Below are 50,634 nucleotides of genomic sequence, written 5' to 3'. Positions count from 1 at the left end.
AAGAAAGCTTGACCCCAGCACTCCGGTGCTCAGGTTCTCCTGGCTGCCGGATGCGCACGTCTGCGGTCTTCACCGGATGCGTACGTCGGGTCAGCCACGCTGCCGTCGGAATTAAGGGTGCGCACCCAGCCACCGCGATCGGTACGGCCGTGTCTGGCGATGAACTCGATGCCATGGTCGATGAGCTTGTCGGCCGGTCCAGCCCAGCCGCGTTCTTTGGCCACCGCGAACCGTCAGCGCTTGTATTTCCCAGCAGAACGAGGTCGGTTTTAGGGATCGCGACGAATTCAGCTGCGGCAGCCTGTATCAAATCAACCGGGTGAGAGGCCTCGCGGGGTCAATAGTTTGCCAAATCGGCATCACCTGCAAGCATCGGTGTTTATTGCGCGGGGGAGGGAGCTCGGACACCCGTCAACCGCTCCGATTTGCGACTGATCTCGGAGGGATGGTGTAGTACCATTCCGGATGGAATGGGTCGCCCGCCTTTAGATCGTCGAACGCCTCCATCTCGGCATCGCTCACTTGATACCTTTCGTCAGTCGCGCATCGACTCTGCTCCCAGCTTCAGGCCCATGACTGCGATCAGCTCGACCATGCCTATGCGATCGACAAGGCGCCGTCCACGCCAGGTTTGCATGATGTGGCAGACCAGGGTTGTTCGATGTTGCTCCACATCTGCCCCGCGGACAGGATCCAATGTGAAGCGCGAGGCCTGTCGGGCGAGCCCCTTGGACCGCTCCACCCAACCGTGCCACGATCTTGACCGACGCACCATAGACCGCGCCGCAAGGCTTGGGAGAGACGTCCCTCGATGACCGAAAGACCAGTTCCTCTCGCGGCCACGGCGTCAGACAGGCATTCTTGTGGATGTACATTCGGACCCTCCGGTGAGTGCTGAAGCTTGGTAACTCCAGTCTCCTCGGTTCGGTCCGAATGGACAGCCTACAGAAAGCTCACAACTAGAGCCTGTTCCATCCCGATGCCATCGGGATGGAACTCGATCTCTTTTGTTTGAGCATGATCTTCTCCGAAAACCGGCTGCCGTTTTCGGTCGGGATCATTGCGAGGTGCTGTCTATCCATTCATTGTTTGTCACGGCAGCCCCTCGCGGGATGTTATTTCCCTGCCTAGGTCCTTCAGGTCACATAAAATGAGGCTGCGGTGAGCGAGAGATGTGGGGAAAGGGTGGCGAACTGTATTTGAGATACGCCGCCAGCCCCGTCACTGTCGAAAGAGAGCGCCCCGGTTTCACTGTTGTAGATGATATGATCGGAACTGTCATGCGCGGCTGCACCAACAAAGAAAGCTTTGGATGGAAGCCCTCCCGGCTGAAGGCCGGCAAAAACGGTATCGCTGAGATGGAACGTGTCCTGGGAGCGCTTGAAGTCGGTGATCTTATCGACATTGCCGGCTCCAAGAGCAGTATTGAACGAGAAGGCATCGTGGCCTCCGTAACCGGTCAAGACGTCGGCGCCGAGCCCGCCGTTGATGACATTGTTGCCGGCATTGCCCTGGATGGTCTGGCCGAACTCGTTGCCGGTGAGGGTTATCGCCTTCGTGTCGGACGGGTTGTTGGTGGCGAGAAGCTCGATCTCCGAGCCGGCCGAAAGCGCATAGCTCACCGAGGCGAGCACACTGTCGTTGCCGCCGCCCACCGCTTCAACCACCTTCTCGTTGGCATTATCAACATAGTAGGTGTCGTTGCCGCCATAGCCGATCATCGTGTGGCCGCTGGTTCCGTGCAATATATCGGCGCCGCTGGTGCCGTATAAGGTGCCATCGCTGGTGCCGTCGGAAGGAGGGACAGTCCCGGTCCCAGTCCCAGTCTCGGTCCCGGTCGAGCCAGTGCTTGGGGGAGTGATGTTCGCACCCGTGACGGTGTCGCCGCTGCCTGCCTTTTGATAGAGCTGAACCTCATCGATCTGCATCTGCATCGACGAAGGGGTCGAACTGTCCAGAGTCGTATGCCATCCGCTCGCGCTCGAATTCGCGACCTGATTGCTCATGATCAATTCCATCGGTTCATTCGGAATCGGCGCCTGCGCGCTGGTCACTTGCCCGATCTGTTTCCCATCGAAATACCAGGTGATCGACTGACCAGGCACCCAGTTGATGGCGTACGCGTGGAAGCCGGCCGTGAGATCAACACCCGCGTCGGTGACACCGCCGAACGTCCCCGACGGTGTGTGAATGTGCCAAGACAACGCTTGATTTGCCGGCCCCGAACCTTCGGTAAATCCACCCTCCTGCATATCGATCTCGAAATTATCGCCGCTGCTGCCCGCGCCTTGGCCGGGCATCATCCAGAGGCCCCCCCACGCGCCGTTGCCGCTCGGCGGCTTCATGCTGATCTGAAGATAGCCACCGTCGAATTCGAAGTTGCCATAGCTGCTGACGGCGCCGGACGTGACAGGGAATGTCTGTGCAGACCCCTGAGCCACCCCGTTGACGGGCACTTTGATTGCCGTGAGATTCAACAGCCCGTTGCTCACCGTATCTTGGCTCGGCATATCGTATTCGGCATTAAACTGGTTGCCCATCCCACTTCCGCCCGATCCATTGCTGTTCCATGGCCAGCCGTTGGCGGCATTGCTGGTGAGATAGGTATGCCAGGCGCTGTCGAGCGCCGTACCGGAGAAGTTTTCCTCGAAAACGAGGTCGCTAGAGGCAAAGCCTGCGGGTGCGGAAAGAGCCATTCAGTGATCCTTTTTGGCGTTGAAAACAGGGAATTCCACTGCCGCGCATCGCCAGGCGCGCGACATATCGCATGCTCGCAGTTGGGCACTGCGAACGGATTTCAAAGCAGCGGAGATTTGGAAGTCGTCGCCACAGACATTCTTGTCGAGCGAGCTTAACGTTGAACTCGCCATCGAAGGTGAGTTGTGTCGACGGGAATGCTCATCAGGCGCTCCCCCGTGAAACCATGAACGGTGTCGCTGCCGACGCCCGCAAGGTGTCCAACGGTTCGAGCCGCGGCCAGAATGAAGTCGAGCGCAGCTCTTCCGGCGGATGCACCGCCAAGCTTGCTGTTTAGCATGAGCACTGTAGATCCTTAGTTAATCGCGTTTTTTTTGTTCTTCATTCCACCCGCGCCCCTAAGTAAAACGCAGGCATTTCCGCTGTCCTGAGTTGTTCACACACCGTCCCTTCGTGAATTGATCATTCGAGGACGATGTACGGAACCCCAGCGACCCTACCGCCTTTTGCGGCGAGAATGAGGCTGGGTAAAAACTTATCAACACTTCTCATACAGGAGGTGCGGTTTGTCGAAATAGCGGAACGTCGCGCTACGGGCGTGAGGGCGCTTCGTCGCCGCGGGGCGGCCCCGCGGATTGTCAAATTTGAACTGCGCAACCGGTCGCCAAAGCTCCAGCTTGTGGCCGTCTGCTAACCGCCTGGCGTGCTCTTTCGCCGGGTCGTGGTCTGCGCAAGCATGGTAGACCCCGCCCACAAGCTGGCCGTGTTCGTCCAGAACGTAGACACGATAATGCGGCATCGCTTGTCCCGACCGGCGACGGCATTCTAACGGTCAGCCTCGCTGTGGAACGTCGAAATTTGCTTCCCTATGAGTCACATGCGATGGGCCGCTTGCCGGGTGAGGGTGCACGAAAATCGCCGGATCATGCGCTTTGGCAGATTGACGCTCTAGATATCGCCAGCGCCGGCGGTCAACAAGGCATCTGCGAGATTTTCCTATCGGCCAAACCGCTTGCCTGCAATGCCTGCATCGGCGCCGGCTATGCTCTCCAGCCTCGGACCCGTGATAGCAGATGCTGTGACAAGGCCTCGGCGGCCCCGCCGAGGCGCATCGTGGCATAGGCGAACGAAGTAAGGGCAAAGCCAGCCATGATCGCTCCGGCCCGCCGGGCAGCCAACCTTGCCGCGCATGGCCGCCGTCAGGTCGCTCGCCACGGCGCGCGGCAGCACCTCTCGGACGTAGCACCCTTCGGCTCCGAGGCCGTCTTTGGACCCTGCGAGACGCCCCAACACTGCCTTGGCGGTGCCCTCGACGAGGCAGCGGTGGACGAAGTATTTCCCCGTGGTGCGCTGGACCGGAACAGCGTGCAACACACGCGCCGCTGGCCGATACGCCCAATAGCCTCCAGGGTATAGACGGACGGCCCGAATGCAGAATTCCGTCTCCTCCCAGCTCTCAGCCTTACCGCCGATCCTTGCTCGGCCGCTGACGGAGAACCCGAGCTTGCGGCGCCCGAGACCGGGCGCGAAGCCACCGGCGCGCCGCAGCACGTCGGCGCGCACCGACATGTTGGCCCCGATCGGGTTGCGGATGCGCCCGTCCCGCACGTGCATGCCGGCGTAGGTGCAGCCCCCCACCCAGTGGAACTCGACGGGAAACCAGGAGGGCGGCGGCACTTGCCACAGCCGCTCAACCGGGCCACCGGCGCCCAACACGGCTGGATCCCGATAAGCAGCCAACAGCTCCTCCAGCCAATGAGGGTCGGCGACGGCGTCATCATTGAGGAAGGCGATCACCGGTGCCGTGCTGTATTCCGCCCCTGTCATGCGCCCGCCCGACAAGCCGGGTTGTCTGGCATTGGCCAGGACGGTCACGCCGGCAATCTCGCGCGCGGCGCGCTCTAGCAAGGTTGTTGTCCACGACCACAACAATTTCACGCGGGGCAGGCGTTTGGTTGCGGACGGACCCGACGGCACGGTTCAACTCTTCCCAGCGGTCCGGAGTGTGCGCGCAGATCACGACGGAGGCTTCGGTCATGGGCTTCCCGGACGGCTTTTGAGGTCCGGCGGGTCTCGCGGCTCTGCGCCGCCCGGGCCGTTGCGGCTTTGAGGATGTTCCAAATCACGCTTCAGTCATTGCGGATATCGAACTGGTCGTATTCGTCGGCGGGATAGCGTCCGCTGTCCTGCCGCGACGCCACCTGCCACACGATCCAGCCAGCGCACCTGGGATCGCGGGCGAGCGCATCGAGCCATATGGCGTAAGCATCGGCGGAGTCCCGATTAGAGCGGCATAGCCGAATTCCTCCAGAAGGACCGGCTTATTGGCTCGGGCCGCCAGTTGGCAAAATTCGGTAATCTGGTCGTCAAATTGCTGGACTGTGAGGTTGTAGTAGAGCGGGTAGCCGTGCCAGGTCCCGAAATCGAGAGTTGGGATCGTCAAATCGGACAGCTTCTCGGAAACGTTGGCGTGCCCTGAGCTGACAAGGTGATTGGAATCGAGGGACTTCACGTAGGCCGACATTTCGGCAGTCCAAGCCAGCCGCAAAGCCTCTGGGCGCGCATTACCTTCGTTCGTCAGCTCCCAGGCCATGATCGTTGGATCGTCCCGGTAGGCAAGTCCGGTTAGCAGGTTGACGCGCTGTACGACGTGGCGGACCCAGGTCCTGTAATCCCGTTTCGTCCGGGGGTCATCAAAGAAAAACGTGGACTGGTCTTGGCTCCCATACCAAGCCCGCATCTGCTGGGCGCCACCCGTGTAGGCCCAGAAATCCAGGAAGGCGATGATGAGCCTGAGGCGTCGCTTGCCGGCTTCGGCGACTAGGAAATCAATCTTCTGCATCCCGTTCGCGCCGTCATTGATCGCCATTCCGTTCTCGCCAGGGTCCCAAGAGAGAGGTACATTCCTCTCACCGCGAGATCGCTAGCATCGGCCTCAAGCCGCCAGTTCAGATCGTAGCAGTGCTTCCGTCGAGCGATCCGATCACTGGCTGGAGGAAGATACGAACCACGTTGGCCCCCATGGCCATCGCGTCATCGAGAACGCGGATGACTTCGTCCTGCGACCCGAAAGTAACATGGTGGTTGTTCACGCCGGTCACAAAAAATGGCCTGCCGTCGACCGTAAACGCGGTGCCGGAAGTCCTGATGAAGGATGCTGACGGCAAGTTGTCCGCGGCGCTCACGGCTGCCGGAATAAACAGCAACGCGAACACCAGCACACGCAGTCCGGCGTTGCGCAGCCCGTTTTTCGCCCGTTGCCAGCCAATTACATGGACCAGTTTGAGAGTTCAAGTCACACAAGACGCCATCCATTGGCTCGGGTTTATGGAGAGCGGTGTCGGAATTTCGAGGGCAGCACTTTTGGCCAGGGCCGAACGCTTGGCGTTGCACGCCGCCATTGGAGGTCGCTCAAGTTTGGACTGTCGAGACTCCCTCCACTTGAACGTCAAGTAGTACCTCCAGAGAGCCACCGCCAAGCCTATTGAGCGCTTCGCCGAGCGAGCTGTGCCATGACAGTATGCAGGGAAGGAAGGCTGCGCTAACAGCGAGCAATGCGATATGGGAACGTCTATTCAAGTCATCTCAGCGAACGGGTGCAGGATCGACCTCGGTCGTCTCAGTTTTCTCCGTTCGCTAATCTTGGCGAGAATCCGTTGCGAAAGTAACATTCCGATCTTTCAGCGGATGATGAAGCGTCCATACTGGGGTCTGTATTTCATCGGGCCGGCGTCTGCGAACGTCTGTGGCCGTGTCGCCCGGTTCATCTTCGGGGCGAAACTTCCGACCCGCTACTTGGCGCGCCATCTGGCGAGAACGCTTGGCCGCAAAATGGCGACTGGATCCAAGGTCCCTCCCGTCGCATCTGGAGTATCGCCATGAGCGCTCTTGATCCCCTGACACCAGCCGTAAATATCCGGTCAAGCGCCGATGGATTGTTGCCAGCCGCCTCAGCGGCACAGCCGCAGTCCTTAGGAACTCGCGCCTCCCGAGTCCACTTTCTCGTGCCCGACAGCAGTACCTATCAAGGGCAATCCGGCGAAGCGAGTTTATTCGCCCAATACCGCATCGCCGTCCTCGTACCCTGCTACAACGAGGCAGCGACGGTTGCCTCTGTCGTCGCCCAGTTCCAAGCGGCACTACCAGGGGCAAGTGTCTATGTCTACGACAACAACTCGACTGACCGCACTGCTGAATTAGCCAGATCCGCGGGCGCCGAAGTCCGTCGTGAGTCGCGCCAGGGCAAGGGCATCGTCGTGAGGCGTATGTTTTCGGACATTGATGCCGATATTTATGTCCTGGTTGATGGCGATGCGACCTATGACGCGCTGAGCGCCCGCGACATGATCGCGCGCCTCGTCCAAGATCGTCTGGACATGGTGGTGGCGGCGCGGGTCGAAGTGGAGCCAACTGCCTATCGGGCTGGTCATCGCCTTGGCAACCTCCTACTGACGAGCTTGGTTGCGTCGGTATTTGGCCGCACCTTTACCGATATGTTGTCGGGATATCGGGTGTTTACACGGCGCTTCGTCAAGTCGATTCCGCTGCTCGCGCGAGGGTTTGAGATCGAAACCGAACTGACCGTCCACGCCCTTGAACTCGGTCTGCCGGTGGCCGAGATTGCAACACCATACTACGCACGGCCTAAGGGTTCTGCCTCGAAACTCAATACATGGCGCGACGGCCTGCGAATTCTATGGACTATCGCGGGGCTGCAGAGGTCGGAACGCCCATTGCTGTTCTTTACTAGCGTTGGCGGTCTATTGCTGGTGCCTGCCATCCTGCTTGCCATGTCGATCTTCACTGCCTACGAGAAAGAGGGGGTATTTCCGGGACTGCCGGCCGCAACTCTGACGATCGCTTTGACTTTTCTAGCTGTTCTGTCGGTTACTTGTGGGCTCGTGCTTGCTACCGTCACGCGTGGGCGCCGCGAGGCCAAACTACTTGCCTATCTCCAGCAAACGGCGCCGGGTGTGAGAGAAGAGTTGAGAGTGCGCTCTCTCAATGTAACTGGGCAGGGCGGTGAGCGTGACCTCGCGTTGGTCCCAGAAATCAGGGGGCGAGTTCGCAGGAGGCGTGAGGTGCGCGCTCCGGCAGTTCCCGCAACGACCGGATCCTAGGCAAGAGCGAATATGATCGCTTCTAGGAGGGGAGTCAGGGGAATACCTACGCGTAGGCGGGTTCCGTATTTGGCGGTGTTGGTTGCCATCGCCATGGCTGCTGGAGTGGCCGGTCCTATTTCATCGATCGCCAAGCATACCAAACTGACCAAGTCGGCCGGGCCATCTCCGGCTCAGACGATATCAACATACTATCCAACGGAACGCACGGACGTCATTAAGAACCCGGGCATCGGATATGAGACCTTCTATCAATCGGCAGCGCGAGACACCCAGCTTCCGTCCTCGACTATGTATTTCCGGATCAACTGGAGCGCTATTGAAGCACGACCAGGCACGTTCGATTTCGCTACGCTCGACAGCGCCCTTTCGCAAGCGCAAGCATCGGGACAAAGGCTTGCGTTTCGCATTATGGCGTATGAGGAAGGTAACCCCGGGCCGGTGGGGCTGAGAGATGCCGGCTTCCCTGGCTTTGCATTTGCGTTCGAGGGGTCCCAGGTATGGTTTCCCAATCTGGATGAAAGCGTGGTTAGACAGGATATAGGAAAGCTTATTGCCGCTCTTGGACAACGCTATGGCCACAACCTAGCGATCGACTCGATTGACATCGGAATTATTGGCGATTGGGGTGAGCAACACTTTTGGAATACCGAACCTTCCCCTCCTTATCCAAGGACAGATACTTTGAAATGGCTGTTCGACGAGTTCAGAACGCATATCAAGGGCCCACTGGTAGTCAATGACGGAGTTTGGTGGAACGATAAAGAGGCATTTCATTACGCGATTAGCAAAGGCCTCGGCTGGAGGGCCGATTGCTGGGGAGGGCAGCGTGAGATGCAACTTCAATACCCGTTTATCGTAGCGGATGTACCAAATGCTTGGAAGTCCGGGCCTGTTGTTATGGAACCGTGCGGAGTTATGTCGGACTGGGTTTCGCGGAACTCTCAATGGCAACGAAGCCTCCAGTGGGCGGTCGATAACCACGTCTCGAAGATCAGCAACAAGAGTGCTCCGATCCCCGCCGAGATGCTTCCAGCCGTACGGGACATGCTAACAAAGCTCGGTTATCGCGTTGTTCTGAGGCGAGCGGCATTCCCAACGTCAATAGATTCAGGGAGCAACTTTGCTGTGCAACTAAATTGGGCAAATAAGGGAAATGCTCCGATGTACTTTGATCGCCACGTGCTGGTAAGAATCGGAACTCTGGTCAAGGACTCCCGGGTTTCATTGCGGGGATTCCTCCCGGGCGACCGTGCAGACACCGTCACAATCGGAACGGCGGGGCTCGCTGCTGGAACCTATCCAGTGCAAATAGGCTTGGCGCCGCCGGGCAGCGAGACACCGGACATCACGCTCGCCATACGGGGGGAGGGGCCATGGTACACGCTTGGAAAATTGGTCGTTCGGCACTGACTCGGCGGACCGGATGCTGAAGAGACGTGCGTGGCCCATTACAACAGGCAAGCCCGATGCCGGTCGTGAGCTCAAGGGCAACATCACCCGCAAGGAACCCCGCAGCGGGCAAGCCTTCACTTCTACCTGCCGCTGAAATCGCCGCAAGGTGCCAGGCTTGTCGTGACATTGCACGACCTGAGGCCTCGTCTGCGCGCAGAAGAGTATGATTGCGATATGGCGCACCCTGTTTCGGCCCCAGGCTTGCTAAATGCTTGCGCCGTGCAAGTGGCCAATACGGGCTACTCAAGGGTGGGGTCACGACGGTCGCTAACTGGTTGTCCCGCGGGTTGGAGCGGCAGGCCGATAAGGGTGCTAGGCCGACGAAAGTTTCGAACCGCGCCTGGCCGACGCCCAGCCGCGCAATTGGCCCCGATCTCGGCGAACGAGGGGAGAGCTCGAGCTCGGACAGGTCCGGCGATCAAAAAGCCATCTCATGGGCTTTTTTGCTGCGGCCCTGGAGCGTGCGCGCCATGTCTTGGAAGTGCAGTCGGTTCTACTCGTCAATTCGAGCGCGCTGTCGGCCAGCACGATTCTCACGGCGGCAATGGGCTTTTTGTACTGGTGGCTTGCGCCGCATGTCTCGCCTCATTCCGTCGGCTCCACTTCGGCGGCTATCTGGCGCTTCGGGGGCAATCAGCCCATAAGAGGTCGTGACCTCTTGCAACCCCCGGACATGACCGAACAGGTCGATCACCTCAAGGCCGGACTGGCGGTTGTAAGTGTGGCACCCGAACGGTCCGGACCGAATGCGACCAACTGGGGTCTGGGCAAAATCGCACTCGCTGAGCGCATCGATCTGGCAGAACGTCACTGCACCGCCATAGCCGAACGCGCAGTCCTGGACCGGGCGTAACGTGCGTCCGCCGTATCGGAGGACGGCGCCTGCTGGGCGGCTGAGCGTGGCATCGATCAGGACGGGGTTTGCGGCATGGGGCGTCCAAAGCTCGGTCAGGCTCTCGGAGCGGTAGAGGCTGAGGACATCCCAGGACGTGGACCTCCACAGTCTGGGGCTGACGAAAAACCAGAAGCCGCCTTCGTGGCGCAGCAGCGTGGTGTCGTAGGCCTCGATGCCGTCGATGAGGCAGGCCTCCCGCGTCCACCGATACGGGAATTCCACGGCCCTGTAGAGGCTGACATTCCTGGCAGCCCCCGATTCGGGGATCATCCAAATCTGCCCGTTATGCTGGAATACGAACGGGTACGAGAGATGATGCGGCTCCTCCATGACGATCTGCGGTGCGCCGGCGGTCCCGTTCCGGCCCACTGGCACGACCGCAATGCACCCCCGGTTCTTCGAGTAAAGGTACTTTTCGACAAAGATGAAATCCTGCCCTCGGTGCCGGAACGGGAACGGGTCGGCAAGGTAGCTGTCGGTACCTGCGGTGAGCACCCGAAAGACTGCTTCGCCCTTGTCGAGCAGGCTCGCTGATTCATCGAAGCGCCAGCCAATGCCCCACGCCCTGCCGCCTCTGGCCAGGTTATCCAAGAACCTGACTGCCTTCGATGCCACCGCGCCGGTCGCCCATGTAAGGGCCGGCAGCGCGCCAAGCGAAGGCACGACGGTCCGTGGACCGTGAACACTGGACGCTGAGCCAGCGTCTTCGCGCAAGACTTTGAGGATCACCATCACAGCGCAGGATAGCGCGCTGTCGAGACTCGCCGCGAACACTTCACGGTCTGTACTGGCCGGACGCGCCATCCACGGCTGCGACGGGCGCGCTGTATCGTGCACGTCGACCTGAAGGTCCTGATCATTCGTCAAGGCCGCCATCACTCCGATCTCGCCGGGTACGCCGTTGAAGAGCGGCGTCAGCACGCGCCGTCCCGCCGGGAGTGGGTCCTCTCCGCTCAAATCGATCACGACGTCGACTTGGTCGGCCGGACACGGCGGCAGGGATCGCAGCGCGGCCTCGACGGGGTCGGTGGCAACGTTCCCGCGAAAGCCATAGACTAGTCGTTCGAGGTCGAGCAGCAGACGGCAGATCAACGGCAGCGGACGGCAACCCGCCGCGAAAGCGCAGAAGACCTGGTTGCCGGGCACTTCAGCGAGTGCTTCTGCCAACCACAGATGCCAGCGCAGCAGCCGCGATGGATCGAGACTCAAGCAAATGCGCATCATTGTTCTCACGGCGGATTCAAGAAGACGACAGCTTTGACGAGAACCACCTCGAGCGAGCCGCCTTGCCAGGTGTCTGCCGCGAGCCGGCGAGCCAAGGAGGCAGATAAAAAGCCACAGCGCTCGCCACAACGCGCTGCAAATTGCAAGGGTAATGCACCAGGGCCGGCAGCGGATCGTCCCGGCGCCAGAAGCCATCCACCACGACAGAGTGAGGCGGGATCGGCTTCGCGCCAAAGCGGATCCGCTCGATCCATGAGCCCTGCCAGACCACGCGGCCGTCAACCGGGCCGGCCGGCAATGGTGGCAGGTTGAGTTCGTGCCGATAAGCTATCAGCGGGATATTGATACCGACGAGTGTCGCCGACTCCTCCTGCCAGTCGGTGCGCCCGACCGTCGGCTCTATAATCAGAAAGCGTCCGCTCCTCGTATCTCGCTTGTACTCGACGCCGCCAAATCCGAAGTAGTTAACCTGATCGAGGAGGTTTTTCGTGGTGCGTTCCAACTCCTCGTTTGCTGCGGCTGTACAGAACGCCGTGCTCCCGGTGCCCGGCGGCGTGCTGGCTAGTTTTTGCCCGGTGAACATGCCGAGCGTCTCGCCGTTGCGTCCCCGGTAGAACAGGCAGAAATAGATGTTATCGTCCGGTCCCTCGACCGTCTCCTGCACCAAGACCTCGCCGGTCTGAGCCAGCAGCCTCTCGGCGGCCGAGAATGCGCCAGCGTAGCTCTCCGCGGTGATCAGGCGGGGAGCATGCCCCTCGTGAAAGTGGCGCTTGTCGGCGGGTTTCAGGATCATTGGCAGGCGGAGCGACGTGATCTCGCGAACGCCCGCGAGGTCCCGCACGACCACGCCGTTCGGCACTGGCCAGCCATGCTCCCCGGCGCTCTCGTGGAACCTGGCTTTGTCGTGCAGCATAATAACCATATCGTGAGTTGGGAGGCGGAAATGGTAAAGCCCCTCCAACTCTTTGCGGTATTCAGAGATCGTAAGAAGTGCCAGCTCATCCGTGATGACCAGGAAGGGCCGCTCGCCGATCCGCTTCCGAAGATCGCGGAGGAAGTCCACGAAGCTAGGGCCATGCAGGGAGTCTGCCAGGACCGGGTGGGCGTAGCGCGACCACAGCGCCGGGTTCGATCGCTTGCGGTCGACCACCCAAACGGGCATCCCGCCCAAGGCAAGGCTGCGGCACACGCCAAGCCCGTTCAGCTCCCCACCTATTACCACAGCGGGGACTCGCCATTGCGAAGAGCCGAACTCTTGGTTGGGAGCGATGTCTGGCAGCATGGGTTCCATACTCGAGCGACCGTAATCGGCCAAGCCCCACTATGCCCGATTGACGCCGGGCTGTGCGAGGCCGCCAGAGGGGGTAATCCTTAGGGCCCATTGCACTCGGCGCCCGGCGAGAGCGACATGCAGCGATGAGTGATTGACCTCTCGCGTGCGTGGAGGCTCACGAAGGCGAAAGTCGCGATGCTCCCGGGAAACGTCAAAATGCTATTACTACCCCGGAAAAACCGGGGAATTTGCCATACAGTTCTAGATTAGATACGCCAATTCCAACTAGAAGATGGCCATTTAACTTCAGGCAACTTATCAATTATGAGTACCACTTCATCGCAGTATTTACGCGGTTGACCGAATACGCGCACAGGTGCTCAATCTGATCTTCCTGATATTCCAGCTGGCACGGGGGAGCCGAAGAAGCCTTTACCCGCCCATGCGGATCCAAAGAAGAGATCGAAATCATGAACGTCAGTTCGGCTAACACCTCGCTGATCATTTGCGCGCATACCCTGGAGCGGTGGCAGGATCTCTTGGAGTCGGTGGCATCTGTGCGTCGACTGGAACCCCCGCCCGATGAGATAGTCGTCGTCGTCGATCACAATGCGGAGCTGAAAGCGCGCGCCGAAGCTCAGTTCGTTGACCTCCTCGTCATCGAAAACAGAAACCGCAGGGGGCTTTCGGGGGCGCGCAACTCGGGGATTGCGGCGTCACGCGGTTCGTTGATCGCGTTTCTCGACGACGATGCCATCGCGGAACCGCAATGGCTTGAGTATATGAGGAGCCATTGCGATCGGCCTGGAGTGCTTGGTGCAATGGGCCGCATCGAGCCGCTTTGGCTGGGGCCTCGGCCGCGCTGGTTCCCGGACGAATTCCTTTGGGTCGTGGGCTGCACGTATCAGGGCCATGTGGATAAGGTTGGTCCCGTGCGAAGCCTGCTCGGCTGCGGCATGTGCCTACGGCGGGAGGTCTTTGAAAAAGTGGGGGACTTCAATGCTGCATTGGGCAGAACCCAAAAGAGTCTGCCTATGAGCGGCGAGGAGACTGAACTCTGCATCCGCGCCCGAAAGGCAATCCCATCTGGCGAGTTCATCTTCGAGCCCCGCGCGGTTGTCCGGCACAGAATCCCAACAAAGCGGCTGACCCGGAGGTATTTTTGGCTGCGCTGCTATGCCGAGGGCCTTTCGAAAGCCTATATATCCGCTCTCCTGAACTCACGGCAGGCCCTGTCCGCTGAACGGACCTACGTTTTGCGCGTGCTTTCACGCGGCGTCGTTCGCGGTTTCGGTGACGCCATTTTGCGAGCCGATGCAGAAGGGTTGGGACGCGCCGTCGCGATCACGGCAGGCCTCGCCTGTTCAATCGGCGGCTTCATCATTGGCAAGCTGGAAATTGTCGCGAACCTGATCAACCTGCCACGGCGCCAAAAATCTGGGTTAGGCCTAGAACTAGAATAAGAGCTCTGACGCGCTTTCGCTGACGCCTCGCGACAGTTGGCGCATTCTTTCCTGGCCGGCATCCCTTGTCCTCTTTATTGGTGAGGTCGGGAACCCCGTGGTGCTGACCCGCGAAAAATGCCGCTGAAATCGGAACAGAATGGCCGGATCATCTCGGAATGGCGGCCGAGAGCGGCGGCGATGAGACGGCTCGGGCGGGTACCGCTCAGCAACGTCGCGATTTCGGTAATTTTCAGTGCTGAACCACGGAACCGGACCGGCCGACTGTAACGGTCGAACGATCTTGCTTCCTCCGGGAGTCGAAGGTATCAAATCGCTCGACCGCTAGGCTAAGGTGAGCGCCAAGCACAGGTCGGTGCAGTGCACCACAAAGGGCCGACAATGATTCTCAGCACGCATGCGATGGTCGGGGCGGCGCTCGGCAGCTTCCTGCCCGCGAATCCGGCTGCAGCTCTAGCCTTGGGGTTTGGGAGCCATTTCGTCCTCGATGCGATCCCCCATTGGGATTATCCGATACGTTCCTCGTCGTTGAGCCTCAGGATCGACGCACCTGCTCAGCTTGATAGAGCGCTGCTGCTGGATGTTATGATCCTCGGTGCTGATGCGCTTCTCGGCATGCTCGCGGCCGTCCTCTTTTTCGGATCGCCAGAAAACCAGTGGGCGATCCTGCTCGGCGCCTCCGGGGCCATGCTTCCCGACCCGTTGCAGGTCGTGCACGCCCGCTTCCCGCACGGGCCACTACGGATGCTACAACGCTTTCATGGCTGGATCCACGCTGATAAGCGGATCAGCAAGCCATTCCCTTTGGGTGTTGCCTCACAGCTGATCTTAGTCGCCGTGGTGGTGTGGCTCACCGAAACAGCCCATGATGGCGTCTTCAACACCGCCGTCGCCACCTTCTTCACCACAGTGCAAGGCCGGGGTTGATCCGGAGGCGATAGCCTCTTGGCAAAGCGCTGCGGCATGGTCGATCGCGGTAACGGCGCTATTCTGCTGCCCCGTTCAGTTCACTTGAGAGTGGCGCTCCGCCCACTCAAACCGTGCCGGGCGTTCGAATGGTTTGGGCCTGATCGCTGCGATTTCGGAGATCTCTGCCCCGACGGAAGGCGTCGGTCATGGGCGAGTTCCTCGCGGCTTGGGGAATATCCGGGATAAAGGTCTGGAACCCCAAGGAAATATAGCGCGCCCCAGTTCTTCAGCAACGCGGGAACTGCCTACGAGGTAGGGGCAGAACGTCTTGCAGTTCTGCATGGGGCTAAACGGGATGACACGCTCAGGCAACGGTTCCCGGGCGTGAGGCCGAGCCACGCCTGAAGCCGTGCGGCCGCCACCAGCATATTGCTGTGACTGAATGGAATGAGCTTTGGTTGCGCGGTCGTGCCCGACCTCTGGAGGACAAAGACGGGCGAGTCCAGATTAGGCTCAGCGCCGATCGCAGCGGAGTCGGAGACCTGCACGGCGATATTGAGTCCAAGTTGACCGTTTCCCGACCGGAGCGGCTTCAATGATGGCAAGCCTTCTCAGCGGCTTAGCGAATTTGAGAGGGCACTGCCTTGCGCTGCGAGAGGAGCATTCAGGCGAAGGATGTCGAGACGCTGATCGATCTCCGCCGAGGATAGCCGTGGATCAAGAGCAACCGCGATGCTGCAGCAGGTAACTGCCATGATGGTGAACCGCCTCCGGACCGTTCGGCATCAGCACCCCGATACGGGCGTTGCAATCGAACCCAGCCAAACGCAGCCGCCGGCGGATGTCGTCCAAGTGCGCTGAAGATCGTGGCACATCAGAGGCGCAAACGTAGCGGGGACGATCGCAGGCTGGTGAGCGAACCGGCTGGCACTCCGCCCAATGACTTGACCCAGCGTGAATTGAGCTTCAGCCTCTGTGCCGTCGCGGACGGACGGGGCTCCCTCGGAGCAGACCACGCGACCCGGTGCCTCATTGATCAGGCGGTGCGCTGACTGTGCGAAGGCGGTTCTGCTACCCGCATTAGGTTAATGCCACAGCCGGACGGTCCTGTGCTTTTAAGCAACGATTCGGCGGCGCTGCCAAAGCAGGCGAGCGGTTCCCCTGCCGTACGTTGGACCAGAACCAACCCGAAGAGATACCCACAAAGAGCTAATCATCTATTGTAGTTCTAATCATCTATCGCCGTTCCATTGCACGGCCGTATCGGTAATGCTTGCGTAATTCAGGTTGCGAGGAACCCATGGCTTCAATGTCTAAATATACTCACCTGATGTTCATTCGGCGTGCCCCGGAGTCAGCTTATGGTTAGATCAAGCACATCCGTGGACGTGGCGGTCATTGGAGCTGGCCCCTACGGCCTGTCGCTGGCCGCGCATTTGCGGGCGCGCGGCGTGGAGCACCGGATTTTCGGGGAGCTCATGGGGTCATGGAGGCACAACATGCCCCACGGTATGCTGCTCAAATCCTATCCCTGGGCGTCGAGTCTGTCCGATCCGGGATCTGAATTCGCACTGAAAAGCTTCTGCGCCGAATGCGCCCTACCTTATCATGACACTCTGATGCCGCTTCCGCTCGGCCGGTTTGTCGAATACGGTGAAGCCTTTCAGAGGCGTTACGTGCCCGAAATGGAGCGCAAGACCCTGATGGCGCTGGAGCCCAGCGCCGGGTGCTTCCGCGCTACTTTCGATGACGGCGAGATCGTCCGTGCGCGCCGCGTGGTCGTGGCGATCGGCCTGCATCCGTTCAAGCGCCTGCCGCACGAGGCCGCGCATCTGCCCGCCGAGTTGTGCTCGCATAGTGGCGAGTACGGCGCGCTGGAGCCGTTGGACGGCAAGGACGTCATCGTGGTCGGATGCGGATCGTCCGCGACTGATCTGGCCGCGCTGCTCCATGAACGGGGGATATCGGTTTCTCTCGTTGCGCGCCAACCGCAACTGCATTTCGCTGACCATCCTCGCCCTCGCACCCTTTTCGAGCGCGCGACCGCCCCGATGAGCGGCATCGGCCACGGCTGGACCTTGGCGGCCTGCGCCAAATATCCGCAACTGATCCGGCTTCTGTCGAAGGATTTGCGAGTCCAACTCGCCAACATCAGGGCGCTGGGCCCCCTTGGCGGCGCTTTCGTGAAGAACCGCGTTGTCGGGAAAGTATCCGTGTGGCTCGGGCGCGCCCTTCAGGGCATCGAGACACGCGACGGCAAGGTGCTGGTCGATTTGATGGACGCCAGTGGCGCGCGGCATTCGATGCGGGCCGACCACGTCATCTTCGCAACCGGGTACAAGATCGATGTGGGCCGGCTCGCTTTCCTGAACCCAACGCTGCTGCGCCAGATCCGATTGGTCGAAGGCGCGCCGCAGCTGTCGGCCCATTACGAGACCTCGGTGCCGGGCCTGCATTTCATCGGTCCCGCCGCCGCGAACAGCTTCGGTCCGGTGTGTCGGTTCGTGTACGGGACCTATCACCCGGCCCGGCATCTCGCCCGATACCTGTCGTTGGGCCTGGAGCGCTTACAACCCGAGCCCCGGGCCCGACCGCTCGACCGCGCGGTGCTGCCGTGAATGCCCCGGTCTCCGGCATTGTCGCGCGCCTCGGCGTCGCGTCGGCGCCTGGACCAATCGACTTTGCGCTGCGGCGGTCGCTGACTCTGCCGCGAGTTAGCTTTGTCGTCCCGACGCTCAACGGGGCCGAGAACCTGCCTTGGCTTCTGCCGCGCATCGGCGGTGTGACCCATCTGCGCGCTATCCCGGACGGCTTGCGCCTTCTCAAGACCATCCTGCGCGAGAGGCTGGGCGAACGGCACAGGCAGAATGCGAAAGCTTATGGTGTTGGATAGGCCGATGCGAATCCTGATGGTTGCCGCTCGCTGCCACCCCTTCATGGGGGGCATTGAGACTCATATCCAGGAAGTCGGCCCCCGATTGGTGGCGCGTGGCCACGCGGTCGACGTGCTCACCACCGATCCCTCAGGCGAGTTGCCGGTTGAGGAGGAAGTCCGTGGCATGCGCGTGCAGCGCGTGCCGGCCTGGCCGAAGGAGTTGGATTTCTATATAGCGCCCGGCATCTTTACCGCGATCCGTCGCGGGGTCTGGGATGTGATCCACTTCCAAGGTTATAACACCTTCGTGGTGCCGATCGGGCTGCTGGCTGCGCTCCGTGGCGACCTGCCATTCGTCCTCACGTTCCACAGCGGCGGGCATTCTTCCCGGCTGCGCAACGCCGTGCGCGGCACCCAGCACGCGCTACTGCGGCCCTTGGTGGCGCGGGCCGCGAGGCTGATTGGCGTCTCCGAATTCGAGGCTGACTTCTTCAGCGCAAGGATGGGCGTGCCTCGCGAGCGGTTTGTCGTCATCCCGAACGGCGCCGCAATGCCGGCCGCGAGCCCCGGCGTCAAGGTCGATCCACGCCTGATCGTCTCGGGCGGCAGGCTGGAGCGCTACAAGGGCCATCACCACGCAATTGGGGCCTTGCCCGAACTGATCCGCCGGGTGCCGGATGCGCGGCTCCAGATCGTCGGCAAAGGTCCGTACGAGGGAGAACTGCGGCGCCTCGTCGCGAGGCTCGGCCTCGAGCAGCGGGTCACTATTGCGGGCATTCCCGGATCCGAGCGGCAGAAAATGGCAGACCTCTTGGCAAGCGCCGCGCTATTTGTGCTGTTCAGTGAGTACGAAGCCCATCCGGTTGCCGTGATGGAGGCCCTGTCGCTGCGCCGTCCGGTCCTCGTCAGCGACACGTCCGGTCTCCGGGAGCTGGCCGCCAACGGCCTATGCCGGGCGATTGCGCGCAATGCCGGGCCGGAAGAGCTGGCCGCTGCCATGGCCGAGGAACTGGAGGCCCATCGGGAGATCCCAGATTTAGCGCTACCGGACTGGGATGCCTGCGCGCAAGCGCTGAGCGACGTTTACCGTGATGTCCTGGGCAGCCGATCCACGATCAATTTATCGCCCGACGCCGTGATGTCGTGGCCTCCTGCCACGGAGGCATGAGGCTGATGATGCCGGCTCATTTCATTGCGCGAACTAAGATCAACCCGCTCCAGACCGCAATACGATTCGCCTGGGCCGTTATTGGTCCCGACCTGAGCGGTGGCAGCGCCGATGCCCCGCCGCAACAGGCGAACTCCGGATGGATTGCGGTTCTGTGTCTGACAGTCGCCATGGCTCTGCTCCTGGTGGTGGCCGGGCACGCGGCCGGGCGCCGGGACAATGAGGTGGCGCCGCTGTTCTTCTGGTCCGGTGTCATCCTCCTGGTCGTCCCGATCACCCTTCGCGTCGCTCAGCCGATGCTAGCGCGGGGTGAGCGCCTCTTCCTCCTTTTCGTGCTTGCCGAAGCCCTGTTCTACTGCAAGGTGGTCTATTCCCCGACGGGCTTCATTGCTTTCGACGAGTTCTTGCACGGGATCGCAGCCGATGACCTGATCACGGCCCGCCGGCTATTCCTGTCCAACCCCCTTCTCCCGATCGGGCCCACCTATCCCGGCCTGGAAGTCCTGGCGATGGCGATCGTCAATCTGACAGGATTGCCATTGTTTGTGGCGGGGACGCTTTTGTTAGCCATCCTCAAGGGCACATTCATTGGCGCCCTGTTTCTGTTCTTCGAAAGCATTACCGGATCGCCGCGCATCTCGGCCATCGCGTGTCTTACCTATATGGGCTGCTCGACCTTCGTCATCTTCGAGTCGATGTTCTCGTACGAGAGCCTCGGCATCGTGCTGTGCGTGCTGGCTTTCGCGGTTGAAGCAGCGTCCAAGGATCTCGTCCGGCGACCCAGGCTGAAGGCGCTCGGGCTGATTGCCTTATTGTTGGCGAGCCTCGCCGTCACGCATCATCTCTCGGCCGGCTTCGCCGCCATCTATTTCGGAGCGCTGGCGGCACTCGAGGCTCTGCGCCGGCACGGCCCCCTGAGGACTTATGCGAGGACCGTGGTGGGCCTCACCGCGCTCCTGGCAATAGCCCTGCCACTCCTATGGGTATGGGCTCGTGGCAACACTCTCACAGGCTATCTCGGCCCGGTGGTCGAAACCGGCTTCAAGACATTGATCGGAAAGATCCTGGGCGCGCCCACCCCACGGTCGGAGCACCTTGGAACGCTGACCCAGCCCGTCGGCATGCGGCTGACCACCTTGCTCGCGATCCTGCTGCTGTCACTCGGACTGGCGGCGGGATTCTTTCGGTCGCTGGCCATGGCAGCGCCGAGTGGCGAGCGGGGAGGTTGGCGTCCAATCCAGGACATCCTCAGACGGAACTGGCGCGACAGCCGGATCGTACTCCTTACCTTGCTGGCCTTCGGATTCCCGGTCTCGGTGGCCTTCCGGCTGACCAACGCCGGATGGGAAATCGGCAACCGCATGGGAACATTCGTGTTCATCGCTGTCGGACTGGTCGTAGCGGTAGGCATTGTCCACTTCTGGCAGGGCCGCACGCCGCGCGGGTGGCGCCGCATCGCACCGGCCGTTGCTCTGGCGGTCATCGTTCTAGGCGGCGTCACAACCTCTTCGCTTAATCCGATCCATGGGCGCTATAGGGTGGCGGCCGATCAGGAATCAATCGAACCCATGGGGATCGAAACCGCACGCTGGACCAAGGAATGGCTCGGTGCCGGCAACCGCTTCACCGCCGACCGTATCAATCGCCAGCTGCTCGCTTCTTACGGGCGGCAGGACGCCAGGATCAAGATCGCCGAAGGCATCTATAGCGCGCGCATATTCGAGGGCGAGGAACTCGGGCCCGACGAGCTTTATGCCCTGGCGAGGAGTGACATCGATTTCCTGTTGGTGGATCTGCGCCTGTCCACAGCCCCCCCGGTGCTCGGCTTCTATTTTGAGCCGTGGCAACCGCAGGCGGGAACGCCGATCTCGGGCGCAGAGTTGCTCAAGTTCGATGACATCCAGGGTGTCACCCGCATCTACGACAACGGCTGGATCGTCATCTACGACATGAGGGGTTTGCATGGGAATTCCTAGCAAGCGGGACCTTCTGGCCGCGTGCCTGTGGGCGGGGGCGACGGTGGCGGCCGTTGCGGTCAGCGACAGCTTGGTCCTCCGCACTGCGCTGGGCGCGCCCATGGTGTTCCTCGTCTCTGGCCACACGGTGCTGCGGGCCATTGGCGTCAGGACAACCTCCGCGTTGGAACACTTCGTCTACGCGGTCGGAGCAAGCCTCGCTACCGGCATCGGCGGGGGCTTTGCCCTGAACGCTGCAGGTTTCCTTACGCCGTTCGGCTGGGCGGTTTGGTTCTGGGCAGTGACGACCGCCGCGGCGCTGGTGGCCGCCCGCCGCCGCGACGCTCCCGATTTGCCAGCCTGGCCGGCTCCGGCGAAGGTCCGGCTCTGGCAGGGAGCTGTAATCGCGCTAGCGGTCCTTGTGGCGACCGGAGCCTATGCGCTTGCCGTCCGGGATGAAGCGGCCTACCGCGAATTCAAATACACCGAGTTCTGGATATTGCCATGGGCCGATGGCGAATCGGGCCGGCTCACCGTCGGCATCCGGAGCGCCGAGACCCAAGCTCAGCGATTCGACCTGGAAATCATTGTCGACGGGCAACCGCTCGCCGTCTTCCGATCGCTCACCATCGCGCCAGGCGACACTTGGACGCGGCAAATCCCGGTGCCCGTCTTGGCAGTTCGCCAGAGGGCCGAGGCCCGGCTCTATCGGCCGGTAGACAACCGACTCTATCGCAGCGTTTCGACACTGGTGCCGCCCATCTGAAACGAGGCTCGACCATGCGCATCCTGCTGCTGTCGCAGTTTTATCCTCCGGTGATCGGGGGAGAGGAGCGTCACGTCCGCAACCTCGGCGCCGCATTGGCGCAGCGGGGCCATCATGTGAGCGTTGGTACCCTGATGCATCCAGGAGCACCCGAAACAGAGCTGGACGGAGCGGTCCGCGTGCACCGCCTGCGTGGCACGCTCCAGCGTCTATCAGGCCTCCACACCGATCCCGAGCGCCGCCATGCACCGCCCTTCCCGGATCCTGAACTGGTCCTGGCCCTGAGGCGGCTGGTCGCCCAAGAGCAGCCGGACATCGTCCATGCCCATAACTGGATTTACGCGTCCTTCCTGCCCCTCAAGGTTCTGAGCGGGGCACGTCTGGTGGTAACGCTCCACGACTACGGCCTGGTCTGCGCCAAAAAGAACCTCATGCACTTGGGTGCCAATCTCTGCAGTGGCCCGACGCCGGCGAAGTGCCTGCCCTGCGCGACAAGGCATTACGGGGCCGTGAAGGCGACCGTGACCACGTTGGGCAACTGGGCGTCGAGCTTCGCCGCTCGGCGCGTGGTGGACCGCTTCATCGCCGTGAGCCACGCGGTGGCGCATCATGCGGGACTCACCCAAGGCCACGCTCCCTACGAGGTCATCCCAAACTTCGTGCCCGACGATGTCGGGGTCCTTGGCCCGGAGGATCCCTGTCTGCGGGAGCTACCCGGAGATGGGTTCATCCTGTTCGTCGGCGACATGATGCGCCTTAAGGGTATCGACGTTCTCCTGCACGCCTATGCCGGTCTGGAGCGGGCGCCGCAGTTGGTCCTGATCGGACGTCAGGTCGCCGATACACCAGCCGAGTTTCCGCCGAATGTCCGCGCCTTCAAAACGTGGCCGCATTCCGCCATCATGCATGCGTGGCGGCGCTCACTGTTCGGCGTGCTGCCATCGGTCGGGCCCGAGGCCTGCCCGACCGTCATCATGGAAGCGATGGCGTCCGGCAAGGCAGTCGTCGCAACCGACGTCGGCGGCATGCCGGATCTCGTCGATCATGGCGAAACAGGGCTTCTGGTGCCGCCTGGTGACGCTTGTGCCCTCGCCCGCGCGATCCAGACACTTCTGAAGGACCGCGTCTTGCTGGCCCGCCTTGAGACGACAAGCCTCGCCAGGGTTGGGCGCCTCAAGGCCGGAGCGGTCGTTACGCGGATCGAGCAGGTCTACCGGGATGTCGTGCGCCCAGGCGCCCGCAGGTCCGCGGTGCCGGCGCATCAACATTCAGGAGAGCCATCATGCCGGTAGACCTCGCCGGGACGGCGATCGTCATCGTGCGGCGGGCGCTTCAGGGCAGCGCCACGCTCGTCACGAATTCCGGAGCTCTGGCGATCGGAACGGTGGCAACGGCCGGTCTTGGGTTTGTCTTTTGGTGGCTCGCCGCCCGGCTGTTTCCGCCGGAGGTGATCGGCAACGCCGCCGCCCTCCTGTCCGTGATGGGGTTCGTCGGTCTGCTGGGGGAGGCCGGGCTCGGGACCCTGCTGATAGGCGAACTCGTCCGGCATCCCGGCAGGGAGCGCGGTCTCGTGGCCGCAGCAGCGTGCGTCGGGGTAGCGCTGGCGGTCGGCTTGGCCTTGCTGTTTGTCTTGGGCGAGGCGTCCCGCAACAGCTCGACAAGGCCGATCCACGGGTGGTTCGAGGGCGCTGCGTTCGTCCTCGGCTGCGCCCTGACCGTACTCAGCTTCGTGGGCGATCAGGCGTTCCTAGGCAGCCTGCGCAGCACCAGCAGGATGATCCGGCAAGTGCTGTTCTCAACGTTCAAGCTGATGCTGATCGGCGGCGCGGCCGCCGCCGGCTACGCCTCCAATGCCACGATTCTTATGACCTGGGTGGCCGGCCTGCTGGCGTCCTGGATCGGCGTCGATCTCTTGACGCGTGGCGGTGCGCGTCGCCTCGTTGCCCCCCCCGATTTCCAGCTGCTTCATGCGCTACGACGCAAGGTCTTCGACCACTACGCACTCGATGTGACTGTGCAGGCCCCGAGCGTCATCATGCCCTACCTTGTGCTGGTTCTGCTGTCTCCCTCCATCAATGCCGTCTTCGTGCCGTTGTGGATGCTGGTCTCCGTGGCCTCGTTGATGCCCGCAACCATGACCACGGTCCTGTTCCCAGTGATCAGAGCAAGCCCGAAACAATTCAGGCACAACATCATTGTCTCGCTCACGACGTCATTGCTCTTCTCGCTGGTCTGCGCCGCCTTCGTCTTCACCTATTCGCAGGAGATCCTTGCGCTCTTCAATCCGGCCTATCCGAAGATCGCCAGTTCGAGCCTGCGCTTCCTAGGCTTTAGCTTGCTAGGATCAACGCTCAAATTTCATGCCTGCGCCTTGGCGCGGCTGGGTGACAGGATGCGCAAGGCATCTCGCTGGTTCGCGCTTGGCGGGCTGCTGGAGCTGTGCTTCGTGGTCATGGGGGCGAGGCTTGGACTTCAAGGCCTGGTCGTGGGCTGGACGCTCGCCGTCAGCATCGAGGGCCTGTGTGCGGCACTCAGCTTGGCCTTGGCGATGAAACTGGATTCTGCCGCCGGCCCTGCGCACGAACGACCGACCGCGTCGCCGCTTCAGACTTGAGGAGACATCGATCGTGGCGCAGGGTTATCGACCGCAATTGGATGGCCTGCGGGCCATCGCGATCGGGCTCGTCGGAATCGAGCACTTCGGCGGGCCGTGGGTCAGAACGCACTTCCCCATCGGGGCGGGAGCGCTGGGGGTCCATCTGTTCTTCGTCCTGAGTGGCTTCCTGATCACGCGCAACTTGCTGTTCAGACTGGAGCAAGCCCCTGCGGGCGTAGTCATCCGCAGGTTCTACATCGGTCGCGCGGCTCGGCTGATGCCGGCCTACTATCTCACCCTGCTGGTCCTGTTCGTGCTGGGCGTGCCCGAGGTTCACGACTTCATTCTCTGGCATCTCACCTACACGAGCAATTACCTCGCGGCGACTGGGGGCCCACTTCTGGTGTTCTGGTCCCTCGCCGTGGAGGAGCAATTCTATCTGTTGCTGCCCATGCTGGTTCTGCTGTCCGGGCGCGATGGCGTGCGGGTGGCGGTATTCCTGATCGGCATCGGCTTGCTGTTGCGCACGCTGGTTCTGGCCACCCCGATCGACCGGTTTGCCTTCGAGCTCTCGATCTTCGGCAAATTTGAGATCCTTGGGTTTGGTGTGCTCATCGGCGCGCTATCCTATACCGCGTCGAGGGGAGGGCGTCGTCTCCGAGCCGGTCCGGGCTGGTGTTGGGCCGGCTTGGCATGCCTCGCGTTCCAGTGCGTCGCGTGGTACGTCGCGGGCAATGGCATCCTGCGGCATCTCACTTTCAACCTGACAGTCGGGATCTTCTTCGCATGGCTGGTGGTGCAGGCCGATGCGGAGCTGCCAGGCTTACTCGCGTGGTTCAGCGGCTTTAGGTTCGTGCGCTTCATCGGCAAGATCTCTTATGGCATCTACCTGACGCACGTGTTTTTCTTGAACATTTTTCAATCGAGCGCGGTCGTCGAGCGGTTCGGAACCATTCCCCTTTGGGCTCAAGGGCTGATCGGTATCGTGCTGAGTCTGTGCGTTCCGACCATCTCGTGGTTCCTGATGGAGTCTCCGCTGCTCAAGCTGAAGGAGCGGGTGCTGAACGGACGCGATCCCGTTGCCGTCCAGGTAACGCCGCACGACATAACCTTACAAGCCCCAGCCACGCCGGCTAGACGGAGCGTCTTGGTTTTGCCGGACGCAAATCATTGATTTCGCGACGTTATGGACGGGCTTGTCCCGTCCATGACCTGCCAATTGTGTTTCGCGGGTGACCGCGGCGGCCCGTCCATGCGGGTGGCCGGAAACAAGTCCGGCCAATGACTGTGGAAGGGGCAAGCCAAAACGAACCACCGAGAGACCACTTAATCTCATCACTCTAGGCTAAGGCTAGTTTCAGCGCCGCACGCGCTAGACGGGGATCTATCGGATTTGGTTGCCGCTAAACTAGGTCTCCGGTTAAACTCGGGAGCAATACCCGGCAGCTTGCTGTCAAAATTGTTGGCAGCAAATCCGCTCGCGATTAAAGCCCTTCGTCGCGAGATTTCGTTCAGTTCGGCCATGCCTCGTCCTGCCAATCGCGCGCTGCGTGGATCACCCGCAAAATTGAAATGCTTTGTCGGGCGCCCTTGGCGGTCACGGCATAAGCGATGATGTAGGGCAGGCGACTCACAGGTTTTTCATAGGTGCCGGATACACGGCCGGGTCGCCCGGTTGCCATTTCCCCAAGCGCGCCCCTGCGTCCAGAATCCGGTCTGCTACCAGGCGCGCAGCGCGCGGATTATCCTGCGATATAGCCGATCTGTTCCTTGATGTCGTCCAGCTCACCGCGAGACCACTGAACGGCTCGCGTCACACCTTGCGGCCCGTGCCGGCATCAATCGCGGCATAAATTTCTGCTATAGCCTTATCATGAGACACGATGCGCCCAGCTTCGACATCAGCAAGGCCGGGCTTGATACCTTCAATGATTTCAAGCTCGCGATCGACATACGCTGCGACGGCTTCACCTGCGAGGAACGACTTGCTACGCCGGGTGTCGGTTGCGATCCGGTCGAGCTTTCCTTTACATCGGGACTGACGCGAATTGTCATAGTGGTGCTAGCGGCCATAGCGGTGTCCTGTGTTGATCTGTGTACACCTTAGCACAGAGCGCCGCTGGTCCATTCACACGCCTCTTTTCATGTCGAGGGCTGGCTGGTTGAGGATGGCGAGGCAATTCCAGAGCCGCATCCCTGGATAAAGTGATGTCGGACAAGGACAATCTGAGCGGTGTCGCCATCCTGGTTGCCTTGAAAACCGAGGCTGCGAAGGTCATAAGTGTCAACGTCATATGACCGCTGCGCACACCTTCTTCTCAAGCATATGCATTGCGGCAAGCCGTCATCTTTTGGCTCTGATTACTGAGGCCTGACCTAGACTAGTGTTCCGGCCGCCTGAAGACGAATTGCCATGCCCAGGGCATGATGCCCAGCCGGCTGTGAAACTGAGCGGCCCAGCGCAGGGCCGTGGGGATAGCCTCGGCCCGATAGTTGAAGTCCCGGGTCAGCCCAGTCGAGAAGCCTGCAGCGGCGGTGGCTTTTTTCACATGCCGCATCGTGACGATGAAGAAATGGGCCTTTTCGAAGTCCCATCCCGTCGGTGTCAGCCTCCAGTAAAGCGGCTGAAGCTTGCGGGGCACGAAACCGAAGAACGGCAGACGGCTGTGGGATTCAATCGGGAAATACGGGTTCGGGATCTGCCCAACCAGGATCCCGCCCGGAGCCAACACCCGGTAGATCTCCGTCATGCTCGCGTTGTGCAGGGCCGGCTTGAGATGCTCGAACACGTTCGCCAGGGCGACGCAGTCAAAGCTTTCATTGCCGAAAGGCAGGGCGTGGGCAACGCCGGGGAGCATCTCCAGGCCGGCTTCAGATCGCGTCGGACCGTCGAGATCCGGTTCGATACCCTGCCAGCTCAGCGCGGTCGCGGCGGCGTAGCGGTCGGTCAGTTCCCCGTTCTGGCATCCAATGTCCAGCGCCTTGCCGGTGCAGAAGTGAACATGCTCGTCGATGAGGTGACTCAAGCTGTCGGCGAGGTGGTGGTTTCGCGCTTCCCACTCTTCTTCCGATTGGAGCATGCCCTGGCCGTGGAGGGCGTCCCCCTCCTGCTTCGTCCCGATGAGTTTATCCATCAACCAATCTCCTTGCCGGGCATCAATTTGGACGACCGATCCTCTGCTCCGCCACCACGCAGGCAGTCTTGACATCGTTGAGAGTGCATGCGGCCGGCAAGCTCTCGCCGGTCGGCGACGAGGTCGGGACCGGTGAACCGGTCGGCTCTCTTGGCTCGCTCTCGTCCACGATGATGTTGACGAGGTCGCCGGGCTGCAACGGGGTCATCCCGGCGGACTCGATGCTGACCGGCCCAGCTGCCGATTGCCGAACGATTCGATAGGTTAGCCTGTTCGCGTCCTTCGCAAACTGCGCTCGAGTCACCGGCAACGTGTACAGGACGCCTTCGCTGGCGTTTAACTCGCGCACATTGGCCGCGATCTGGCTCTCCGTGGTCTCGATCTCGACCTCCAGATCGTTGGTGAGGTCGACCCGGGTCTGCAAGGCCTCAGACTCCAGCGAAGCGAGGCGCTGCTTGGACGTCGCGTACTGGTTGAGGGCGTCCCTGCGACGCTGTTCTGCGTCAGACAACTCGCTCTGGGCCTGATTCATCACCGTTATGCTGAGAACTTTGCGGTCCACGAGCGTGCGCATGCTGTTGACGCGCTCCTGGCGCAGCTTGATGAGTTCGTCGAGCGACTCCATGCGCCCATACGCGACAACATCCTGCTTGGCCCCCTCGAGCGCACTCAGGGTCGCACGCTCGCGATATTTGCGGGCCATGGCCACGGCCTTGCGCCGGTCGCTCTGCTCGTTGACGAGGTTAGCGGCTTCTGTCGCGCCGGCCAGCTCCAGCAACTGGGGCGGGATCTCGGGCGCCGTACCGTCGCGCTCGGCCTTCAGCACCGCCGCGCGCGCGAGCAACTTCAACATGGCATCGATCGCCCCGCTCCGCTTTTGGGTTTCACGCACGGCTTCGATCTTCTGCCACGGCTCGCTCTCGCCTCGGTCGAGCCCGCCGGCCAGCGCGATCGCGTGCAGGATCGTCAGGCCGGGCGCGTACTTGAACGAGCCTGGATTCTTGACCGGCCCCAGTACGTAAATGGGCGAGCGCTCCAGCGACAGGATGTTGACCAGCCCCTTGCGGCCCAGCAGTTGATTGAAGGTTTCCATCAGGTCGGCTTGTACCTGTTGCGTCGACCGGCTGGCGACCGGGATTGAGCCGAGTAAGGGCATGGAAATCGTGCCGTCCTCTTGGACAGTATATTCGCCGCTCAGTTCCGGACGCTGCAGGAGGCCGCGCAGGGCCGAGCCGGAGGACGCTCCCCCCCACTTGTCTTCCTCGACGTCGACGCGCTCGTAGAACGCGATCTTGAGGCGGTCGCCGACGCCGAACAGGCCTCCGGTTGGCACGTCTGGGGCAGTGCTGAGAGTTTTGCTGCGCTCGGCCATGGTGGGCACGGCAGGGGCGACGCTCCGTTCGACGAACGTCGCGGCCGACGCATCCGGTCCCGACACGGTCGCGCGGGAGGCGGCCGTGGCGTGGACCGGTTGCTCTTGCCAGCTATCGATAGCAGCAGACACCTCCTGCACCACGGCTCCGGAGACATCCTCGACCTTCTGCACCACGGCTCCGGAGACATCCTCGACTTTCTGCACCACGGCTCCGGAGGCGTCCTTGACCTTCTGCACCACGGCTCCGGAGACATCCTCGACCTTCTGCGCCACGGCTCCGGAAACATCCTCGATCTTCTGCGCCACGGCTCCGCAGGTATCCTCGACCTTCTGCATCACGGTTCCGGAGGCATCCTCGACCTTCTGCATCACGGGTCCGGAGACATCCTTGACCTTCTGTACCGCGGCTCTGGAAACAACCTCGATGGGCTCCCAACTTCTGACGGCTTCCGCTCCCACCACGGCGACCCCGGAGACGCCCAAGACAAGCAGGACGGCCTTCATTCCCCTGCGGCGGGCCGCCTGTGACGAGGGAGGGACGGGCTGGGACTTGTATTTTGCATCCATGGCCATGGCGCGTGGCTTTCACTTTCAATGGTGGCCAGCCCGTCCCGAACTGGCGAGCATCGGTCGACGAGGAAGGCTCTGCCTTATCGTGATCCTTCACCGCCAGCGGCACAACTATCCCTTTGTAGGCACTCCTTCCGGATAGACACCCCTCCGGCGAACTCGTCCAATGACCAGATTGCTGCGCTGAAGGAGAGCCTCTTTGATGGCAAACGGGACAAAGGCGATCGAACGCAACGAAGAGCCGGAGATAGCGGTCCGATGCAGTGTCTCGAACCCCCTGCGGCCCCAACATACATTCGCAGAATGGCCCGGCCGTCTCCAACTTCGTCATCCAGGCCTGGAGAACGAGCCGATCACGATCTCCGGCTCCTAGTCGCAAACCCGATCATTCTGCTACGTCGCTGACCTGATCGACGGCTTGACCCGCCTGATGAATGAAGAGGCGACCTCAACGAAGCCGCAATCTTGGCAACCCTATCGAGGCAGCAATAGCAGAACTGGCCCGCTTCATCATTTCTCTGGCCGGATCTCACCAGGCTCGAATTTCGGCCTCAGCCACGGGACATCCCCGGCAGCGCTGCCCCGATATCGGCCACCCCAGGCTGCTCCAGGCAACTGCTCTGTTGCTCGCCGCAGGTGCGACGCAAGGAGCGGCTCGGCAGACCATCGCCCATTTCGATGCCGGAACGCCTCCATGCTGTTGTGCGCTGCGCCGCATCGCCTTGGCCCACACCCAGTCGCCAGCTGTGGCACGTTGCTCCTCGAGTTGCTGAAGCTCGGGCGCAGGTCAGGATCAGCGCGCGCCGCGTCAAGATCGCCTTCGCCTTGGCTTGCGGCGTCATCCCAAAATGGCTGCTGGTCGCGGCGCCCACCTGGGCCCGCGATTCTCCCGCTGATACGCGCCTCCGCCCCGCACCGGACCGGCCGCACCACCCACGCCCCACGGGAGACCAAGCCCGGCAACTCTCGCGGCCCCGCCCATCCGTCGCCACGATGGTGCTGGCCTGCCGCCCGGAGCGGCTGAAAGCCACGGCTCGCAGCTCTCGCCAAGGCCTCAGGCTTGAGAATCCGGGGTAGCCCTCGGCGAAGCTACCCTACGCCTAATGAGGGTGTTCTTGTCTAGGGTTTTCCTGGCGTAAGGTAACACGGTCAAAAAAGAAACTATGCGAGGGGCGCCTTGCGAGACGTGCGTACCTCAATCGCGTCAGGGGAGGCTACGATGACAGCGAAATCCTTGGTGACCACAAAGTCTTTTACAACAGTGCTTGTCAGCCAAAACGAGTTACTCAGAGAGGGCCTTGTTCTAATTCTCGATGCAGCAAAGTTTCGCATTCTTTTCTCTGCGGCTTGTGTTCACGACCTTCTGCAGAAGCCGCTACCCAAGCACCGGTCCATCTTACTCATCATGGATGTCGACGGTACTGACGCGGATGCTGGATTCGCACAAATTTCAGAATTTAAAGGGATTTATCCGACCAGCCATGTCGTTGCGCTAGCCGATCACTGTCGACCGAACGATATAGTTTCAGCCCTTCGTGCGGGGGCGGACGCGTATTTGACAAAAGTTGCCGCTCACGACACTTTCATCAAAGCTCTCGAATTGGTTATGCTAGGTCAGACGGTGCTACCTGCAGAAACTTCGACGTTTATTCAAGACATAAGACATGGTCTGAAACATGATGCGGTACAGGAGTTTACAAATGTGGCTATTACAATGGAGAACACTGATCGAGAACCATCAATGTTGTCAACTCGGGAAGATTGTATTATACGTTGCTTGATAGGAGGGGAATCTAACAAAACAATCGCGCGCAAGATTAACATCGCCGAAGCTACGGTGAAGGTGCACGTGAAGGCCATCCTTCGAAAGATTCGGGTCGGCAACCGCACCCAGGCTGCAGTTTGGGCGATGAACCATGGTATGCTCACGTCCGCTCCTGGCACTGGCCCATCAGGGGCCGAAAAAACGGCAACTTAGGCTTCTTCCCATCCGCAAGAGCTACTTGAAGCACAAAAGGACTACCACCTTGTCTAGAACACGCCTCCGCGTCTTGACAATATCACCTTCGGGCTGCTGACCTGTATGCTGCATTATGCTGCCGCACGAAGGAGACCCCGGTCGACCGATGCGACGAGCTCCCAGTACATTAAATCCCGATGCTGAAAACCGCAATTTTGAGATGGTCTCAGGTCCCAGCAACCACACCTTTCTACGACGCACTTTCCAAAGCTACGCCCTGATACGAGGTTCCGCGGTCAAGAACGGTAGGTTCAAATCACCCCGGCGATGGTAGCGTAAGGAGGGTGCAGTAGAGACGGGATCGCAATGGGGCGCTGCGGTGGACCCGCCAACGGGACCGCGACCTGGTCTCTTGTGATTGCCTTCGCGGATTTCGAAGACAGCTACTTCCCCGCCCACAGCCGATCGATAAAGCAGCGGCTGACCGATGCAAGATCACGGGTTCATCCCGACTTGTGTTAACCCAGGCCAGGTTCGACGCCCATCGGGGCCAGCGGGGGTCAACCAACTGACCTGGACGGCTTCCGTGATCATCTGGTGCTCGAATACGAGATCGCTAAATTGGGACTGCGCCTACGTGCCGCTCACGGCCGACGTGCTGGAACGCAAGATGAGCCCCGCGACACGCACTTCGGAACGCTGCGCTCCAAGGACTGGTTCGACCGGCAGACACTCGCTGGGCTTGCGAGGTTGCGCGGGATGGATGCCGGGCACCCGAGCATTTCGCCGGGGCTTTCACGCTCCGGAAGGCCAAAATTCTTTAGCAGTTTGCACATATTCTCTCATCGCGACGAAGCCGGGCGCTCCGGAGTACCCCGCCAAGATCCCCTACAGCATACTATCAGAAAGCTCGGGGCAACGAACCCCACGGGGGCGGGGGCCGCTGTATCTCGGGCGGCTTTCGGATGCCATTCACTGCAACGGAGATCCCCCGATTTTCAATAAGACGGCGCGCCCGGATTCACCCCAGGCTGGCCGTCTTATTGCTTGGAATACGCTTCGGCAAGAGTTCCTTCCGCGAAGAGATCGTTGACTTTGTAGGCGACTTCCGTGCGGTTGGTCGCCTTCAGCTTCTTCATGATATTTCGGATGTGCACCTTCACGGTGCTTTCGCGCAGGTTCAGTTCGTAGGCGATGATCTTGTTCGCCTTTCCGCGCCGGAGCGCTTGGGCGACCTCGGCCTGCCTGAGCGTGAACATGCCTTTCAAAGGCTGCGTGTCGGGGCTGTCCGAACCTATCAGGTGGCGCATGCAAAGGACACTGCTCGCAGGGACGAAGATGCCTCCCGCTGCCGCAAGGTTGATTGCCTCGACACAGACATCGCTTCCAACCGAGGTCGGAATGTAGCCGCGTGCGCCGCATTCGAGAGCGGTCAGGATGTGTGCAAGATCTTCGGTGTCGGCCAGGATAACCACAGGGACTGATTTGAATTCGGACGAAATATGCTTAATCTCGTCTGCGATGCCATGATCGGTGACCTTCCGGCCGCCAAGGTTGAAGAGTATGGCTGCAAGGGGAGGTGCCGAGCCCTTCTTCACGCGCCATTCACCGATCGAACCCATGGCGGCGATCTCCATGCCGAGTTCGTGGTCCGCGAGAGCCGATGCGAGACACTCGCGGTCTAGGGCCCGTCCGTCCAGGATGAGGAGGCATCCTCTGCCTGCTTGGCCGTGGACACTTTCCGTTCCGCTGGACAGCACTCCTGACCGTTTGGCCGTGTGTTTACGCCGTCCTGCTGTGGAACCCATGTCACTCCCCAATCTTTTCGCACAAGCCGCGTTGCGGCTGCCATAACACCCCTCATTCTTCGCAATCTGAAAGCTTGAATACGCTGCCCTGTGTTTGAATGCGCTTGTGATTGAACACCCAGCCCTTGTGAAAGCGTGAGCTCACCAGCAGTTTCAGCAGCTCTTCGCCCCTAGCCGAGAACAGCTTGTGCAGCCTATCGTCTATTTATAAGCGTTCTCTAACATAAGTTAATTTTTAGAAAATTTCGCCTCGACGGTCGCCTGAGGACATGTGTTGAGACCGCGTCACCCCGCCTTGAAGCTCCGCGCGAGTTCGATCGTGACGCGCGGGTCCGGTCAGATTCAATCCCTTTGGCCATGTGCTAACCGTTGAAATGATTCCCGACCGCTTACGGAATGCCAAGAGGTGGGATAGCTCTGCGAGGTTGACTGACCGGGTAGGCGATGATGCCATTCTCAGGATGGGACCGCTCAGCCAAACCCCAAGCCCAGCAGCTATTCGAGGGAGGATCGGTAGTTCCTCGCGATTGCGGACGAGAATTCCTGAAGGTGGATATTGGCATGACCAGGGCGCAGTTCGTGGCATCCGTGGCCAAGCGCTTTAGCTCCGAGAACACCCGGCTGTAACTGCCGCCGTTTATGGGCAGCTTACGCGTATTTCGGCAGCACCTTCTCCTCATGCGATAGGCCATGGTGCCGTCCGTCATGATAATCGGGCCTTTGTGGCTGCCCTCGTCAAGATAGAGTGCGGCCAGGTAAGCCAACTACCAGCCCGGACATCGTCTGGAACTGCCCCAGCGACGGCGCACTGTCGTCTTCCAGCAGAAATTTTGCTGATGGTCTATGCGCTGGCGCCCAGCACCGCGCCGCAGGGGGGCGACGCGAAAACCCTGCTGGAGACGGTTGAACCCGAGCTAGAGGGAATAACCTTTACCTGAGGTACTCGCTGTCGAATCCGGCTGTTTTGACCAGCTTCTTGCGGTTGATCACCTCTACATAGCCTGCCTTGAAAGCGACGAGATCGGCCTTGCGGAGTTCCCCCAACGTCCGATTGAGGTGAACGGTGGTCATTCCGAGAATGTCGGCCAATTCGTGCTGGGTAAGCGGACACTCATATCGTCCATGGGCCGACAGGCCAACGATCGAGAGCCTCTCCTCCAACTCGAGCAGGAAATGGGCGGTGCGGCTCATCGCGTTCCGCCGTCCGGCATTCATGAGATGTTCGGTAAGGATGGCGTTCAGGCGGGCCAGGGAGCAGGCGATGGTCTTGCCGAGCCGGCCTTCCGACAAGATGGCCTCTACCAGTTTCTTGCTGGAAATTTCATAAACAGCTAGTTCGGTTATGGAGGCCAGGGACGCTAAACGAGGTCCGTCCACGGAACGGAAACCTACAATGTCCCCCCGCAGAGGAGTGTCGATGATCTGCCGTTCTCCGTCCAGTAGTCCGCGGTAAAGGAGGGCCCAACCCGATTTTACGATGAATACCCCATCGTTATTGTCATCCTGGCGGCATATCACGGAATGGGGTTTGTAAATTCTTGCGGTAACACCGAGGAAATCGTTGTTACCCCAATCGTCCTTCGAGAATGTCCCCCCTACGGGATGCGAGTGTATGAACTGCAACAGTGTTTGCATGTTGCTTCAATTTCCGCACAACCTACAATAATTACTCCCGTACGAGTTCGACAGAAGGACCACCCACGGTAGAGGCAGGATGGCCTACTGTCCTCGTCTGTTTGAATGAAGTAGATTGACGGTTGGAAAAGCGCGGTCGCGCCAGTTATCGCACCTCACTAGACGGTTTCGAGCCGGCTGAACCGAACCGGGATGAGTTTCCGGGTCTCGAGCTGCCCTGCCGCATCCTTGTCGATGACAGTCAGAAACTGTGCTTCTTTAGATCCCAAAGGCAGAACCAGCCGTCCCCCCGGCTTGAGTTGCTTCAGAAAAGCCGGCGGTGTCTGCTCAGCCGCCGCCGTGACAAGGATCTTGTCGAATGGGGCGTGCTCGGGCCAGCCGCGAGACCCGTCTCCGACACGAATGCCGACATTGGATAAGCCTAGCTCCTGCAGGAGAGCCTCCGCACGGCTTACGAATTCCTCGACGATTTCTACGCTCCAAACCTGCCCGGCGAGTTGCGCGAGGATTGCGGTTTGATAGCCCAGGCCAGTGCCGATCTCGAGCACCGCCTCGTTCGATTGGGGAGCAAGGAGATCGGTCATGAGAGCGACGATGAATGGCTGCGAGACGGTTTTATCGAAGCCGATCGGCAGCGGCATGTCCTGGTAGGCATAAGGTGCAACCGAGGCTGGCACGAAGCGATGCCGCGGCACTCGCCGCATCGCTGCCATCACCCGCTCATCGAGCGCCGCCTTGCCGAGTTCTTCGCTTGCAAGGTCGGTATGGATTGCAATCATCTCGACCATGTGCCTGCGTAGGACCGCGAGGTGCTCTTCGTTCATTGGCTTCATGACGGTGGGGCCTTCCTCAACCAGCTTGCTGCCGGTGAGCATTATATCCTGTTCGTCACGGTAGCGCCCGCCATCGTTTCCATTACGGTGCCCAGGGCAAACATGGGTGAGCGTCTTGGCAGGCTATCGCTGGCGGCGACCCTGGAGATTCTGGGCGCTATATCGCCATAGCGGTGTGTCACACATGCGGCTATCGCGCATCAGCTTCGCCAGCACCGGCCGGCAGGGCGATGCGCCGGAGCCGTGCTCCTGGTGGGCGAGGCGGCAGCCAGCCGCCTTGACCTCGTCGACCTGGGCGTCGGTCGCCCGATCCTCGGTCGAGACGCGGGGATCGCCAATGGGCGGCCGATCGGGAGAACTGGACGTTGTGCGTGCATTGGCCGGTTTCGGGGCCGTTTTTGGATTTTTGTACACACAAGGAATGTGCCAGAACATGAACGTGTGAATGCGTCTGGAGAGGCCTCAACGAGGTCTCATCAGCCAACCGAGGCTTGTAATCCGTCACTAATGCCATATCTTACGCACAAGAAATGTGCCTCTGGATATGGCAAGGGGGACAGGGATGACCCAAGCATTGAAAGTTCCAGTTCAGAACGAACCGTTAGTGCTGTCCTATATGGATCGGGCTGGGAAGATCGCTGTCGCCCAGGTTGCGGATGGATTCGGTATGTCCAAAGGTCAGCTTGCCGAAACGGCGGGTCTTGCGCGGGAAACCCTCTATAGGATTGAGCGTAGCCGTGCTGCAAAGACGCAAGGTCGCCTTCGTGAAATGCTTGAGATCATCAGCAGGGTGATCGACTGGGCTGGAGGCAAGGAGCAGGCGATGGCCTGGTACCGAGCCCAGCCGATACCGGCATTCGGCGGGCGGACGGCGGAAGCTCTGGTCAAGGAAGGCAAGGCCAGCGCGGTTCGCGACTACCTGGATCATGTCGCCGTTGGTGGCTTTGCTTGAGGTTTGCCGGAATTTGCCACCGCGCCCATGATCCGCGCTGGTCCTTCCAGCCTATCTCAGGCGACGGAGCGGCTATTCGGGGCGCCAGGTTCAACCCGAAAGGTGTGCCTACGCTTTATCTGGCGCTCGACATCGTGACGGCCGTGAAGGAGGCCAATCAGGGTTTTGCACATCGCATTGATCCCTGCGTGCTTTGCTCATACGAGATCGATTGCGATGACATTGTCGACCTGAGGACGGCGCAAGGCCAGGCCGACGCCGGGATCCGGTTCGAAGATATGGCTTGTGCCTGGATGGATTTTCTCGCCCATGGCAAACGGCCGCCCTCATGGAGCATCCATGACCGCCTCGTTGCTGAAGGCAAGTTCGGCATTCTCGCGCCCAGCTTCGCGCCAGGTGCCGGCACATGTGATCAGAACCTCGTGGTATGGAGCTGGGGCGAGGTGCTCCCGCACCAGGTCAAGGTGATCGATCCGGGAGGCCGGCTGCCTCGGAAGCAATTGTCCTGGAGCTAACGCCGCAAGGGTCGGATCGAATTGCGACTGAGGGGATTATCCGCGCCGCCCGCGCGAGCGTGCGTTCCGCGTCATTGTAATAGTTTGAGGCCTGCTGCACGGAGCGATGCTGCGACTGCTGCAAGGCTTCGGGCAGCGGAATGCCGCGGCGTGCGGTTTCGGCGAGATAGCCGGAGCGCGAGCCGTGGGCGGAGAAGGCTTGCGGATGGGGCCCGGCCTCGGCGGTGCGCCGCTTCAGGATCAGATTGACGGCCTGTGGCGTCAGGGCGGGCGCGCGCTTCGAGATTGCCCAAGTGGTCGATGCCGCGAAACACGGCGCCGTCGCTGATCCCGGCGCGCGCCAGCCAGTCCTTCAAGACCAGCACAGGCCGGCCGACGAGCAGCACGAAAGCGTCGCTGTCGGCTTGCGTCGTCTCTGTGCGGCCGAGCCGCATCGACAGGCATGGCAATTTATCGCCGTCGGGAGCGTTGGGATCCGCCGGAACCGGGTCTTCGTCGACCAGCTTTCGACGCGAAGAGCAGAAATTTCGCTGCGACGCTGGCCGCCGGAGGCCAAGGCGGTGATGAGAATCGGGCGATCCCTGACGTCGACGAGCCGGTCGCCGGCGCATGTTTTCAGGAGGGCGGCCAGAATATCGGCGGTCATAGCGTTCCTGCTCTTGCAGCCGCGGACGGGCGCTGGCGCGCACCGCCAGTTTGATCGCGCTCTGCAGCCCCGGCGCATTGAATTCCCGACAGGTTTCGCCATTTGGTCAAGATTGACCAGCTCGACAGCCGCCGGCGCACGGTGAACGACGCGTGCGGTTTTTGTCACCCGTAACAGGCCCTGGGCTACCAGCGATGCCGCTACGTCAGCCGGCATGCCCTGCGCCAGGTCGGCCTCGCGTTTCGAAAAATCCCAAACGTGGTGAGCGACGAATTTGAGGAGCAGGGATTCCGGCGCCGGCCAAGGCAGAGGCTGTCTGGTGGTGGCCAGCGACCAGGCGTCGAGATAGCCGAGGTCGGAGGCGAGCGCGCGGAGGGAGTTTTTGCCGATGCGTTCCTGGGCCAGATGGCGCAGCATCGCGACATCGTGGTCGGTCAGGATTTCGGCCAAAGGATCGCGGCGGTCGAAGGGCAGCACCGAATCCAATGCGAGTTGAGCGCCTTGGTGCGTCGAACACCATTGCCCGGTGGCCGAGCGACGCGGTCAGTCGCCATTCGCGAGCGGTACGAGAATTCGGACTGCCTAGCCGCGCGGCAACTGCGAGCTTGCGATCGAGGGTGGCCAGCGGCAACGCGGTTTCAATTGCCAGCGTACTGCCCCTGGAAACCCTGATCGGGCCCGTCGCACGCGCGACCGAGGTTTTGGTCCGTCTCGACGAGCGGTTGGCCCATTCGCCAGTCCGCGACGGCTTGTCGAGCGCCAGCATTTTGCCGACGCGGCCTCTGCCCTTTGGCTGGAGGGCGAGCTCGTGCACCTCGAGGATCTCGTGTTGCACGACGCCCATATGGACATCCGCACGCCAACCCACGAACTCACCCGCGCACATGCGGTGCTGCGAACCCGCCGGCGGTTTTGGCGCTGGCCGGCCGCGGCGGCGCCATGCCGGCGGCGGCGGGCCAAAAAAGCCGAGACGGGGAGGGGGCTGGAGCCAGCTCTTTTGAAGCCGATGGTCGCGATGATGCTGAGGACGATCGTCTGGCCGAAGAATTTGCCGAGATCGATGCCGTCCTGGCGCGCTCATCAAAGATCCTGAACGGAGCCAACGTGCCTGGTCGAAAAGAGGAAACGTCACGACGTGAACGGCCGGAGCCGCAAAACAGCCTGATCTACGATCTCGACTGGAATGAAGAGGAACGCCTGGCCGAATGGCAGGCCGTGCTCGCCGACACGCGGGAGTGGCCATTGGTGACGCGCCGCGATCCTGCTCGAGGCCTGGTCGGACATCGAGGTGCTGCAGCATGCCACCTGGCTCGGGCCATTGCTTGTGGCTGCACTGCTGCGCCAGGAGGGTCTCGCGGCCCACCATCTCGCCAGCCTGCATCTCGGCGCCAAGAACATTCCGCGCGAGCGGCGGCGGGCGCGCAACTGCTCGGACCGGTTGCTGGCTTTTGTCGACGCCATCCACGACGCAGCACTGGTCGGCCTGAAGGAACATGATCGGCTGGTGCCGGTCGAAGAGCAACCGATCGCTTCAGACAATACTTTTCCCGTCGAGGACACGGGCATGCCCGATGCCGAACTCGAGGCGGCTCTCGCCGGAGCGCGCGCGTGGCCGCAAGCGTGTCGCCGAAATTGTCGCCGGCGAGGACATGTTGAGCGCGGATGCCTTTGCCAAGCTGCTCGGCACGTCGCGGGTGACGGTCAACGCCAGGCGGCAAAGCGGACGGGTGCTCGGGATCAATGGCGCCAAGCGCGGTTTCCGCTTTCCTGTCTGGCAACTCGACAAGGACGGTCGTCCCTTCGGCGCATTGCCGGGGCTGCATGCCATGTTGGGCAATAGTGCCTGGGCCGTCTATCGGTTTCTGGTGTCGCGCCATGGCGCCCTCGATGGCCGGACCGGCCTTCGAGCCCTTCAACAAGGCGATGACGCCTCGGTTTTGGCCGCGGCGGAAGGCATGGCCAGGGGCGATTTCGACTGAATGCCCGGCGTTCCACCTCCACCCGATTTTGGGCGTGCAAAGCTCGAAATCGAGACCATACCGCGCGGTCGGACGTTCGGTCGGATCTACTGGAGCACCTATCCTGATCCATTGGGGTACGGGAAGTCGCCGAGCCGGTTCAGCGATCCTCGACGCCGTCTTGACGCCAACCGGTTTGGCGTTCTGTACCTCGGTGACTCCCTGAAGGTGTGCTTCCTCGAGACCGTGCTCCGCGACCGCCGCGAAGGAATCCTTGACGATCTTCCAATAGAGGAGGTGGAGCTGACCCGACGGCGCTATGCGCAGATCGCGACCACGACAGACCTACGCCTGGTCGATCTCAGAGGCGACAATGCCGCTCGGATGGGTGTGCCGACCGATGTCGTTCGCGCACAGCGCCAGAACCTGGCACGCCGGTGGTCACTGGCGTTTCACGAGCAGCCATCTCAGCCCGACGGGATCATTTATCCCTCGCGCCTCAATGAGGCGACCAATCTTGCCATTTACGATCGCGCGGTACCGAAGCTTCAGGCGAAGCGTGTTATGGCCCTTCTCGGCGCGCCAGGGCTGGCTCAGGTCCTGGAGGATTTCAGGGTGGGGTTGGTGTGAAGATGCAGCTCGTATCCGTATCGCTTGGCGAAGATGGCTGTAGCGCCAGAAGCGTCCACTAAGCCGGAGCAACGGAACGACCGATGTGGGGCCGGAAGTAGACGATCCGGTTCTGGAATGAACTAGCACAAAGCTGCATTCCGCCGACGATGTCGTCGTATAGGTGTCATAAACACCGCAGAAATACGACCTGTGTCCAAAAACCCTCATCCGACTATTTCGGCTGGCATCCAGACAGCCCGCTTCTGCACTCTGCTCCACCGACAGGGAAACCTTCGCGCGAGTTGACTGTTGTTGTAGCTACAAGACAGAGGAGAAGGTTGAATGGCATCCGTCCGATACATCGTTGCGGACGTCAATGAGGCGGTCGCGTTCTATCGAGACAATCTCGATTTCAAGATCGACATGCACAATCCGGGTAAGTTCGCCGCGCTGCTGCGCGATGACTTGACGCTGTATCTCAGTGCCCCAGGTGCGGGGAGCGGTGGTCAGGCGGGCGGCGATCCGAAGCCAGGTGGGTGGAACCGATTTATGATCGTTACGAACGAGATCGATGTCCTTATTGAGCGGTTGCGCCGGGCTGATGCAAGATTCCGCGGCGAAATCAGCGACGGCGGTGCCGGTCGCGCAATCTTGCTCGAAGATCCATCGGGCAACGTCATCGAGCTATTCGAGTTCAAGAAGGACTGAGCCTGACGTAAAGCTTGGCGGCGGACAGTTAGTTTTGGTACGTCTGCTCATGGTCATGTCGCCTCCCGGTAACGGACAGTCCGATCATGGGTCGGCCTATTTGGAAAGGGGACGTACGCGGTCGGAGCGTCATCGTTCGGCAGGTCTCGATCAGCGGCGTGCGCGCATCGGGGCCGGCCACGGGACGCCAGCTCAACCCGACCACCGCCTGAACTAAACACCTGCCAAACGATCTGAGCGTCTCGGGCGGGGCGGGGGGCCGTATAGTGGAATGGCGGCTTTCGGCGTCCGAAGAACGATAGCGGACGTTCAGCGGGTGGGTCGAAGTGGCTATTCACGGCCGCGCAAACAGTCTCCGTTACAGCGAGGTGCTGGCGGGATGTTTGGCGTAGTGAGGATTGCGCTCGCAACCTACGCAAATTGGGCGTAACGTCGGTATATCGTCGGTTGCTAATTCATGATCCGGCGACTGAGAGCGCAAGACTCCCGCATCGGACTAGGCGCGCTAGGTTCCGCAACCACTCGTCGCGCTCACCTGACCAACTGCCTCTGCCGAACCTCTTTTGCTCGGTTCCGGCCAGTATTGCCTTTTGCCAATCGGAAGAGGAGCGTTCTGATGCAGATCATCCAAACCCGCCGCCGATTCCTGGCCGGCGCTGCAATGGCAGGTGCTGCCGGTATTGCCGGGCTTCCAGAGTCACTACACGCGGAACCGCCGCTGGAAACGACCACGGTTCGTCTGCCGCGGCGCGTTGGTGGTTCCTACTGCTGGGCAGGCGCTTACATCGCCGGGGAATTGATGCGTGCAGATGGCTTCACAGACGTTCGCTACGTAGAAGGCGATATGAGCGTCGACCAATCGGAGTGGATCGCACGCGGTGAGACGGATTTCTCGGTCAACTTTCCGCCGAATCAAATCGCGTCGATCGACGCTCGCGTGCCGATCAAGGTGCTAACCGGGTTGCACTCGGGATGCCTCGAACTGATCGCCAACGAGAGCATCCGCAGCGTCACGGATCTGCGGGGCAGGAGGGTGGGCGTTGATGGTTTCAACAACTCGCGACACGTGTGGCTGTCCCTCATGTCCGCCTATGTCGGACTCGATCCAGTGAACGACATCCAGTGGGTCTTGACTGAGAACGTCAAGCCCACGGAACTCTTCATCCAAGGGAAGATCGACGCATTCTTGGGGACGCCGCCCCAACCGCAGGAGCTGCGCGCCAAGAAGATCGGCCACACGATCCTCAACAATGCCGTTGACCGCCCATGGTCACAATATTTCTGCTGCATGATCTCCGCGACGACTGACTACGTGACTAGGTACCCGGTGGCGACCAAGCGGGTGTTGCGATCCATCCTCAAGGCCGCCGACCTCTGCGTGTCGGATCCGGACAGGGTGGCACAGCAGATGGTCGATCGCGATTTCGTCCCGTCGTATGACTACGCGCTCCAAACTCTGAAGGACATCCGGTACGACCGCTGGCGGGAATTCGATCCCGAAGACTCCCTGCGGTTCTACACACTGCGCATGCAGGAGACGGGCATGATCAAGTCGAGCCCGCAACAAATTATCGCCAACGGAACGGACTGGCGCTTCCTCGACGAGTTGAAGCGTGAGCTGAAAACCTGATCCCATCTGTCTCGAGGGGAGACATAGACATGCAAATCATCCAGAGCCGCAGGCGCTTCCTGGCCGGCCTGACGGCTGCCGGCACGGCAAGCCTCGTCGGCGCTCCAACTCGAGTTCTTGCCGAGCCAGGGCCGGAGACCACACGCATTCGCTTGGCCAAGATCCCTAGCATCTGCGTGGCGCCACAGTATGTTGCAGAGGACCTGCTGCGCGCTGAGGGCTTCACCGAAGTTGCCTATGTCGCCACAGGCCCCGGTGCGGCCACGGCCTCCGCGGTGGCGAATGGCGAGATCGACTTTAGCCTCAACTTCGTGACAAATTCGATCGTCGCCTTGGACTCCGGTGCGCGGCTCACTCTGCTCGGCGGCGTCCATCCCGGTTGCTTCGAGCTGTTTGCCAAGCGCGGGATCGACAGCGTCGTCGATCTGAAAGGCCGGAACGTTGGCGTCCAGGGGCTCGGTTCGGGGCCGCATCTGTTCCTCGCCAGCATCGCGGCCTATGTCGGGCTCGATCCGGCGCGCGACATCAACTGGGTGGTGGACCCGGCGGTCAAGCCCAAGGAGCTGTTCGCGCGGGGCGACATCGATGCGTTCCTGGGCTTTCCGCCGGACCCGCAGGAATTGCGGCGCAGCAAGGTCGGGCACGTGATCGTCAACAGCACAGTGGACCGACCTTGGTCGCAATATTTTTGCTGCATGCTGTCCGGCAACAGCGATTTTGTGGCCGCGCATCCGGTTGCTACCAAGCGGGTGCTGCGCGCCATCCTCAAGGCCGCGGATCTATGCACCGCCGCGCCGGCCCTGGTTTCCGAGCGCTTGGTCGCGGGCGGATTCGCCAGCCACTACGATGATGCGTTCGCAGCGATCAGCGAGTTGCCCTACCGGAAATGGCGGGACTACGATTCAACTGACACCGTCCGCTTCTATGCGCTGCGGCTGAAGGAGATCGGTTTGATCGGCTCCACACCCGACAGGATTATCGCGGAAGGTACGGACTGGCGTTTCCTTAAGGAGCTCAAGCGCGAGATGAAGACGTGAGCCGCTGGTCGACGCGTGCGTTGCTGCTCCTCGCCCTCGTCGCTGAGCCTGCGCACACCTCTGCGCACGAAGCGTCAGCGCCCGCCGGGGACAGCGAGCGCCTCCCGATGATGGGCGCTGCACCGGATTTCACGCTGATATCGCAAGACGGCGGACCTGTGTCACTGCACGACTTTCGCGGCAAGGTGGTCGCCATCTCGTTCATCTATACGTACTGTACCGACGTCTGCCCAATGCTGACCGCCCACTTGGCCAGCGTGCAGGAGCAACTGGGCTCTACGTTCGGGTCCAAGATCGCCTTCATTTCGATCACGGTCGACCCAGAGCGGGATACGCCCGACGTGTTGAAGGAATATGCGCAGAATTTTGGCGCCGATCTGAAAGGCTGGTCCTTCCTTACCGGTGACCCGGCGATTGTTCGTGAGGTCGGACGGAAATACGGCGTCATCGCGAAGAAAACGGCGGATGGTGACGTCGACCACACATTGCTGACGTCGCTCGTGGACCCGGACGGCATCTTACGCGTACAGTATCTCGGCGTTCGGTTCGACCTAGAGGAGTTCCGGGGTGACCTTCTCAGCCTCTTGGACGAATCCAAGTAACATAACGAACCGGCTAGTCGGCTGGGTTGCCCGGCTGCCGGCGCGCGTCCAGACCAAGCTCTTGATCTCGTTCCTGTCGATCGTCGGCCTGTTGATCGTGCTGGGGGCCGTCGGGTTGCAGGTGCTGAGTGGGGTCAATGATCAAACAAACGAGCTGATCAAGCTGCAGCGCAGGATCGCGGCCTATCGCCAGGTGCAGCACGACACGACCGCCCAGCTCTACGGCATCTCCACCGCCCTGTTGCTTCAGGACGACCGGATGCTGGATGGGGCGCTGCGCCAGCTCAACCAGTTTGGCTACGACCTCGACCGCATGGAGTTCGTCGCTAAAACTGAGGCGGAGGTGCTGGGCCAGGTCCGACAGGAATACGAACGGCTTGCGGCCGGCGTGACGCATGTCGCGGAGCTCTTCCGCGCCGGTCGCACGGAGGAGGCGCGCAAGGTTCAGCTCGATGAGATCATGCCGTCGGCCGACCGCCTCGAGCGACTGACGAACCAGCTGGTCAACATGGCCGAAGCCGACATGGTCGCGGCCATCGAAGCGAGCGAGGGGGCGTACGGCACCTCTCGACTGATCGTGGTCGCTTTTGCTGTGGGCAGCATCCTGTTCGCGCTTGCGCTTGGCTACATCATCTCCTGGTCGTTGATCGAACCGGTCAAGAAAATCGAGACGCGTCTCAGTCAGATAGCGGCCGGCGACTTCGCCCAACACGTTGCCGTCGCCAATCGCGACGAACTTGGAGTACTCGCCGCTAACGTCAACCAGACCTCCGACCAGCTGGGGCGCCTATATCAGGAGATTGAGACGCGCACCCAGCAGCTCGACGAGGCCCTTCAGCAGCAGACAGCCACCGCAGACGTTCTGAAGGTCATCAGCCGCTCTACCTTCGATCTGCAGGTCGTGCTCGATACGTTGGTGGAATCGGCTGTCAGGCTCTGCCGTGCCGACAAGGGTGGTATCGTGCAGTTGTTGGATGGCGTATTCCGCTATGTGTCGATGCATGGCTACCCGCCCAGTTTCAGCGCCTATGTCGACGCCAATCCACTTCCAGCGCTTGCCGCAGGCCGGGGCTCCGCCGTGGGGCGCGTAATCGAAGAACGGCGGATGGTGCAAATCGAAGACGTGACCGCTGATCCGGACTACCGCGTTGCCCTGATCGCTGAGGCCGGCGGATTCCGCACCGTCCTCGCTGCCCCGCTGTTACGGGAAGGTGATCTCGTTGGCGTATTCGTCATGACGAGGGTTGAGCCGCAATCTTTCAATCCCAAGGAGATCGCGCTCGTCGAGACATTCGCCGACCAGGCGGTGATCGCCATCGAGAATGCGCGGCTCTTCGAGGCGGTACAGTCACGAACGCGCGAGCTTGCCGCGTCTGTTGGTGAGCTCGAGGCGCTTGGTGAGGTGAGCAAGGCGGTCAATTCGACGCTGGATCTCGACACGGTGCTGAAAACGATCGTCGCCAAAGCGGTCCAGTTGTCGGAGACGGACGCTGGCACCATCTACGTGTTCAACAGCACTCGGCAACAATTCCGTCCGCGCGCAAACTTCGGTATGAGCGATGAGCTTATAGCCGCAGTCTCACACCAGACGATCGGGCTGGCCGATATGGGGATCGGCGACGCACCCGGGCGCTGCATGCCGGTGCAGTTTCCCGACCTCAGCCAGGAGACCTCATCCTTGCTTGTAAGAAAGACGGTCGTCCAAGCCGGATATCGCAGTATCCTGATCGTTCCGCTGCTGAGGCCCAACAAGATCGTCGGTGCCCTGGTCGTCAGGCGCCATAAGCCAGGTGTCTTCCATGAGCAAGTTGTCCACCTGCTGGAGACCTTCGCTGCCCAATCGGTGCTCGCGATCCAGAATGCCAAGCTGTTCCGCGAGATCGAGGAGAAAGGCCGGGAGCTGGAGGCCGCCAGTCGCCACAAGTCCCAGTTCCTCGCGAATATGAGCCACGAGCTCAGGACACCGCTCAATTCAGTCTTGGGCTTCACAGAACTGTTGGTCGACGGCATCTACGGCGAACTCCCGGACAAGGCGAAGACGACCGTCGCGCGCGTGCAGGCAAACGGCCGTCACCTCCTCGGGCTCATCAACGACGTACTCGACCTTTCCAAGATCGAAGCCGGCCAGCTCACGCTGGCGATCGAGGACTACTCGGTCGCGCAGGTTGTTCGATTGGCCGTTACGGCTGTCGAGCCGCTGGCACGAGCGAAGGGTCTTGAGCTTTCAACGACTGTTGCCGAGAACCTTCCAATCGGCCGCGGGGACGAACGCCGTTTGACGCAGGTCCTGCTCAATCTTGCAGGCAATGCCGTCAAGTTCACCGAAACGGGTGCGGTCGAAATTCTTGCCGGCGCGGCCGACGGACATTTCGAGATCACCGTCCGGGATACGGGTCCCGGCATCGCGTCCAAGGACCAGGCTCTCATCTTCGAAGAATTCCAGCAGGTCGACAACAGCAGCACCAAGCAGAAGGGTGGCACAGGTCTCGGCCTGGCGATCACAAAGCGCATCGTCGAAATGCATGGTGGGACCATAGACGTCGAGTCCGTGCTCGGGTCAGGATCGACATTCCGGCTGAAGATACCAATCCGGGTGAATGAGGAAGTGAGGGCCGCATGAGCAAACGAATCCTGATGGTGGAAGACACCGAGGACAACCGCCAGATCATCCGCGATCTCATTGCCACCACCGAATACGAACTGATCGAGGCGGCGGACGGCGCCGCCGGCATCGCTGCAGCGGGAGCGCACAGGCCAGACCTGATCCTTATGGACATTCAGCTCCCGGTGATCGACGGGTATGAAGCGGCCCGCCGCATCAAGGCTGACCCAACGGTGCGGCACATCCCGATCATCGCCGTCACCTCCTACGCGCTGTCGGGTGATGAGGCGAAAGCCCTTGCTGCAGGTTGCGATGGCTACATTGCCAAGCCCTTCAGTCCGCGCGAGCTGCTCGCAATGGTTCGGCAGTTCCTTTCCTGAAGGAGACAACGTCTTGCATGATCCGCCCCGAATTCTCGCGGTCGACGATACTCCGGAAAACCTCGAGATCCTGCGCATGCGCCTCGAGGCGAATGGCTACGAAGTGGCGACCGCCGCCGATGGTGAAGAGGGGTTTGCAAAAGCTCGCGAACTCACGCCGGATCTGATCCTGCTCGACATCATGATGCCGAAGCTCGACGGTATCAGCGTGGTTCGCCTGCTCAAGCAGGACATCTCGCTGCAGGCGATTCCGGTCATCCTCGTCACCGCGAAGGCCGATACGCGTGATCTTGTCGAGGGGCTGGACGCCGGGGGTGACGACTACCTGACAAAGCCCTTCGAGCACAGGGCGCTGTTGGCGCGGGTGCGCTCGATGCTTCGCCAGAAGGCGCTTCACGATACCGTCGCAAGTCAGGCCCAACTCCTCCAGGAACAGGCCGCACAGCTTTCCAATTGGAACCGCTCGCTCGAGCAGACCCTGGCGGATCAGGTGATCGAGATCGAGCGAATAGGCCGACTCCGGCGTTTCCTGCCCGAGCAAGTCGCCGACCTGATCCTTGCGGCGGGAAATGGCGACGCGCTTCTGCAAAGTCACCGTCGCGAGGTGACCGTTGTCTTTTGCGATCTACGCGGCTTTACAGCCTTCGCCGAAACTGCCGAACCCGAGGAGGTGATGGCGGTGCTTGGCGAATATCACGCCTGTCTTGGTGAACAAATCGTCCGCCACGAGGGAACTCTTGAGCGGTTCGTGGGCGACGGTATCGTTGTGGTTTTCAACGATCCACTGCCCTGCGCCGACCATACCGAGAGAGCCGTCTGCATGGCTACGGCGATGCGTGATGCGATTGACGAGCATTCGGAGCAATGGCGCAAGCGCGACCACTTGCTCGGCTTCGGAATCGGCATCGCCCGAGGCCATGCAACCATCGGGCGGATCGGTTTCGATCAGCGCGCCGACTATGCAGTGATAGGCACGGTGTCGAACCATGCCGCCCGATTGTGCGAGGAAGCCGGGCCGCGCCAGATTCTCGTCAGCCAGCGGGTCGTTGGTGCCGTCGAATCCCTGGTTGAGTCCGTCGCCGTTGGCGAACTGACGCTGAAGGGTTTTCGCCGCCCGATGCCCGCCTATGAAATTGTGCGGTGGATCGGTCGGCCAAGCTAAGGATCACTGTGCCGAATGAGATAGATCGCCTCCTGCGCATCGACTGAATGGGGCAATACAAGGATGCCGGCAGCTATAGACCGATCAGCGATCGGATGGCCTTGAGTTCCATGGCCGTTGCTCCTTGTTTCCGCCTCGCTCGAGGGAAACACGTTAGCTCGTCGGCCACGTTACAGATAGCCGGTTGGCTTCTTTGCCAAAAGGCGCGACAGGAGTTTCCCGAAGTAATCTATGACAACGTCTGGACAAGATGGCCGTAACGGATGTGCAGCGTCCGTTCATGGCGCAAGCTAGACTTCTGCGAACGCGACCTTTGGACCCGATCCAGTCGTCACGTGGGATGAACTCGAACGTCTCGAATTGGTTCGAGAAGGCGCCTTTTGGCAATTACCCGATGGATCCGTTTTGTCAGCGCCCTGGAAGGTACGAGGGTTCCGTAAAAGGGCTTGGCCTTGGCTGAGAGCATTGCCCTCGCCACGAACGTTGAGAAGGCGTATGGTCGTTAATCGTTGGCTGAAAGCGTTCTTGGCCAGCGACTGAAGAACGAGAAGACTCCCGCCTTTAACAGGGCGTGCTCCAACTCGCGATTACTCGGCGCGCTCACGCATTGTCCGTCCTCTATTGGGGTCATTTGGTTGATTCCTAGGGATGATCAATTTGCCAAAGGAGCGTCCCGATGAAGCTAATGCAGAATCGTCGCATATTCCTGACCGGCCTGTCGGCGATCGGCGGTGCCGGGCTCTTCAATGTTCGCACATCCAGTGCGGCCGGGGAGCCTGCTCTGGAAACGACAACCGTCCGCTTGGGGCAGTGGGTCGGAGGCGCTTACTGTTGGGCGTCCATCTACCTTGCCGGAGAACTTCTGCGCGCCGACGGTTTCACCGATATCCAATATGTCGAAGGCGACACCCACATCGACAATTCCAAGTGGCTCTCCGCCGGCCTGATCGATTTCGACATGAACATGCCGTCGATGCACATTAGGTCCATCGATGCCGGCGTGCCGGTGAAAGTGCTGATCGGCGTGCATTCCGGCTGCTTCGAGTTGATCGGCAACGACAGCGTCCGCAGCATCAGGGATCTGCGTGGAAAGCGCGTCGGGGGAGGGTCGGTGGAGTCGCATCCTCACATCCTGACGGCTCTCATGGCCAACTATGTCGGGCTTGATCCCGTGCACGATATCGAGTGGGTGGAGGGTGAACAAGCCCCAATGCAAATGTTCATCGACGGCAAGGTCGATGCCTACATGGCAGGTCCGCCCGAACCGCAGATCCTGCACGCCCGGAAGATCGGCCATACGATCGTCAACAACGGGACCGACCGCCCGTGGTCGCAATACTTTTGCTGCATGGTTGCCGGCAATGCGGACTACGTGAGCAGATACCCGGTCGCGACGAAGCGGGTGTTGCGCGCCATTCTCAAATCCGCTGACCTGTGCGCTTCTGATCCGTCGTTGGCGGCACAGCAGCTCGTCGACCGAGGCTTTCTACCCAACTATGACGAAGCGCTTGGGACGCTGAACGGTGCTCAGCACGACAAGTGGCGCGTGTTCGACGCCGAAGACAGCGTGCGCTTCTATGCGCTGCGCATGCAGGAGACCGGCATGATTAAGTCGAGCCCGCAACAAGTCCTGGCCAACGGAACGGACTGGCGTTTCCTCGAGGAGCTCAAACGCGAGTTGAAGGCCTGAGACCCTAGCAGACGCAGTCACGCCTTGGCGCTGGTCATAGCGCGGGCGAGTGAGCACGACGCGCCGAACGACGAGCGCCTGCCGACAATCGGAATGGCTCAGGACATCACGTTGACATCGCAGGACGGGACGCGCGTGTCGCTGCGCGATTTTCGCGGCGACCAACGCGGCCGGATGGTGGCAGCAACCAGCCTGCAGATATTAGTTGTCTCTGGAGGACTGCTGTTTCGTGGGAGCAGCCGTTTCCATCAACAGCAACCACACGGCAACAAATGTCGCAAACGTTATGTCGTCTGTTCGCTCGAATGTCCGCTTTTGGGTTACGGCTTTGGGCTGCTCAACGGCCGACATTGCTGAAGGGTTTCGGGTGCCGTCAGGCGTACGAAAGTCTCTGATGCAGGAACCCGCGGGCCGCAGGCGGTGAGCTAT

Annotated in this window: 36 protein-coding genes and 6 pseudogenes; 27 read left to right on the top strand and 15 right to left on the bottom strand. The window is 61.0% G+C overall.

Annotated elements, in window-relative coordinates; translation table 11 throughout:
* Positions 1-83: 83 nt before the first annotated feature.
* The 5 genes and pseudogenes from NKH60_RS26780 to NKH60_RS26760 all read right to left on the bottom strand — a co-directional run.
* Positions 84-230 (bottom strand): annotated as a pseudogene (locus tag NKH60_RS26780) (AGE family epimerase/isomerase); the annotation flags it as partial.
* Positions 231-1,136: 906 nt separating this feature from the next.
* Positions 1,137-2,696 (bottom strand): family 16 glycosylhydrolase, encoded by a 1,560-nt coding sequence (locus NKH60_RS26775; RefSeq protein WP_352873969.1) that lies wholly within the window; start codon positions 2,694-2,696, stop codon positions 1,137-1,139.
* 997 nt (positions 2,697-3,693) lie between these two features.
* A complete protein-coding gene (locus NKH60_RS26770; RefSeq protein ID WP_352873967.1) occupies positions 3,694-4,605 on the bottom strand; it encodes a glycosyltransferase family 2 protein in 912 nt (303 codons plus the stop codon).
* A gap of 214 nt (positions 4,606-4,819) precedes the next feature.
* Entirely contained in the window at positions 4,820-5,566 is a 747-nt protein-coding gene (locus NKH60_RS26765; protein ID WP_352873965.1) for a glycoside hydrolase 5 family protein, read from the bottom strand.
* 79 nt (positions 5,567-5,645) lie between these two features.
* Positions 5,646-5,918, bottom strand: coding sequence for a hypothetical protein (locus tag NKH60_RS26760; protein ID WP_352873964.1), 273 nt, complete (start codon positions 5,916-5,918; stop codon positions 5,646-5,648).
* 657 nt (positions 5,919-6,575) lie between these two features.
* Between NKH60_RS26760 and NKH60_RS26755 the strand changes: the two genes are divergently transcribed.
* Positions 6,576-7,817 (top strand): glycosyltransferase family 2 protein, encoded by a 1,242-nt coding sequence (locus tag NKH60_RS26755; RefSeq protein ID WP_352873962.1) that lies wholly within the window; start codon positions 6,576-6,578, stop codon positions 7,815-7,817.
* Between the two features lie 75 nt (positions 7,818-7,892).
* Complete coding sequence (locus NKH60_RS26750) at positions 7,893-9,230, top strand: DUF4832 domain-containing protein (protein ID WP_352873971.1); 1,338 nt, start codon at positions 7,893-7,895, stop codon at positions 9,228-9,230.
* Between the two features lie 535 nt (positions 9,231-9,765).
* Here NKH60_RS26750 and NKH60_RS26745 read toward each other — a convergent pair.
* Both NKH60_RS26745 and NKH60_RS26740 read right to left on the bottom strand, forming a co-directional pair.
* Positions 9,766-11,391, bottom strand: a complete 1,626-nt coding sequence (locus tag NKH60_RS26745) for a glucosamine inositolphosphorylceramide transferase family protein (RefSeq protein ID WP_352873960.1) — start codon at positions 11,389-11,391, stop codon at positions 9,766-9,768.
* A gap of 16 nt (positions 11,392-11,407) precedes the next feature.
* On the bottom strand, positions 11,408-12,541 hold the full coding sequence (locus NKH60_RS26740; RefSeq protein ID WP_352873958.1) for a carboxylate--amine ligase: 1,134 nt from the start codon (positions 12,539-12,541) through the stop codon (positions 11,408-11,410).
* 593 nt (positions 12,542-13,134) lie between these two features.
* Between NKH60_RS26740 and NKH60_RS26735 the strand changes: the two genes are divergently transcribed.
* The 10 genes from NKH60_RS26735 to NKH60_RS26690 all read left to right on the top strand — a co-directional run bounded on the left by NKH60_RS26735 (position 13,135) and on the right by NKH60_RS26690 (position 25,570).
* Positions 13,135-14,127, top strand: coding sequence for a glycosyltransferase family 2 protein (locus NKH60_RS26735; RefSeq protein WP_352873956.1), 993 nt, complete (start codon positions 13,135-13,137; stop codon positions 14,125-14,127).
* A 381-nt stretch (positions 14,128-14,508) separates the two neighbouring features.
* Positions 14,509-15,054, top strand: a complete 546-nt coding sequence (locus NKH60_RS26730; RefSeq protein WP_352873954.1) for a hypothetical protein — start codon at positions 14,509-14,511, stop codon at positions 15,052-15,054.
* 1,343 nt (positions 15,055-16,397) lie between these two features.
* Positions 16,398-17,654, top strand: a complete 1,257-nt coding sequence (locus NKH60_RS26725; RefSeq protein WP_352873952.1) for an NAD(P)-binding domain-containing protein — start codon at positions 16,398-16,400, stop codon at positions 17,652-17,654.
* On the top strand, positions 17,651-17,929 hold the full coding sequence (locus tag NKH60_RS26720) for a hypothetical protein (protein WP_352873950.1): 279 nt from the start codon (positions 17,651-17,653) through the stop codon (positions 17,927-17,929). The genes NKH60_RS26725 and NKH60_RS26720 overlap by 4 nt, the downstream gene beginning before the upstream one ends.
* 4 nt (positions 17,930-17,933) lie before the next feature.
* Positions 17,934-19,079 (top strand): glycosyltransferase family 4 protein, encoded by a 1,146-nt coding sequence (locus NKH60_RS26715; protein ID WP_352873948.1) that lies wholly within the window; start codon positions 17,934-17,936, stop codon positions 19,077-19,079.
* Positions 19,076-21,055, top strand: coding sequence for a putative glycosyltransferase family protein (locus NKH60_RS26710; RefSeq protein WP_352873946.1), 1,980 nt, complete (start codon positions 19,076-19,078; stop codon positions 21,053-21,055). Before NKH60_RS26715 ends, NKH60_RS26710 begins: the two co-directional genes overlap by 4 nt.
* 43 nt (positions 21,056-21,098) lie before the next feature.
* A complete protein-coding gene (locus tag NKH60_RS26705) occupies positions 21,099-21,800 on the top strand; it encodes a hypothetical protein (protein ID WP_352873944.1) in 702 nt (233 codons plus the stop codon).
* Positions 21,801-21,814: 14 nt separating this feature from the next.
* On the top strand, positions 21,815-23,092 hold the full coding sequence (locus NKH60_RS26700; protein ID WP_352873942.1) for a glycosyltransferase family 4 protein: 1,278 nt from the start codon (positions 21,815-21,817) through the stop codon (positions 23,090-23,092).
* Complete coding sequence (locus NKH60_RS26695; RefSeq protein WP_352873940.1) at positions 23,083-24,414, top strand: MATE family efflux transporter; 1,332 nt, start codon at positions 23,083-23,085, stop codon at positions 24,412-24,414. The genes NKH60_RS26700 and NKH60_RS26695 overlap by 10 nt, the downstream gene beginning before the upstream one ends.
* A gap of 13 nt (positions 24,415-24,427) precedes the next feature.
* Positions 24,428-25,570, top strand: coding sequence for an acyltransferase family protein (locus NKH60_RS26690; protein ID WP_352873938.1), 1,143 nt, complete (start codon positions 24,428-24,430; stop codon positions 25,568-25,570).
* 337 nt (positions 25,571-25,907) lie between these two features.
* Here the strand turns inward: NKH60_RS26690 and NKH60_RS35215 are convergent.
* The 4 genes and pseudogenes from NKH60_RS35215 to NKH60_RS26675 form a co-directional block, all read right to left on the bottom strand.
* Positions 25,908-26,213, bottom strand: a pseudogene (locus NKH60_RS35215) (type II toxin-antitoxin system RelE/ParE family toxin).
* Positions 26,210-26,469, bottom strand: a pseudogene (locus NKH60_RS26685) (CopG family ribbon-helix-helix protein). Before NKH60_RS26685 ends, NKH60_RS35215 begins: the two co-directional pseudogenes overlap by 4 nt.
* Positions 26,470-26,777: 308 nt before the next feature.
* On the bottom strand, positions 26,778-27,530 hold the full coding sequence (locus tag NKH60_RS26680) for a class I SAM-dependent methyltransferase (protein ID WP_352873936.1): 753 nt from the start codon (positions 27,528-27,530) through the stop codon (positions 26,778-26,780).
* A gap of 22 nt (positions 27,531-27,552) precedes the next feature.
* Positions 27,553-29,409, bottom strand: a complete 1,857-nt coding sequence (locus NKH60_RS26675) for a polysaccharide biosynthesis/export family protein (protein WP_352873934.1) — start codon at positions 29,407-29,409, stop codon at positions 27,553-27,555.
* A 1,285-nt stretch (positions 29,410-30,694) separates the two neighbouring features.
* Here NKH60_RS26675 and NKH60_RS26670 point away from each other — a divergent pair.
* A complete protein-coding gene (locus NKH60_RS26670; RefSeq protein ID WP_352780479.1) occupies positions 30,695-31,453 on the top strand; it encodes a LuxR C-terminal-related transcriptional regulator in 759 nt (252 codons plus the stop codon).
* 1,022 nt (positions 31,454-32,475) lie between these two features.
* Here the strand turns inward: NKH60_RS26670 and NKH60_RS26665 are convergent.
* From NKH60_RS26665 to NKH60_RS26655, 3 genes are all read right to left on the bottom strand, one after another.
* Complete coding sequence (locus tag NKH60_RS26665; protein ID WP_352780477.1) at positions 32,476-33,243, bottom strand: LuxR C-terminal-related transcriptional regulator; 768 nt, start codon at positions 33,241-33,243, stop codon at positions 32,476-32,478.
* A gap of 930 nt (positions 33,244-34,173) precedes the next feature.
* The gene (locus NKH60_RS26660) at positions 34,174-34,878 is read right to left on the bottom strand and encodes a Crp/Fnr family transcriptional regulator (protein WP_352873931.1); all 705 of its coding nucleotides are present in this window, start codon (positions 34,876-34,878) and stop codon (positions 34,174-34,176) included.
* A gap of 158 nt (positions 34,879-35,036) precedes the next feature.
* Complete coding sequence (locus NKH60_RS26655; protein WP_352772372.1) at positions 35,037-35,711, bottom strand: protein-L-isoaspartate(D-aspartate) O-methyltransferase; 675 nt, start codon at positions 35,709-35,711, stop codon at positions 35,037-35,039.
* Positions 35,712-36,273: 562 nt separating this feature from the next.
* Between NKH60_RS26655 and NKH60_RS26645 the strand changes: the two genes are divergently transcribed.
* Both NKH60_RS26645 and NKH60_RS26640 read left to right on the top strand, forming a co-directional pair.
* A complete protein-coding gene (locus NKH60_RS26645) occupies positions 36,274-36,663 on the top strand; it encodes an antitoxin Xre/MbcA/ParS toxin-binding domain-containing protein (RefSeq protein WP_352772346.1) in 390 nt (129 codons plus the stop codon).
* Positions 36,660-37,178 (top strand): RES family NAD+ phosphorylase, encoded by a 519-nt coding sequence (locus NKH60_RS26640; RefSeq protein WP_352873929.1) that lies wholly within the window; start codon positions 36,660-36,662, stop codon positions 37,176-37,178. Before NKH60_RS26645 ends, NKH60_RS26640 begins: the two co-directional genes overlap by 4 nt.
* 34 nt (positions 37,179-37,212) lie before the next feature.
* On the opposite strand, the pseudogene NKH60_RS26635 reads toward NKH60_RS26640, so the two are convergent.
* Positions 37,213-38,310, bottom strand: a pseudogene (locus NKH60_RS26635) (site-specific integrase); the annotation flags it as partial.
* Positions 38,311-39,112: 802 nt separating this feature from the next.
* Here NKH60_RS26635 and NKH60_RS26630 point away from each other — a divergent pair.
* The 12 genes and pseudogenes from NKH60_RS26630 to NKH60_RS26575 all read left to right on the top strand — a co-directional run.
* Positions 39,113-39,274 (top strand): annotated as a pseudogene (locus NKH60_RS26630) (DUF1612 domain-containing protein); the annotation flags it as partial.
* Positions 39,275-39,364: 90 nt separating this feature from the next.
* A pseudogene (locus NKH60_RS26625) lies at positions 39,365-39,803 on the top strand (XRE family transcriptional regulator); the annotation flags it as partial.
* Complete coding sequence (locus tag NKH60_RS26620; protein WP_352873927.1) at positions 39,804-40,412, top strand: RES family NAD+ phosphorylase; 609 nt, start codon at positions 39,804-39,806, stop codon at positions 40,410-40,412.
* A 324-nt stretch (positions 40,413-40,736) separates the two neighbouring features.
* Complete coding sequence (locus tag NKH60_RS26615) at positions 40,737-41,102, top strand: VOC family protein (protein WP_352616595.1); 366 nt, start codon at positions 40,737-40,739, stop codon at positions 41,100-41,102.
* 616 nt (positions 41,103-41,718) lie between these two features.
* Entirely contained in the window at positions 41,719-42,732 is a 1,014-nt protein-coding gene (locus NKH60_RS26610; RefSeq protein WP_352873925.1) for an ABC transporter substrate-binding protein, read from the top strand.
* Positions 42,733-42,761: 29 nt separating this feature from the next.
* On the top strand, positions 42,762-43,769 hold the full coding sequence (locus NKH60_RS26605; protein WP_352873923.1) for an ABC transporter substrate-binding protein: 1,008 nt from the start codon (positions 42,762-42,764) through the stop codon (positions 43,767-43,769).
* Complete coding sequence (locus NKH60_RS26600; RefSeq protein WP_352616602.1) at positions 43,766-44,371, top strand: SCO family protein; 606 nt, start codon at positions 43,766-43,768, stop codon at positions 44,369-44,371. Before NKH60_RS26605 ends, NKH60_RS26600 begins: the two co-directional genes overlap by 4 nt.
* Complete coding sequence (locus NKH60_RS26595) at positions 44,337-46,991, top strand: GAF domain-containing protein (RefSeq protein WP_352873921.1); 2,655 nt, start codon at positions 44,337-44,339, stop codon at positions 46,989-46,991. The genes NKH60_RS26600 and NKH60_RS26595 overlap by 35 nt, the downstream gene beginning before the upstream one ends.
* On the top strand, positions 46,988-47,353 hold the full coding sequence (locus tag NKH60_RS26590) for a response regulator (protein WP_352685827.1): 366 nt from the start codon (positions 46,988-46,990) through the stop codon (positions 47,351-47,353). Before NKH60_RS26595 ends, NKH60_RS26590 begins: the two co-directional genes overlap by 4 nt.
* The gene (locus tag NKH60_RS26585) at positions 47,271-48,515 is read left to right on the top strand and encodes a response regulator (protein WP_352873919.1); all 1,245 of its coding nucleotides are present in this window, start codon (positions 47,271-47,273) and stop codon (positions 48,513-48,515) included. The genes NKH60_RS26590 and NKH60_RS26585 overlap by 83 nt, the downstream gene beginning before the upstream one ends.
* A 676-nt stretch (positions 48,516-49,191) precedes the next feature.
* Positions 49,192-50,205 carry an ABC transporter substrate-binding protein gene (locus NKH60_RS26580; protein WP_352873917.1) on the top strand — a complete coding sequence of 338 codons (1,014 nt, stop codon included), beginning with the start codon at positions 49,192-49,194 and terminating at the stop codon, positions 50,203-50,205.
* 24 nt (positions 50,206-50,229) lie between these two features.
* The gene (locus tag NKH60_RS26575) at positions 50,230-50,562 is read left to right on the top strand and encodes a hypothetical protein (RefSeq protein ID WP_352873915.1); all 333 of its coding nucleotides are present in this window, start codon (positions 50,230-50,232) and stop codon (positions 50,560-50,562) included.
* Positions 50,563-50,634: the final 72 nt, after the last annotated feature.

This window comes from Mesorhizobium sp. M1006, from assembly GCF_040318825.1.
Classification (GTDB): domain Bacteria; phylum Pseudomonadota; class Alphaproteobacteria; order Rhizobiales; family Rhizobiaceae; genus Mesorhizobium.
Note: the sequence above shows the minus strand (reverse complement) of the source record. Positions and strands in the feature narration are given on the sequence as shown.

What these genes read in the sequence shown, in the direction of transcription:
- NKH60_RS26725 (WP_352873952.1), top strand. Translation starts at nt 16,398, where the DNA reads ATGGTTAGATCAAGCACATCCGTGGACGTGGCGGTCATTGGAGCTGGC.
- NKH60_RS26605 (WP_352873923.1), top strand. Translation starts at nt 42,762, where the DNA reads ATGCAAATCATCCAGAGCCGCAGGCGCTTCCTGGCCGGCCTGACGGCT.
- NKH60_RS26755 (WP_352873962.1), top strand. Translation starts at nt 6,576, where the DNA reads ATGAGCGCTCTTGATCCCCTGACACCAGCCGTAAATATCCGGTCAAGC.
- NKH60_RS26665 (WP_352780477.1), bottom strand. Translation starts at nt 33,243, where the DNA reads ATGGGTTCCACAGCAGGACGGCGTAAACACACGGCCAAACGGTCAGGA.
- NKH60_RS26710 (WP_352873946.1), top strand. Translation starts at nt 19,076, where the DNA reads ATGAGGCTGATGATGCCGGCTCATTTCATTGCGCGAACTAAGATCAAC.
- NKH60_RS26645 (WP_352772346.1), top strand. Translation starts at nt 36,274, where the DNA reads ATGACCCAAGCATTGAAAGTTCCAGTTCAGAACGAACCGTTAGTGCTG.
- NKH60_RS26680 (WP_352873936.1), bottom strand. Translation starts at nt 27,530, where the DNA reads ATGGATAAACTCATCGGGACGAAGCAGGAGGGGGACGCCCTCCACGGC.
- NKH60_RS26715 (WP_352873948.1), top strand. Translation starts at nt 17,934, where the DNA reads ATGCGAATCCTGATGGTTGCCGCTCGCTGCCACCCCTTCATGGGGGGC.
- NKH60_RS26670 (WP_352780479.1), top strand. Translation starts at nt 30,695, where the DNA reads ATGACAGCGAAATCCTTGGTGACCACAAAGTCTTTTACAACAGTGCTT.
- NKH60_RS26730 (WP_352873954.1), top strand. Translation starts at nt 14,509, where the DNA reads ATGATTCTCAGCACGCATGCGATGGTCGGGGCGGCGCTCGGCAGCTTC.
- NKH60_RS26620 (WP_352873927.1), top strand. Translation starts at nt 39,804, where the DNA reads ATGCCCGGCGTTCCACCTCCACCCGATTTTGGGCGTGCAAAGCTCGAA.
- NKH60_RS26675 (WP_352873934.1), bottom strand. Translation starts at nt 29,409, where the DNA reads ATGAAGGCCGTCCTGCTTGTCTTGGGCGTCTCCGGGGTCGCCGTGGTG.
- NKH60_RS26765 (WP_352873965.1), bottom strand. Translation starts at nt 5,566, where the DNA reads ATGGCGATCAATGACGGCGCGAACGGGATGCAGAAGATTGATTTCCTA.
- NKH60_RS26775 (WP_352873969.1), bottom strand. Translation starts at nt 2,696, where the DNA reads ATGGCTCTTTCCGCACCCGCAGGCTTTGCCTCTAGCGACCTCGTTTTC.
- NKH60_RS26655 (WP_352772372.1), bottom strand. Translation starts at nt 35,711, where the DNA reads ATGAAGCCAATGAACGAAGAGCACCTCGCGGTCCTACGCAGGCACATG.
- NKH60_RS26580 (WP_352873917.1), top strand. Translation starts at nt 49,192, where the DNA reads ATGAAGCTAATGCAGAATCGTCGCATATTCCTGACCGGCCTGTCGGCG.
- NKH60_RS26700 (WP_352873942.1), top strand. Translation starts at nt 21,815, where the DNA reads ATGCGCATCCTGCTGCTGTCGCAGTTTTATCCTCCGGTGATCGGGGGA.
- NKH60_RS26695 (WP_352873940.1), top strand. Translation starts at nt 23,083, where the DNA reads ATGCCGGTAGACCTCGCCGGGACGGCGATCGTCATCGTGCGGCGGGCG.
- NKH60_RS26745 (WP_352873960.1), bottom strand. Translation starts at nt 11,391, where the DNA reads ATGATGCGCATTTGCTTGAGTCTCGATCCATCGCGGCTGCTGCGCTGG.
- NKH60_RS26735 (WP_352873956.1), top strand. Translation starts at nt 13,135, where the DNA reads ATGAACGTCAGTTCGGCTAACACCTCGCTGATCATTTGCGCGCATACC.
- NKH60_RS26590 (WP_352685827.1), top strand. Translation starts at nt 46,988, where the DNA reads ATGAGCAAACGAATCCTGATGGTGGAAGACACCGAGGACAACCGCCAG.
- NKH60_RS26610 (WP_352873925.1), top strand. Translation starts at nt 41,719, where the DNA reads ATGCAGATCATCCAAACCCGCCGCCGATTCCTGGCCGGCGCTGCAATG.
- NKH60_RS26660 (WP_352873931.1), bottom strand. Translation starts at nt 34,878, where the DNA reads ATGCAAACACTGTTGCAGTTCATACACTCGCATCCCGTAGGGGGGACA.
- NKH60_RS26615 (WP_352616595.1), top strand. Translation starts at nt 40,737, where the DNA reads ATGGCATCCGTCCGATACATCGTTGCGGACGTCAATGAGGCGGTCGCG.